Raw genomic sequence first — 54,803 nt, forward strand, 5'->3', positions numbered from 1 at the left:
GAAGTCCGCGACGCACTCGACCTCGACAACCACATCCCGGTCATGCTGTGCGACGCCCGCAACCGCGCCTCCGCCAAAGAAGTACTACTGAACCTCGTACAACACCTCATCGAACGAGCCAGGCGGGCTCCAGTCGCCACCTGAGTCGAGGAGATGCACCTCACCGATTCACAGGCGGTGGGCGACGTTGCACTGGCGGTTCGGATCGGATTCGGTGATGTTATTGCGTGTCCTCTCCATCACCGCGGAGAGGTCACCGAACTGGTGCAACAGCTGATCGGCGGTGCGTGCGTTGCGGTGTGCGACATGTGCGGCCCATGCCCAGCCGACGAGCGACGCGGAATACCAGTACAGCCGCCAGTCTGTCAGGTGCAGACCGCCACCGAGGCCGATGGCGAGCAGCACCATGAACAGCGCGGCGAGACCGGTATACAGCACGCGCTGGCGCGAAGCTGCATGCTGCGCCTGTTGCAGGCGCGGGATCCACGATTCGGCGGTCGCGTCCGGGGGTAACTCGCGAGCGTTCAATGCGCGGCTGATTTCACGATTCGCGCCTTTGTCGGCAGATTCGAACACTCGGACAGGACGCATATATCGCCACACGAGCACAGATCCGGCAACGACGGGTACGAGCATCAGCACGATGATGGCCACGACCATGATTCACCTGCCCGCAGTGTGGGCAAGATGGTCGAGGACTCCGTGCGCGAACCGCCATTGGAGGTGGATCGCAGTGAGGTTGACGGCCGAAGCGGCGAGCGCGAGCAAATAGATGTAGAGCATCACATTGTCCGCGTCCGGATTCCTCGCGATCTCGGTGATCAGCAGCGCCGACCAGAGCGCGGTGAGTGCGATGAACGGGCCGCGCAGCCGCATCGGACGCACCCGGGCGTAACCGAGATCGGGCATCCAATCCTGCGGCCCGTTGGGCGGAGTGGCCAGGCTGCGGCGCCGCTCCGGAATCACCAACCGGCGCAGGAGCCCGGCGATGACTGCAGTCAGCACAATGACGGCGATGAGATGCACAGGATGCGTGTCTTTCCTCGTGTGAGATTTCGTCGGCTTGCATGAATAGATTCGGTCAGGTGCGCAGTTGGCGATAGTCACCCATGGTGTGGACATCGCCCACCCCGAAGGGCTTCTCCTCACCGGCCGTCCTCCGTTGTCATAGGGGTCAGCGGGGAGCGCTGACCGCACCCTTGGGTGCCTTGATGGGGTGCCGCCGGTCGCGGAGCCTATTCATAGCCGGATTCCCCGGACCGCATCGAAGAGGAAAGCAATGGCAACTTCCGAACAACCGACCAGCACCGAACGACGTTGTGGTGGAACGCTTTACACCGAGCCGGTGCTGGTGATCGATCAGAAGCCCAAGCTGATCGAGATGTCCACCGCGTATGCGGTGCTGGACGAGAACGGCCAGCGACTCGGGTCCGTAGTGGAGGTCGGTCAGAGTCAACTGAAGAAGGCCGCTCGCTTTTTCGGTGACTTCAACAATTTCTACACCCACCGCCTCGAGATGCGAGATGCCTCGGACATTCCGGCGCTGACGGTGACCCGCCCTCGAAAGGTGTTCAAGTCGAAGGTCATCGTCGACGGGCCCGCCGGACAGCCGATCGGTCGGATTGTTCAGGAGAACTGGATGGGTAAAAAGCGTTTCGCGCTGCTTGCCGACGGCACCCGAATCGGGACGATCCACGCCGACCGGCTGCTCCAACCTCGAAGGTTCACGATCGTCGATCACACCGGCTCGGAAATCGCCCGGATCATCAGAACCACGGCAGGCCTGGAGCGGGCGATCGTGGCGGCCGAAACCTACGCGCTGATGATCGACAAGCGGTTGCGCGAACCGATCGCCAGCCTTGTCCTTGCGTCTGCGGTGGCGATCAACACCGCGATCATGCAGGTGAAATCCAGCACCGTGCTGGACCTGATCCCTTAGTCCGATCAGGATCTCCAGCCCCTGCCGGGAACATCAGCGGTCACGGTGCGGTGGACGGGTCGCCGCGGGCATGGATGCGCGGGCGCATCGAGCGATGAACCCTCGACGAACTCGCGCGGGTGGTCGTGGCTTGCACCATACCCACCGCCCCGGCGGAAGGTTCTCTGCGCTAACGGTTTTCGCGACGCGCGCCGTATCGAGGGGTTTCTTCGGCGATACGCCGCTTTGTGGTCTGCAGGTTCGATACGGTTCATCCCCAGTTTGGTTGCCGCGCAGGGGTGTCGGTGTCACCCTCACTACTGTGCCTACGCCCGAGCGGACGAACCCGGCCGGATACGCCGAGATCACCCCGGCGTACCGACTCCTCGACATAGTGCACGGCACGGCGCTCGCCCGTGCCGAGCGGCGGCTGCACCGCGAGTTCACGATCTTGTTCGACGCCAACACGATTCACCATTTCCTGCACGACTCCTACGCGCAGATCACGGCACGCGCGCCGGTGAAGCTGTACGTGCCGCTGCTGGCCGAGCGCTTCGCCCGGCAGCAGCTGCATGCTCGGGCCAAGGTGGAGGGCCGCGTCGAGCACGCGGTCCCGGTGGTGCTGTTCCTGTGCACATTCAATGCCGGACGTTCGCAGATGGCGCTGGGCTTCTTCGAGCACTACGCACGGGGTCGGGTATTGGCCTGGTCCGGCGGGTCCGAGCCGAGCGGCGCGCTCAACGCGGCGGCGGTCGCGGCCATGGCCGAGGTGGGCATCGACATCTCCCACGAGTTTCCCAAGACGTGGACCGACGAGATCATCCTGGCCGCCGACGTCATCATCACCATGGGGTGCGGCGACGTGTGCCCACTGGTGGCCGGCATCCGGTACGAGGATTGGGGGGTGGACGACCCGGCCGGGCTACCGGTGGCCGACGTGCGGCCGATCCGCGACGATATCCGCCGACGTGTGATCGACCTGCTGGCCAGCCTCGACCTCCCGATCACCTCCTGACCCAACCCCCGATACCGCTTCGCGCACCGGCACAGTGAGCATGGCGACAATCGTGTCGATGATCTCGACGGCGCTTCGCTGGATACGAGATCGAGCGCGGCTACTCCGGCGGGTGTGAATACATTGCTGATCGCTTTGCGGAGCCGTCGGTGATCCTCGCCGTCCTTGTCGGCGAGGCGGCGCAACGCCACCGCCTCGCCGAATACGGGTTCGGATGGTTATGACGGCGTGAGTGCCTTCATCAGCGCAGCGGCAGTTGCCTGGTCGATGCACGTCGGCTTACCACCGTTGGCGGAGTGGAATACACCGCCTTTGGTGGTTCCGGTGAAGTAGCACAGCGGGAACCCCGGTTGGCCTTCGGGGAAGGTCAGCGGCGGAGCGAGACCGTCGAGGGTCTCCTCGCGCAGTGCGCGCAGTCCCTTGATCGCATCCGCGCTGGTCGAAGACGGCGAGAGGTTGGCTGCTCTGGCCGCCGCCAGGAACAGCTGCCCACCTGCCCACGGCCACAGCAGCGGCGCGCTGAAGTCCCCGCTGCCCCGAAGGCCGGGAATGTATTTGTCGAGGGCGTCGCCGAAGTCCTTGATGGCGGGAATCGAGTCATCGGTGTACAGCGCGTTCGAGCCCGCGAAGATGCTGCCCTCGAAGTTCGGGTCCGTGGCCCACGCTCGCTGCAGGCTCACACCGGTAGGAGCCTGAATCGGTTTGTAACCCTGCTGCGCACACGAGGCCGCGATGCGCGAAATCGCCTCGACCGAGACGCCGGGGAATACGGCGTCGACACCCTTGTCCTTGAATTCGAGACAGGGAGCGATGTAGTTCGGCGCGGCAATCGCGACTTTCTCCGCCGAGAATCCCAGACCGGCCTGTTCGGCCATTGGTTTCAGCATCTGCGGAAGCTGCTCGCAGACCGGAATTTCGGCACAATAGTAGACGCCGAGGGTCTTCGCGCCCGCTTGTTTGGCCTGGGCCACCTCACCCAGCATCAGCACCGGCAGCGTGGTTCCGGAGGCGAAGAAGTTCGGGTCGGTGATGAACGGGGCATCGACCGGCTGTCCGCCGATGACCGGTATGCCCTTGCTGTCGACGTAATTCTGCCAACTCGAACTGACCAGGCTGGTCTGGCCGACGATTGCGACCACCTTGTCCTGTTCGACCAGTTTCTTCGCGACGGCCAGCGCTGTTGTCGGATTCTGCTCGTCATCGTATGCGACGAGTTTGACCGGGTGCCCATTGATTCCGCCGCGATCATTGACCCACGATGCCCATGCCTGCAGCACATCGCTGGCGTGTCCCACCGACGCGGCGGCCGGGCCGGTGCAGCTGCAGATCGACCCGATGAGGATCGGATCGCCCTTCAGCCCGCCATCGGAAACCTTCACTGGGCCAACGGATTCAGACCCGCCACTCGTCGAGTCGGCGGAACACGACGTGAGCGCGAGCGCCGCCGCCAGCATCGGCGCGGCCCACCACAGAAACCTTGTTTTCTTCATTACTCCACTCCTGTACGGATTCCGAGCATTCGATTCGCTACGCCCATCGCCCGGCCGCGGTTCCGGGTGGGTGTCCTGCCGGCAACGCCGGCAAGTCTGTGTGGCCGCCGTCGATGCCGAGATAGTTCTGCAGCACGGCATCTCGGTCGATATCTGCGGTGGGGCCGGCGAACGCGACGGTGCCGCGGCTGAGCAACACCACGTGATCGGCCATCGTCATGGCGTGGTCGACGTACTGCTCGACCAGCACAATCGCCGAGCCGGTGGTACGCAATTCGCCGAGCGCCGTGAAGATCTCGTCCACGACCAGCGGAGCCAGGCCCATGGACACCTCGTCGAGCAGGACAACCGATGGATCGGCCAGCCAGGCGCGCCCCAGTGCCAGCATCTGCTGCTGGCCACCGGATAGCGAGCCGGCCCGTTGATCGAGCTTCGCCCGCAGCGCGGGGAAGATATCGAGCACGTCGTCGGTGCTACCTCGGCGCCACGGCGGCATCAGGAGGCGCAGGTTCTCCCGAACCGTCAAGTCCGCGAATACACCTCGGCCTTCGGGGATCAGGCACAGGCCCGCGCGGGCGCGGCGCACCGGGCGAGCGCGGGTCAGATCGGCCCCGCCTATCGACACCGTCCCCGATCGCGCCGGAAGCAGTCCGGAGGCCACCCGCAGCAGCGTCGACTTTCCGGCGCCGTTCGGCCCGAGCAGCGCCACCACCGACCGAGGCGCAACCGCGAGGTCGACGTCGTGCAGCACGATCGTGGTGCCGTATCCCGCGGTGATCGAGCGCAATTCGAGCGCGTAGTCGGTGTCGGTCATGCGACGGGCTCCGTCATCCGGTGTTCGTCGGTGACCGGCTCGCCGAGGTAGGCGTGCTGCACCACCTCCGACGCGCGGACCTGCGCGGGCGAGCCCCGGAATATCAGGCGACCGAAGTCGAGTACGAAGATCTCCTCGCAGATCTCGAGCACCAGCGACATATCGTGCTCGACCAGAACGATTCCGACGCCACGTGCGGCGACGACCTGCCGCAGGATCTGCCCGAAGTGCGCGGTTTCCGAGCGATCGAGGCCCGCACTGGGCTCGTCGAGCAACAGGATCCGATATGGCCCGGCAAGACATCTGGCGAGCTCGACCAGTCTTCGTTGCCCGGTGGACAGTGCACCGACGCGAGAATCCGCGATGGATTCGATACCGCACAACGCCATAGCCGAGGCCGTCGCCGTGTGCACCCGCCGGGCCTGTCCGTGGGCCGAGACCAGTTGGGCCAGCGGGTTTGCGCCGGCGAGTGGACCTTCGGCGCCCATCGCGACGTTTTCGGCGACAGTAAGGGAGTCGAACAGTTCGGTCTGCTGAAAGGTTCGCCCGATGCCCAGCCGCGCCCGGCGCGCGGTCGAGGCTCGGCTGATCACCTGGTCCCGCAGTCGCACCTCGCCGGCGTGGGCCTGGACGAGACCGGTGCAGGCATCGAAGGTGGTGGTCTTGCCCGCCCCGTTAGGGCCGATGAGTCCGGTGATCCGCCCGGTGCACGCCTCGAACGAGAGGCCGTCGACTGCCACCACGCCTCCGAAGCGAACCGAAAGATCGTGAACGTCCAGCACCGTTGCGGGCTGCTCGGTGGCGGGTTCCGCCGCGAAGACCGCCGAGGACCGGTGGCGGCGAAACGTGTTGTCCAGCCAGGATCGAATCAGGCCGGGAACTTCGAGGCGGCTCGCGGTGGCGGCACGCAGCACCACCAGGATGCCGAACAGGACCTGGAGCCACAGCGACATGCCGGCGACTTGGACATAGGAGGGCACCAGGATGAGCGCCACCGCGGCCAGCAGCGGATACCAGGGCTCCCGGCCCACCACGACGACGATGACCGCGAAATAGGTAACCGATAGCAGCGGCTGGTAATTCGCCGCCGAGGCGGTGGTCTGGGCCATTCCGGCGAGTGCGCCACCCAATGCGGCCAGAAATGCCGAAACGCAGAAGACGAGAACGCGGGTGACTTCGACTGTGACACCGTTGGTCCGCAGCGCGGTCGGCGATTCGGCCAGCCCCCGGAGCAGTCGTCCGAGCCTGCTCTTGTCCAACGCCACCACAATCAGCGTGCCGACCGTGGCCAGCACCAGCACGAAACGGTAGAACGACGGGTCGGAGTCGAGTCCGAATACGCTGGGGCGCGGCATTTTCAGGCCCAGACCACTGGTGCCGAACATATAGGGCTCGCTGTAGAACATCATCTGTACTACGACGCCGAATCCGAAGGTCGCCAATGCCAGATACAGGCCGCTGAGCCGAATGGCCGGAATCGACAACACCGCACCTATCGGTAGGACCACCAGTCCGCAGCCGATGAACGCGAGCGGCCACGGCCACTGCCGATCGACAGCCAGGTGCGAGAACGCGCAGGCTCCGATCGCGGTGAATGCCATATGGCACAGCGAGACTTGACCGGACGTGCGGACCAACAGACCGAGCGACAGAAAGACCAGCGTCATTGCCAGCGCCACAGTCCAATCCGTCAAGTGGATGCCCGCGAACAACGGAACCAGCGCGAGCACCATCAACACCACGACCGCACCCGCGGATTGCAACGCCGGTGGCGCAGTCCAACCGGACCGGATCCGCCGGACCGCCCGGTCCCGGTCCATCAGGTAGCGACGCGGCATGATCAGCAGCACGAGGAACAACGCCAAAAACGGCAATGCGGTGGGAACTCCCGCGGCCGCCCCGGTGGTGAAGTAGTGCGTAGCCAACGCGGCGAGCACCCCGATGAGCAGTCCGCCGCCGAAACTCCACGGCAGACTGGTGAATCGGCCGATGGCCGCCGCTCCGAACGCCTGGACGACCAGCAACGTCAACTGCATGGGATCTAGCGGAATCAACGGCGCGAACAGCACCCCGGACAGCGATGCCAGACCAGTGCCCACACACCACGCCGATCGACGCGTGCGCACCGAGCTCGTCCCGGCCAGATCCAGCAATGCCGCATTCCCGACGACCGCGCGCATCGCGATGCCACCTCGGGTGAACCGCAGCGCGGCCGATAACGCGGCGGTCGCCAGTACCGCGACGCCGAAGGTTGCGACATCCGACCACTGCACCCGCACACCGAAGGCGGCGAATCCGCCCTGGGGCAGGAAGATCGGAACGATCCGCGGCGTCTTCTGCCCGTAGTACAGACTCGCCCCCGCCTGGACAACAAGCAGAATGCCGACCGTCGCGGCGATCCGCAATTCCAAACTCGCCCCGTCGACCACGCGGGCCAGCAATTCCAGTGCCGCACCCAGGGCAGGACCGATCCCGAGCACACAAATCGCCAGGGCCAGCTGCCATACGACACCATCGATGACGTGCAAGGTGTAGAACGCGTACGCCGACACAGTGGCCATAGCGCCGTGGGCGAAGTTGAACACTCCCGAGGTCTTATAGGTGAGCACCAAACCCGTTGCGGCCAGCCCATAAACCGAGCCGGATACAATTCCGGCGATCACGAACGGCAAGAGATCTGCCACGATGTACTCCGATCTTCGCGGATCGCCGACCGGCCGCGACCGTGCGGAACTGCCGGAGCGGACTTGCCTGACCTGGTCGGTTGCTGATCGAACGGCTGGGGCGAGCTGTGCCAGGTCAGTGTCGACGGCTGATGCACGCCTCGCCACGCGAACCCACAGCTCCTGCCTCGCAACAGAATTCGACGGCACAAAAAACAAAGCCGGGCAGCGATGCAGGTGATCGGAAGGGCATTGATATTCCGCTTGCGGACGCCGATGTAAGGCCACTCGTCGACGCCCCGGATATGTATCGGCGACTGGAACAGCTGACCACTGATGTGCCGATCTACGCCGGTGTCGTCCGCGAGAAGCCCGATGCGCAACGAATCGTCACGGCACCGACGCAGGCCCGTCAGTACTACAGTTACCCATTCGAGGGCCCGTGCTCGCTCAGATGACCGAAGCCGAGATGGATCGGGTATTGCGGTTGCTCACGGAGCTCATGGAGCAAGTGACCGGGCAGTGCTCACTATTGCGGTGGTACTCGGCCGAGAGTTGTCGTGGGCCGGACCGACTCGGCCAACCGGCGTTTGCGAAACTCTCTCGGTGTCTCACCGTATCGTGCCTTGAAGGCAGCGGAGAACCAGGTGAGGGTGAAGCCGCTGCGCACGGCCACCTCTCCGATTGTCGCTGTCGTGTCGGGGTTTTCGAGCATGGTCCGAGCCGCCCGCAGTGCTTCGTCTTGGCGCACTTCCCGATACGTGGTGCCCGCCTGATGCAGTGCGGTGCGCAGCTGTCGCGGCGACCAGCCCAATGCCCGCGCCACTTCGGGCAGCCGGAGGTCCGCTGCTCCGATGTGTTGGCGCACGTACTGCCGGACGGTCTCGGCGAGCTGTGTCAGATGAGTCTGCTGCGGGCCGGTATCACCCGCGCTCATCATGCAGAGCAGCTCGGCGATCCGGTCACCGACCGCGTTGAACTCCCGGCTCGTCAACGCGGACCGTTCGGCATGCAGATCACGGATCATGCCCGCCGCGATCCTGCCGAGACCCGAGCCGAGGTCGAGCACCGGCTGTCGTAGGCCGGGTCGCGCGAACTCGGCACGCGGTACCTGGAAGCCATAGGCCACCGACCCGGGGATATGCAGCCGGCACTGCCGATCCAGCGCCAGCACCGCCGCCTGGCCCGGTGAGATTCGAGTGACTCCGTGCTCATCGGCCGCGGCGAAATCTCCCCGCTGTGGGACGACTACCCAGTAGAAGTCCTCGGCCGATACACGACGGATGTTCGACGGGGTGCGGAAAGCCAGCCGGTCGCCGGGCTGATCCCAGCGCAGCAGGCGGTAGGTGGTCGTCTGCTGCACGGTCATGGCCACCTGCCAGCGCTCGGGTTCGCGGTAGCGATGATCCATCGGGACGAAACTGTTGGAGGTTTCGGTCCATTCGTCGACACCCGTGATGTCCAGCTCGTAGTACTCCATTGCGATACCTCGAGTGGTTCAGCCGATGACAATGACGATGTCGGCTCCGCTGAACAGCAAGTCGGACGGGCGTGCTCGAGACGGCTGCCGCGCCGGTACCAGACGTGCGGCGGGTGCGAGAGCGCGCAATTCTCGCAGGAACACCTCGACTGCGAGCTGTGCCAATTGCTTACCGGGGCAGATGTGTCTACCGAATCCGAAGGTCAGTGGCACTTTGCCGGCGCCGTGCAGATCCAAGGGGTTCGGGAAGGCCCGAGGATCCCGGTTGGCGGCAGCGCAGAACACCAGGACCGGCCCGGTCGGGAGCACGGTGCCGCTGCGCAGCGTCAGCGAGTCCACGACGTGCCGTTTCCAAGCCACCAGACCCGGGTCGAGCTGCAGTACCTTGGCCGCTACGTGCGCAGCCGATGCCTGGTCGGCGAGCAGGTGCCACCACTGCCGGTCCGGATTGCTCAGCAGGCGCTGCAGGCCCTGCTGAATACTGCCACTGACGGTATGCACGCCCGCGGCCAGCGAGTTGGCCACGGCGGAGACGGCAACTCGACGGGGAATTCGGGCAGCGCGCAGACGGCCGGGCAATCCATCGGTCCGATCCCGTCCGCCGGATGCGATGGCGGCGGCGCTCACCGTGAACAGCCGGCCGAGGCCGCCGACCGCATCGGCCAATTCGCGCCCGCGCATGCGCCGACCCAGCAGCCCGGACTGGGCACCGCTCCATGTCGCCACATGCGGCCAGTCCGCGGGCGGCAAGCCGACCGCTGCGCCGACGATCCGGGCCGCGTAATCGATGGACAGGGACGTCACATCGAGGGTCTGGTCGCTCGCGTCGCGTTCGGTGCGCAGCGCGTGGTGGAAATGCTCGGTCAGTTCCTCGATCCGTTGCAGGCGTTGTGCCCTCGCCACTGTGAAATGTCCCGCCGGACCGGCCAAGGTGTCCCACACCCGTTTGTGCAGGACGTCGTCGGTGAGATCCGCGGTCGCCTTCGCCGGCAGCGGGACCAGATGCCGGCAGAGATGGCCGACGGCGCGGGGGTTGGCCGCGATGCGCCCGAAACCGACGAGCGGCTCCAGCGATTTCGCGTTCGAGATGCCGGGGCGAGCCGCTTCCATCAACTCCCGCACGTCGTCGTAGCGCCAGACCATCCGCAAGCCGGAGTTGTGTCGATAGGTGGGTTCGGGCCAGTCGTGCAGCTGCCGATATCGCTCGTCGCGTTCGGCGAACGACAGCTGGTTGGGGGTCAGCTCGTCGAAAGGGAATTTCATTATCAGACCATCGGTTTCGCTGAGGTCAACGGCGATGTGCATCACGCCTGCTGAAAGGGGTAAAGGTGCATCGATGCACGCGGGATCGGGAATTTGCTCACTGCGGCCGGTGGCGACCACAAATCGGCCGGCCGGCCGGGCGATAGGCGGCTCGGCCGTGGAAGTGCCCGGTGACTTGTTCGGCACCGAAGCCGGGTGGTGTGTTGCGGGCCACCCGTTCCGCTGCGAGCAGGGCGAGAATCCCGGCGCCGGCCAGTATTGCCTCCGAGCGGTGAGCTCCACCGAGGTTTCGTTCGGTCAGGGTCACGCACAGGCCGTCGGTCGCCACCTCGACGGCCGCGACCGGGAATAACCTCCGCACTGCTGTCACGATATCGAATCCACTGTGCCACTGCGGGATTCCCGCTGGGGCGATCAATCCAGCCGACTTGTCGATCGGCCCCGGGCAGGCAATACCGACCGCGGTGATCTCGTCGTCTCCGGCGACATCGAGCAGCAGATCCCGGCAGCCATCCCACACCGCATTCGCCGGTATCGGGATTCGCTTGATATCCCGTGCGCCGACGCCACCGCCCACCCGGCTCGCGGCGAATTCCGCAGGGCCGATATCCAATGCCAGTACGGTCATGAATCAACTACCACCACAACGCCTTTCGTCCTGGTTGTGCAATGCCGGTAACAAGCGGGCTGGCTCCCTCATGGGACCTCCGAGGTTAGTCGACCGTGACGTCATGCACCTACCGGGACAGTGTCGACCACCGGCGCTCACTCTCTCGGCCCAGCACACATTCCGTGCCGATCAACGCAGATTCACTGCCCCGCAGCGTAAAACGCGTGGATGGCCGAGCTCGCCCGGATCACCTTGCGAAAATCCCTACCCACCACCCGATGTCGCTTCGCGCACCGGCACGGTGAGCATCGCGACGATCATGTCGATGATCTCGGCGGTATCGCTGTCCGGGGCAGGGGTGCGCACGCCCGCTTCCAGCGCACGTTCGTAGTCGGCGATCAGGGCGAACATGACGGTCGCCATGGTTTCCAGCCGCTGGCGGCGTCGGCGAGGTGGGAGTTGCGGAAGAGCCGCGTCCAGGCGGGTGGCGATGATCCGGACTGCGGCGCGGTCGGCGCCGGCGAGGCGGCGGGCGTCGGCGATCACGGGGTGGGCGCGCACCACTTCGAGGAAGCGGCCGTAGTGGGTGACCTGCTCCGTGCCGATGAGTTCGAGGATGGGGGCGGCGAGCATCGCGACCAGCGTGCGGATCTCATGTGCGGTGCCCTCGGCCTCGTATTGGGCGAGCAGTCCCATTCGGTGGTCTTCGAGCCAGTTCATGCGGCGGTCGACGATGGCCTCGAGCAGACCGCTGCGGGAGTCGAAGTAGTAGTGCACCGCGGAGTTGTTGCGCTGGCCCGCGGCCGCGGCGATATCGCGGAGCGGAACGTCCACGCCGCGTTCGGCGATGAGTCGTTCACCCGCGTCGAGCAGTGCGGCACGCGGATCCTCGGTGGCCATATCAGCACTGTACTAAACCCGAGTGTTGACTACATTAAGCGTAAGTGTTTAATTGGGCGGTACGAAGCGAAGGCGCGGCGGCCTTTGCGCAGCAGAGTCGAGGTGATCCGATGCCCATCGCGCAGGGCCCGATCTTCCAGCTGTGCTGGGTGGTACGCGATATCGAGGCGGCTCAGCGCGAGTTCACCGAGCGATACGGCGTCGCTAAGTGGTTCACCATCCCGGACGTGCACTTCGGGCCGCAGTTGTGCGAATTGCGTGGCGCGCCCGCCGACTACACGATCACGGTGGCATTGGGGTATGCGGGCGGGCAGCAGTTGGAGTTGATCGAGCCCAAGTCCGGGACCAGTTTGTATTCCGAACATCTGGACAGAGTCGGGCCCGGACTGCATCACATCGCGTGGGTGCCCGAGGACTATGACACGGCGCTGGCCGAGGCGAAGGCCGGCGGAGCCGAGATCCTGGCGCGCGGTGCGTTCGAGGGCGTCGGGATGGAGTTCGCCTATCTCGACGGCGGCGCACTCGGTTCCGCCGTCGAGCTCATGCGGCTGTCGGCGGATATGCAGGCGATGTTCGATTATCTGATTCCGGAAGGGTTTTCGAACCCATGGGCGTGGAAACCGAACTCCCCCAGCTCATTACCGAACCGGTCGAGTGGGATGTGACCGCGGAGGTGGGCGAAGCGTCCTACTTCGGGCGACGCACCGGTGCACATGCGGCGGGCATATCCGCCGCATCGAACAGGGCGCACAGCGCCGAGAGTATGGAAGGCGAGTGAGATGCGATTCACCTATGCCGAGACGATGACGGACCCGAGCTTCTATGTGCCGCTGGCACAGGCCGCGGAGGCGGCCGGGTACACGTCGATGACGATCGCCGACAGTGTGGCCTATCCGAAGGAATCCGACGCCACCTACCCGTACACCCCCGACGGCACTCGCGAATTCCTGGAGGACAAACCGTTCATCGAGGCCTTCGTACTGTCGGCGGCCATCGCGGCGGCCACGACGACGCTGCGGATGACGCCCTTCGTGGTGAAGCTGCCCATCCGCCCGCCGGTGCTGGTGGCCAAGCAGGCTGCCTCGATCGCCGCATTGAGCGGGAACCGGTTCGGGTTCGGCGTCGGCATCAGTCCGTGGCCGGATGATTTCGAAATCATGGGTGTCCCGTTCGAACATCGGGGGGCACGCATGGACGAGTGCATCGACATCGTGCGCGGGCTCACCGCGGGCGGCTATTTCGAATTCCACGGGGAGTTCTACGATCTGCCCCCCATCAAGATCAGCCCGGTGCCGACCGAGCCGATTCCGATCCTCATCGGCGGACACAGCGGCCCGGCCTTGCGGCGCGCGGCCCAGCGCGGCGATGGGTGGATGCATGCAGGCGGCGATCCGGCCGAATTGGACCGGCTGCTCGCGAAGCTCGATGTCCTGCGCGCCGAGTACGGCACCCGCAAGGATTTCGAGATCCACGTCATCTCGCTGGACGGGTTCACCGTGGACGGTGTGAAGCGGTTGGAGGACAAGGGAGTCACCGACGTGATCGTCGGCTTCCGCTACCCGTACACCACCGAACCGGATACCGAATCGCTGGACACCAAGATCGCGCACCTGTCCAGGTTCGCGGAGAAGGTCATCGCGAAGACGAGCTGAACCCGGGGTGAGGCCCGTCACAAACGCCTGGTGTCACAGAATGTGGTGTTCCGGCGTCTGGTGAACGACGCAGTCGAGATCCAAGAGACAGGAGCCACCCGTGGCCACACACTTCCGGATGCCGGGGGCACAGTCGTGAGTGTGGATCCTGCCACCGAAGTCTTTGTCACCCACCGCAACCTGCTGTTCACCGTCGCCTACGAAATGCTCGGCTCGGCCGCCGACGCCGAAGACGTCCTCCAGGAAACCTGGCTGCGCTGGGCCGGCGTCGATCTCGGCACCGTGCAGGACCACCGCGCCTACCTGGTCCGAATCGCCACCCGCCAGTCACTCGACCGGCTGCGCACACTCGGACGCCGCAAAGAGTCCTACATCGGCCCCTGGCTGCCCGAACCACTACTGACCACACCCGACGTCGCCGACGATGTCGAACTCGCCGAGAACGTCTCCATGGCGATGCTGCTGGTACTCGAGACACTTGCCCCGACCGAGCGGGCGGTGTTCGTGCTGCGCGAGGTGTTCGATCTGCCCTACGACGAGATCGCCGAAGCCGTCGACAAAACCCCGGCCGCGGTCCGTCAGATCGCCCACCGTGCCCGAGCACATGTGGCCGCGCGCCGACCTCGCGGGTCGGTTTCGGCGGCCCAAACCCGAGACGTGCTCGCGGCGTTCCAGCGAGCGGTCGAAAACGGCGACATACAGGGTCTGCTCGATATGCTCGCGCCCGATGTCGTGCTCCTGGGTGATGGTGGCGGAATCAAACAAGCCCTGCCGCGGCCCGTCACCGGAGCCGAGAAGGTGGCCCGCCTGCTGGCCGCCTTCCCGGGCAGAATCACTGCTGCCTTGTCGCTGCAACCGGCCCAGGTCAACGGCTACCCGGCGCTGGTCATACGGCTCGACGACGAGCTCGATACGGTCATGGCGGTGCGCATCGACGACGGCCTCATCACCGGCATCTACTCCGTTCGCAACCCCGAAAAACTGTCGCATATGCAGCGGGAGAGCGCCTTGCGCCGCTGAGTCCAAGGAGGCGGCCATCCGCATCTTGCGATCATTCAGCGCACAACGCCACCAGTACGGTGCGGACTGATCCGCATGCGTGATCACGGCTGGCGCACTCGGCACGGGTCGTGCGCACAACGCCGCCCGAGTACGACATCTGGTGGCTTCCGGCGCAAAGTACCTCGGCCTCGAGTTCGCGCTCGATTCTCGTCTTACGGGTGCGATGCAGCGAGGGCGGCCGAGGCGGTGGTGAGAGTTCGGGATCGGTAGGAGCCGCCGAAGAGCACGACGTGGACGAGGAGTGGGTGCAGCTGGTGCAGGGGGATGCGGTTGCGCCAGCCGTCGGCGAGTGGGTGGGTTTCGTGGTAGGCGGCACGAATTCGGTCCAGGTGCGGGGCGCCGAAGAGGGCGAGCATGGCGAGGTCGGTTTCGCGATGACCGCCGTGCGCGGCGGGGTCGATGACGAGTGCGCGGTCGGCGGTCCACAGGACATTGCCGGACCAAAGATCACCATGGATGCGGCTGGGTGGTTCGGGTGGGCCCGCGAGGGTTTCGATGTTTTCGATCACGCGTTCCAGCAAGCGAATTCCTTCGCGACCGAGATCGGCGGCTGCACGCGGTAGGTAGGGTGCGAGGCGATAGTCGGCGTACCAACGCGCCCACGAACCGTCGATCCTAGTGTTGTCCAGCGGCAGGTCGGCAATCCAACCCGACCACGGCGCACCGAAGAATCCCGGCGAATCCGCGTGCAGCGCAGCAAGTTCGCGCTCGAAACGCTCCGCGGCCGATGCGGTCGGCGCGGCCGCTGAAACCCAGGGCAGCACCAGCATCCCGTCATCGACAGCCAGCACCTCGGGCACCAACTCCGGCACCCCCGCGGCGAGCCACCGCAGCCCCGCCGCCTCCGCAGCGAATACCGACGCCTGGTCGTGCGCGGCCTTCACGAAGACCTCGCGACCGTCGCTGAGCACTGCCCGATGCAACGTCCACGAATGATGTGATCCCAGATCGATGATCGAATCCACCGTCCCGCCGACCAGTGCCGCGAGATTCGCCGCCTCCGTCACCTCGGTCCCCTGCCCACGCTCCCGAACCTACCCCGCCCGGCCCCCACTTCGGCGAAGAAAGTCCATCGGCCGCTCCCTGCCCACACCGAGTTGCCTGCGTCCGAATGCACCACACCGGGCTCCCACAGGCTCCCCCGATCCGAATGCGGTGCGCCGTGCGTTGTTCACGGCAATCAGTCCGATCACGATGCAGCGTTGAGGCGCTTCTTCGTCTCGTCATCGGCCGGGAAGAACGATTCGACGGCGAGTTCGGCGACGGTCACGTTCATCGGTGTGCCGAAGACGGTGGTGACGCTGATGAAGGACAGCTCGTGGTCGTCGTGGCGCAGGCGGAGCGGCACCACGGCCTGGTCCGGTTCGGGCAGCGTGAGATCGACTGTGCCGCCGGGATATTCGCGCAGTTCGTCGCGGAGCTCGATCAGTTCGGGCGAACCGGTGACTTCGATCTGGCGCGACAGGCGTTCGAAGATATGGCCGCGCCATTCGGCCAGGTTGACGATGCGGCCGGCCATACCGTCGGGATGCAGGCTCAGGCGCAGGGCATTGACCGGTGCGGTGAGTAGTTTCGGGTCGATGCCCGTCAACAGCAGGGCTACACCGGAATTGGCGTCGATCATATTCCAGCTCTGGTCGATGGCCAGCGCGGGATAAGGGTCGTGGCCCGCGAGGATTTGGCGCATCGCACCGCGCACCGCATCCATCGCGGGCGTGTCGAGGGATGGTTCGGCGTAGGCGGGTGCGAATCCGGCCGCGAGGAGCAGCCGATTGCGTTCCCGCAACGGGATCTCCAACTGCTCGCACAGGTGCACGAGCATGGTGCGGCTCGGATTCGCGCGACCCGTTTCGATGAAGCTCAGATGCCGCGCGGAGGTTTCGGCGCGCCCGGCTAATTCCAGCTGGCTGAGCCTGCGCTCGAGCCGCCAGTGGCGCAACAGGTCACCGGCTGTCTGCGTACTCACCCTGCCGATCCTACGAAGCCTGCGGCTCCGACACGATTACCTGACGGGTAATCGACGTGCGGCGACTCAGAACCGCCAGCGGGTCGCGCCGCCGGGTTCCACAGTGGACAGCGCCGTGGCGGTGAGCGCGGTCAGGCGGTACACGTGCCAAGGCGGCGGGCCCGCGGAAGGGGCGCTGTATTCAGCGGTGAGCGCCTCCCCGGTGTCGTCGACGCGACAGGGCCAGCCGCCGTCGGCCCAGCGCCGGGCCATATCGGCGACGGCGGCGGGATCGGCGATCCTGGTCGCGGTGCCATCTACGACCAGATCGAATTCGTGGGTGGCCACGCTCATCGAGCAGCGTGGATCGCGAGCCAGGTTGCGGCCCTTGCGGCTTCGGGCGCCGGTGGTGAACCAGAACGCGCCGTCCACCCACTGCGCGCCGATGGCAGTGACGTGCGGGCTGCCGTCGGGATTGATCGTGGTCAGCCAGCAGGTGTGCCGGTCGAGGCCGCCGGCGCCGGGGGCCTGTTCGATGCCCGCGTCGAGTCGTTTGCGAATGCTGTCCCAGTCGATCGGCGGCAACTCGTAGCGGTCGGCGAGGTTGATTGTGTCCATATCGGTAGGACGCTCCGTGTCCGGGGAATTCACCGGTGTCAGAAGATTTCATCGCCGGCGAAGGCCTGGGCGGACTGGGCCGCGGTGAGCTCGGCGCCGATCGCGGCGGTGAATTCGGTGAGGTCGCCGGGACTGCGGGAGGTGATCAGCGGCCAGCCGTTCTCGTCGGAACGCACCACCGCGCGATCGATCCAGCGCCCCTCGGCATTGACGACATCGGTGCGCAGCGAGTGATAGGACGTCAAGGTCTTGCCCGCGACGACGTCGGCCTCCACGAGCAGCCATGGACCGTGGCAGATCGCCGCGACGGGCTTGCCTGCCTGCACGAACTGTTGTGCCACTTCCACGGCGCGCTCGCAGACACGCAATTTATCCGCGTTCACAGTTCCGCCCGGCACGACGAGCAGGTCGAAATCGTCGACCTCGAGATCGTTGAGCGCCGCATCCGGCTGCACGACCTCATCCTTGTCGACATCGTGTCGAAAAGTCTGGACCTCGCCGCGTTCGGGGGTCGCATGCACGGCGACGGCACCGTGTTCGCGCAACCAGTCCAGCGGCATCAGCAGCTCGTCGTGTTCGACGCCGGTATTCGCGGTGATGACCAATGCGCGCACGCCGCGCAATTCCTCCGACATACCGGACCCCTTTCTCGCCGATCCTTCACTACGGTCGGCCTACCCCGGCGCGGGGCGCTCAAACGATTCCGGCACCCGTCCGGATCGGCGATTTGCGCAGTAAACTCCAATAATGGCCGCGGCCCTGCCCACTGTCGGCGTGGAAGAGGAATTCCTCCTGGCGGATCCGATCACGGGTGCGCCGAGTCCGCGGAATGTCGAAGTCGCGGCGGCGGCCGCCGACGTCGGCATCGATCTGCAGCTGGAGTTGACCCGCTGTCAGGTCGAGATCAATACCGGGGTGCACACTCGGACCCCCGAATTACTCGATGACCTGCGCCGACTGCGCCGCAGCGTGGCGAGTTGCGCGGAGAAGAACGGTGCCCGGTTGCTCGCGGTGGCGGTGCCGCCCACGGTGCCGGATGCGTATCCGGTCACCGATACCCCGCGCTATCGACTCATCGAACACCATTTCGGGTTGCTCGCCCATGAGCAGGGTTTGTGCGGCTGCCATGTGCATGTCGGGGTGCCTTCACGTGATACCGCGGTGCGGGTCGGGAATTATTTGCGGCCCTGGTTACCGGTGTTGTTGTCGTTGACGGCCAATTCCGCGGTCTACCGCGCCACCGATACCGGATACGCCAGCTGGCGCAGCATTATGTGGCGGCGGTGGCCCAGTGCCGGTCCCCCACCGTTCTTCGATTCGGTCGCGGACTACGACGACATGGTGCGGATGATGTTGGCCAGCGGCAGCATTCTCGATACGGCGATGGTGTATTGGGATGTGCGGCCCTCGGCCTCGTACCCGACCGTCGAGGTGCGCGTCAGTGATGTGCCCGCGACGGTCGAGGAAACGGCGTTGTTGGCCACGCTGATTCGCGCCGCGGTCGTCATGGCGCAGACAGCGATACACGATGGGCTGCCACCGCCACCGGTGCCCGCGGAGGTCTTGCGGGCCGCGTATTGGAAGGCCGCCCGATCCGGCCTGGACGGAGACGGGCTCGACACGATCAGCGGCCGCGCCCTTCCCGCCCACACCCTGCTGGCCGGGCTCGTGGACTACCTCACCCCCGCGCTCGAGCAGTCGGGCGACCAGCAGTTCGTCGCCGATACCGTCGCCGCGGTGCTGGCTCGTGGTAACGGCGCCCGGCGACAACGCACCGCTATGCGCGCGCACGACGATGTCACCGAGGTGATCGATGTGGTCGCCGCCGCCACCCTCGAAGGGTGCTACTGAGACAGGCCGAATACCGGACGCAGCCCGCCGTCCCGGACGACCTGTACGGCGACGATCGCCAGCAGCGTCGCACCGGTCACCATGTGCTCGATCGCGTCGGTGATATGGCTCGGAAAGCTGAAGATCAGCACATGGTGCGAGAACAGCGCCCACAGCCCGACCGCGAATCCCCCGCCCACTCCGGCGAGCACGCAGTACCAGGCCGACCACGACTTGCGGGTCGCGACGATCAGCGCGGGGCCGAACAGCAGCAGCCCCGCCACCGCGTGCCAGCCGTTGTAGTCCATGCCGAGTACCGGTGTCGCCGGTGCGTGTTCGCCGAGTTCGAAACTGGGCTCGGCGACCCACCCCGCGATCGCCCACACGATATGGATGGCGCCGATCACGAAGACGGCCCATTGCAGAAAACTCCACCGCGTCCGGTCGATTCGCCGCTCGACCACCGATTGTTCGCTCATTGCGCCCTCCCCGACCATTTCTACTACACAGCGTAGTTGAGATGCCGGTCATCGGAAAGTGCTTCGATGGAGATATGCCCCTACTCGTCGGCACATCGGGTTGGCAGTACCGGGACTGGCGTGAGGTGCTGTATCCGACGAACGTTCCGCAGCGTGCGTGGCTCGAAACCTACGCCGCGGAATTCGCGACGGTCGAGAGCAACAACGCCTTCTATCGACTGCCCAGCGGCGAGACCTTCGCGGCATGGCGGGAGCGGACACCGCCCGACTTCTGTTTCGCGGTCAAGGCAAGCCGCTTTCTCACCCATATCAAGCGGCTGCGCGAACCCGAGGAACCGGTCGGACGTTTGATGGAGCACGCCCGCGCGCTCGGCGACAAGCTGGGGCCGGTGCTGTTGCAACTCCCGCCGACGCTGCGGGTCGACCCGGCACTGCTCGACGCCTGCCTACGCTGCTTTCCGCCCGACGTCCGGATCGCGGTCGAACCCAGGCACGAGTCCTGGTGGATTCCCGAAGTTCGTGCCGTGCTGACGGAATGCGGCGCGGCGCTGTGTTGGGCCGACGTCCAGTCCCGTCCCGTCGCGCCGCTGTGGCGCACCACGGACTGGGGTTATCTGCGACTACATTCCGGACGTGCTGCACCCGCACCGCGCTACGGACGCACGGCACTCACCAGTTGGGCGCGACGGCTGGCCGGCGCGTGGTCCGATCACGAGGACGTGTTCGTCTACTTCAACAATGATCCCGGCGGTGCGGCGGTACGCGACGCGGTCGTCTTCGCGGGCGCCGCCGCCGCGGCCGGAGCCACCGTCAGCCGAACGCCCGCAACGGATTTCAGCTCCCCACGACAGCATTCATGATGGTGCCCGCACTGGTCGCGATGACACCACCGACCATCGCGCCGGCGAGCATCTTCGGCGACTCCAGCGTGCCGCCGCTCCACTTCTCCCAGGCAAACCGGCCGCCCGCGTAGGTGATACCGGAGACACCCGACAGCAGGACAAACCAGGTCAGATAGCGAACCATCTGCAGGATCTTCTCCGAATTGGGCGGGGCCTCGGGCGTCGGATTCCCGAGTTGAGCGAGAACGGTCTCGTGCAAGGCGATCAGCATCATGGGCGCGTACTCATTCCAGGTAGAGGCGGACGATGAGCGGCAGATAACCGAGCGATAACCACATCGATACCCGGACAGTATGGGCGGTGACTGCGATTTTCGGGCCGTCTCGGCGGAACCTGTCTGGAATGTCCGAAGGCAAGGCCCGGCGCGCCGGTGCGCGGGTGTACCATTTCGCCCGAACAACCCCAACGCGGGAGCTCGGGCACGGCCGGGCTGAGAGGGCGGACCCCACGTTTCGCCGACCGCATGAACCTGTCCGGGTAATGCCGGCGTAGGGAGAGCGGTACCGGGATGTCTGCACCCACCATTGATCGATCCGAGCGGCGCGAAGCACCGTTGACCCTGGACCAGCCTGCACCGAAGGTCCTTTCGTTCTGGGACCAGGGCGCGTTCTGGGCGAACCTCGGGGTCAGCCTGTTCGCATTCTCCGGCGCGTACACGGTGCTTGCGCCGAATTCCGATAGCGGCGCGCAGATCTCCATCGCCGCGGGCATCCTCGCGATGATCATCGGCACGGTGGTCGGCGGGATCATGCTCGGCTTGGCCGCGGTGCCCGGAGCCAAGACCGGTAAGCCCGCGATGATGTTGCTGCGCGGACTGTTCGGCGCGAAGCTCAGCTACCTGCCGACGGTGCTCAATATCGCCCAGCTGATCGGTTGGGGCACCTTCGAATTGATCGTCATCGGCGATGCGGCCGAAGAGTTGTTCGACGGTGGGCCGCACTGGGTTTACGTGGTCGCCGCGGGTGTGCTGACGACGGTGCTGACGATCTGGCCGCTCGGTTCGGTGCGGATGCTGCGCCGGTTCGTGACCGTCGGCGTGGTGATCGCGTTGATCTGGTTCTATGTCCAGTTCGTCCGCGCGGGTCTGCCGGATCTCACCACCAACCCGGGCGCCGCGGGCGGCGGGCCGTTCGGCGTGGATTGGAATCTCTTCTGGGTGGCTACCGATGCGGCGCTTGCGGTTTCGATCTCGTGGGTGCCGGTGGCGGCCGACTACACCCGGCACTCCCGCAGCACCGGCGCGGCATTCGGCGCGGCCAGTGGGGCGTATGCGTTCACCCAGATCATCGCGTATGTGCTCGGCCTGTTCGCATTGGCGCTCGCATCCGGCGACGGCGGGGTGTACTCGCCGTTCCTGACAGTCACCCTCGGAGCGGTGTTCTTCTTCATCTTCGTCTTCCGTGAGGCCGACCAGTCGTTCGCGAATGTGTATTCGACGGCCGTCTCGATCCAGAATCTCGCGCCGCGAGTCGACCGCCGGGTGCTCTCGATCGGTCTCGGCGTGCTCATCACACTGCTCGCGCTGCGGCTGAACATGGCGAACTACTTCGGCTTCCTCGGCCTGATCGGGTCGGTCTTCGTGCCGCTGCTCGGCGTGCTCGTCGCCGACTTCTTCCTGCGTGCGCGCGACCAGTGGGATACCTCGGCGAACGCGCCGTCGCGGTGGGGCATGGTTTTCGCTTGGCTGGTGGGGCTTTCGGTGTATCAGCTGATCAACCCGGGCGACGCCGGAGTGTGGACCGACTTCTGGGTGGACGTGCAGGAGAAGCTGCACTTCACCAAGCAGGCGTGGATGAGCGCATCACTGCTTTCATTCCTGGCCGCGGTCGTGGTCGCATGGGGTGTCGGGCGCGTATCGATGCTGCGCAAGTCCGCGTAGTCTCCGGACCCACGCGCCGGCACCGCGGCAATCGCGCACCCGACACGCGCGATGCCGGTTCTCCGAGCGTCATCCACCGACGAGCATCCACGCATCGAGCTAGGGCCTGATGCGCTGTCGCATATTCGATGAGCACCTCGCACAGGCTGCGGCTTATGCGAGGTGATCACTGGATATGCGAGGTCTTCACCGGATTCGGTGAGCCGCTCGGCCGACTCCGCGAGTGCCGACCGGTTCGTAGGTCATATGGGCTGCGTCGGCGCGGGTTTCGCGAACGATTCGCCGAGACAGAGGCTAGCTCTGCTGATCTCAGATGACGATAGTTGCGGGATTTTCGATCTCTTTGCGGCACAAAACTTTCCGATCGCGCAATCTTGCGTGGCACGCAAGATTGCGTATCGTGAAGGACGTGGCATTCGTACTCGGGTTGCGGGAACGCAAGAAGCTCGCGACTCGGGAGGCGCTCGGATTCGCGGCGCTACGGCTGGCGGTCGAGCATGGGCTCGCTAGCGTGCTGGTCGAGGACATCGCGGCGGCGGCGGGTGTTTCGCCACGCACGTTCAACAACTACTTCGCCAGTAAGTACGAGGCCGTGTGCTCGGTGGCGGTCGACCGGGCGCGGCGGATCGCGGACGGACTGCACCATCGTCCGGCAGCCGAAGCGCTGTGGCCCGCGGTAATCCACGCGGTACTCGCCGAATTCCGAGATGACGAGCCGCCCGATCCGGCGTGGACCCGCGGCGTCCGGCTGATCACCACCGAGCCCGCGCTGCAGGGTGAATATCTGAAGGCGCAGGCCGTCATCCAGGAGGCCATCGCGACGGCCATCGCCGAACGCACCGGCCGCGACCTGCACACCGATATGTTCCCGCGAATCATGGCAGGCGCGATCGCCACGGCACTGCAGGTCGCCATCGACCGCTGGGTCGATGCGGACCCGCCCATCGCGGCACTACCCGTCATCCGGGAAGCGTTGCGGCAACTGTCCTATCTACCAGGAGCCTTTCCCATGGACGTCCCGACCAACCACACCTTGGCCGTGCCCGGTGCGACGCTGTACTACGAGATCCGCGGCACCGGACCGCTGCTGTTGCTCATCCCGGGCGGCAATGGCGACGCCGGGAGCTTCGACCAGATCGCCGAGCGACTGGCCGATCGCTATACCGTGGTTTCCTACGATCGGCGCGGCTTCTCCCGCAGCCCAGCGCAGGATCACAACGTCCAACTGGACGGCGCTGATGCCGCCGCGCTGCTCACCCACCTCGGCGACCAGCCCGCCGCCGTACTCGGCAGCAGCTCCGGCGCCATCGTCGCGCTCGAATTGCTCACGACGCGACCCGAACTCGTGCACACGCTCATCGCGCACGAACCACCACTGGCGACCGTACTGCCCGATGCCGACAAGTGGCTCACCTTCTTGGACGACGTTTACCGGACCAGCAAGTCCGAGGGCTTCGTCGCCGCCATTTCCGCATTCGCCGAGGGTGTCGGGCTGCGCCAGCAGCAGCCCGACAGCGAAGAACCCACCCCCGACGCCGCCGTGATCGGTGCGCGCGTCCAGCAGAACATGCTGTTCTGGATGGAGCACGAGATGCGTCAGTACGTTCGCTACACACCGGATTTCGACGCACTGCGACCCGTCGCCGACAAGCTCGTCCTCGTCGTCGGACACGATTCGAAGCAAACGTTCCCGGCGCTGCCCAATGTGGTACTCGGCGAGCGCCTCGGACTCGACATCGTGGAATTCCCGGGCGATCACGTCGGATACCGAGGTGCCGCCGAGGAATTCGCCACGCGGCTCGACACGTTGCTGAGCAAGCGCACGTAAGCAGGTCTCGTCAGCATTTGGGCGCGCTGAGGCCCGTAGCCCGAACCGAGCTTTCTCGCGATGCGGCACATGCATGCCACGCGGCCGAAGCCTGGCCGTCGATCACGGACGCCGTGCTGGGTTGTCACAGATTTCCGGCGCTCGGCCGACACGGTCGTTCGGTGTAGGGCCGAATAGATCCCGCTCAGCACTCGGCCGACCAATCGGGTCTCCGAGGATGGGTAAGCTACACGGCGTCCAGCGCCAAGCCGTACTGGGCCGACCGCAGCGTGCCGAGTTCGAGCGAGCTACCGGACATACTGGGCCGGGCCACGAGCGTGTCAGGCCGAGAGAGACCGTCCCGATGCCGGGTCCACAGGGCGTATGAGGCCGAGCGAGATTCCAGGCAACTATCGTCGACTCCATGGCTCCCGACATACCCCGGCAGGTCGCGGTGTGCGGACCGCGTGATTGCACCACCACAGAGGCCGAATGGGCTGCGGAGGTTGGGCGGCTGCTCGCGGCTGCCGGGGCCATCGTCCTGTGCGGCGGCGGTACCGGCGTTATGGCCGCTGTCGCCGAAGGCGCCTCCAGCGCGGGCGGTCTCGTTATCGGCGTTCGCCCTGATACCGACCGGTCCGCTATCTGTCGCGGTCTGTCCGCCGTCCTGTATACCGATATGGGCGAGGCCCGGAACGCCATCCTCATCCACTCCGCCGACGCCGTCATCGTTATCGGCGGCTCCTGGGGCACCCTCTCCGAACTCGCTTTCGCTCGTCATCGCGGCACCATCCCCGTCATCTCCCTCGGTGGCTGGCAACTTCACGACGCCACCGGAAATCCCATCCGCACAGCACAACTCGCCGCCGATCCCGCCGACGCAGTGCACCGCGCCCTCGCCTAGGCGCGAAATCTTCGGACATCAGCGCTCGCCACTCACCAGCCGTTGCGTCTCGGCGACACGGGGACCGCTCGCCGGAAGGTCTGGCGTGGGCCGCCTTCCGGGCCTGGCGCGGCGATTTCGGCCGGAGTGAAGCCGAGGCTTTCCTAGAACTCGAAACACCTTGTGGCAGAGCAGGTCTGCGACTACTCGGCCACAAGGCGTTGCACAAACTACCAGGACCCGCAAGCTTCGTTGGTTCAGGGCTGCAGTTGCCCCAGGAGGTCGTGTGCGACGCCATCGCCATCGCGATCCAGGAAGCATCGCCGGGCGGCGGCGAGTCCAGTCCGGTCCCCCGCATGCATTCGGCATGTGCGCGTGGTGAGTTGTTATGTGCCCGAGGCCATGTAGGCGGCGAGGATGTAATTCGAGTGGCGGTCGAGCACGGTCATAGCGCATGGTGGTGCGAGGGTCAGCGTGGCGGGCAGCGATCTGAACATCTCGTAGGTCGACTCCGGCATCGAGCATGGTGGTGACGAAGGTGTGGCGCAGCATGTGCGGGTGCATCCGGGGTAGCCGCATCGCCGAATCCTGGGCCAGGCGGCGCAGTCGTCGTGTGACGCAAGGCCGATCCATGCGCCGTCCTCGAGTATTGAGCAGGATCGGCCCGTGGTCGCGGTCGCCGGTGGCGGCAACGGAATGTCGGAGGGGGCTTGGTTCAGAACTTGCCGGTGTGGTGTTCGGTTCGGTGCCCGAGTCGCGCAGCGAATTCGGCGATGAAGTCCTCGGTGAGAGGCGGCCAACCCCAGAAGTCGAAGGCAAGGGCGCCCAGAGCGAAGTTGTCTGCCCATTGCCAGGTGGTGATGGGGCTCGGTGTGGTGCAGGAGGGGCAGATCACCGCGCCGATGCCTGTTTGTTTCCAGGCGTCGATCGCGTCCGAGAACGGTTGCCATACGGCGGGATCGGCTTCCCATTGTTGCGGGTAGTCGATGATCACGGTGGTGACCTGGCAGCGTGGGCATACCGAGGAGGCCGGTTCGATGCCGCCCTGGCCGGGATAGTGGGCGTGGCGGCCGACAATGACGGCGACGGGGCCGGGGATCCAGTCGGCGCCCCATTCATGGGTAATCTGCGGCCAGTCAGGGCCCGGCACATAGCCGTCTTCGGCGTGGAGGCTGTACATCGCGTCGCGGGAAGTCTCCCGAAGCAGCCATCGCCGCGACACCATCCAATCCACCACGCGCTCGGCGAGCGTGCTCGCGTCGGCCGAGGTCACATCGAGGTCGACGATTCGTTCGAAATAGTCACCCACACCCGCATCCTGCCACCAGGCCGACGTCGATAGACATCCCAAGATCATCGTTTGGCTATCAGACCGGCTCATCCCCCGCACCCGGGCTTCTGAGCAGGTCCCCGGCCGATCGCTCGGGCGTTCGGACGAGAGTCCTGGGCGAGAGGACATGACCGCCGCATGAAACACCCTCCGCGCCGGTGTCTCCTCCACTAGGGCGTGAGGACGATCTTGCCGCGGGTGTGGCGGCGTTCGAGCTCGGTGTAGGCCTCGCGGACCTGCGTCAGCGGATAGCTATTCGCGATCGGCAGCTCGAGCTGTCCGTCGGCGATCAGGCGAGCCAGTTCGGCGAGTATCTCGGCGCCCGGCCCGGCCTCTGACCCGCCGTCGGTCTTCACCCCGTACTTCGCGGCGGCCGCGTAATCGGCGATGGTGTCGATCCGTTCGGTCGCGACGCCGAGGGCGAGGGCCAGCTCGACATACCCGCTGCCGTAGGTGTCGATGAAGGCGTCCACGCCACCGGGCGCGGCGGTCCTGATCCGGTCCCCGACGCCGTCACCGTATGCCACCGGGAGCACGCCGTGGCTGCGCAACCACTCATGGTTGTCCTCGCTCGCCAGGCCGATGACCGTAGCCCCGGTACGGTGTGCGAGCTGGACGGCGAGCGAGCCGACGCCGCCGGCGGCACCAGAGATGACTACGGTGTCGCCCGGCTCGAGGTGAACTGAGTTGACCGCGCCCCACGCCGTCACGCCGACGACATACAGGCCGCCGGCCACCGCCCATGAGACGTGCTCCGGCTTGTGGACGAGGTCGCCGACCTCGACCAGGACCAGCTCGGCCTGTGCGGCCCGGTTGTTCGAGAACCCGATCACCTCGTCGTCGGGTGAGAATCCGCCGACCCCGGCGCCGACCTCCTCGATGACCCCGGCGAGGTCGCTGCCCTGCCCGGACGGGAAGGCCGACGGAAACATGTCCACCAGCGCTCCCGTGCGGATGACCGCCTCACTGGGATTGATCCCAGCCGCCTTCACCCGTACCAGGACCTGTTCTCGCCCTGGCTCCGGGCGTTCCACCTCGTCGATCCGCAAAACGTCGATCCCACCGAATTCGTTGTACCTGACTGCTTTTGTCGTCATCTCTGCATTCCTTTCGGTTGGGATTCCCCTGATGGCACCCCAGGTGCGGGCAATCCACTTCCCGTCAACGGTTCACGAGTAGTTGTCCGGCCAGCCGCTTCGTGGCGTCTTCGGGGGTTGGTGGCCGCCCGAAGACTTCGGTCTGCCGCACGATGTCGGCGATGTATTCGCCGCTGTCGAACCAGCGGAACATCGAGGTCATGTCTTTGATCGACGGCGCGAACGGCCCCACGAGCGCACCGGCGGCACGCGTGACCAGCGGCGGGACGGCCCGAACCCGGATCGTCCGATCGGCTGCGCGACCGAGCAGTTCGGCCACTTCGGTAATGCTGGTGGGACGGTTCCAGCCCAGGTCGATGCGTTCACCGGGCGTCAAGTCGGCGTCGACGGCGGCGGCTAGGTAGCCGGCGAGATCCGCGGTCAGCACGAAGGTCAGCGGTGTGCGGGCCTTGCCCATCCACAGGATGCGGGCCTTGTCGATGGGGTCACCGCCGAGAGTGACGATCTGATCGAGGAATGCGCCGAGCCGGAGCGCGACGAAGGGCACGTCGAGGCGTTCGAGCGCGTCCTCGGCGAGTCTCTTGTGCCAGAAATGTGGCACATCCGGAATGCGGTCGCCGGTCAGGATGCCGGTGAGCACGAAGCGGCGCACACCGGTCTGCGACGCGGCGGTGGCGAGGTTGGCGTTGCCGACCGTGTCGATCTCGGTGGCGTTCTTGTTCGAGCCGGTGTACCCGGCGGCGGCAGTGATCACCGCGTCTGCGCCGTCCATGGCGGCGAGCAGGGAGGCCAGGTCGAGCAGATCGCCCAGGGCGTTCCGCACATCCCGGGCTGCCGATCTGGTTGCGTCGGTGGCCAGGCGGACCAGCGCGCGCACGTTCTTGCCGCGGGCGAGGAGTTCGTCGACGAGCTGGATCCGAGATGCCCGGTGGCGCCGACCATGAGCACTGGCGCGGCCGGATCCGGTGAGGTGCTGGACATGATGGCTACGCCCGGCTGAGTTCCAGCACGGGAATGGTTCGCACTCCGGCAGTTTGGCGTTCGTATTCGGCGAAGCCCGCGTAGCGCCGCGCCTGCTCGGCGTAGACGCGATCGCGTTCGGCGCCGGGCAATTCACGGACCGTCACCGGGTATGCGTCGGTTCCGCGTTCGACGCTGCCGCCACCCGCGGCGGCCAAGTTGTAGTACCAGTCCGGGTTGGTGGATGCTCCACCCCTGGTCGCGAAGACGTAGATGATGTCGGGCTGGGTGTCGTGCGGGAGGTACATCACCGGGCTGACGAACTCCCGCCCGCTCTTGCGGCCGCGATGATGGAGCAGGACGAGCGGAGCACCCTCGAAGACCCCGCCGACCCTGCCCGCGTTCGCTCGAAACTCCGCGATGGTCTGTGCGTTCCAGTCGCTCATGTCGAACTCCCGTCATTTGTTGCTATGTAAACAAATCTAGAAGCCAGATGGTTACATGTCAACAAATCGAAAATCCAGGTAGGGTCGATCGCATGGATCAGGAGTCGCTGAACGAGCGGGAGACCCGTGCGTGGGTCTCGTTCCAGCACATGCGGATCGAAGTGAACGTTGTGCTCGCTCGCATGCTGGTCCGCGACTTCGGGCTGACCGAGGCGGACTTTGTGATCCTGCTCAGACTGTCCAACAGCCCGGGGCACAGGTTGCGGGCCCGCGATATGGCTGCCGCGCTGCAGTGGGAGCGAAGCCGCCTCTCACGCCAGATCTCTCGGATGGAGACCCGCGGCACAGTCATGCGCGCGCCGAGCGAAGGCGATGCCCGCGGCTACGACGTCGTGCTGACCGAGGCCGGGCGCGCCGCGTTCCAGGCAGCCTGGCCGTCGTATGTGGCAGGCATTCGCCACTGCTTCGCCGACGTGCTCTCCACAGCACAACTCGATGCCCTCACCGACATCGCCGAAACGATCGACAGCCACTTCAGCGCACAGCACTACCCCGGCGGACTCCAGGACCCGGCGAAGGCCCCCGGAACCCGCACGACAGCGGCCGGTATCGAGTCCGCCATCGCAGCGGATTCGCTCGAATCAGCTCGCTGAGAGCACAGTGGCCGCGCTCCACCACCGGCGGTGCAAGGCATTCGCCGATCGGCTCGAGCGCCTCCGCGATGCCTTCCATCGGGATCGAGGAGACTTCGGCCGCTGGTGACGGCCTTCAGGGGACCGCCGCCCAGTTACGCCGGTTGTCCCGGAGCGCCAGCGCTTCTGATACTCCTCAGAGTCGTTGACCTTGCCACCGTGGTGACAGTGGCCGGTGCGGTCCCCAGCGTCTGTTGGATCGCTGCGCGCACACGCGGAGCCATAGCGCGTGAATTGTGGCCCGGGAGTTGTTCTGCGAGAAATGCTTCCGCGATTTGGCGCAGGTGTGGATTGCCGCCGCCTTTGAGGGCCCGCTGTGGATGCTCGTCGGCAACCGCAACGGCGCGGCCGGTGCACGCGCTCGAGCAAGACCGCCGCCTCGGCCTAGTTCAGCCTTGCCGCAGCAGCGGAGCAATCTGGATGCGAACCGCGTGCCGACCAGCAGCGTGGACGAACTCACCGACCCAGCCAGCCGCAGAAGATCATTACGGACCGGCCGTGCTTCGCGGAAACACATCCCGCCGGGCACGCCGTCGAACGATGGGTTCATAGATTCGTTCAACCGGCGGCTGTGCAAGGAGCGCTCGGATCGCATCCATTGGACAAGCCTGCTCGAGGCCGTCGTGATCGGCGACTTCAAGGTTTACCATAATCGGGCTCACAGGAATTCGGCGCTGGGTTATCGCCGGCCCAGTACGCTGCGGCCTGGACTCACACCCACCACCCGGTGGCGTGCGGCGTCAACTGATTCTGTACGAATATCACCCGGACTCGATTACGAAATAGTCTCGTCATCGGAGACCGGTCAGAAACCTTGTGGGCAGAGAACTTTTTGCACACAGCTCGTGACACAGAACGGCTTCGTCAGCCAAATAGTGGGTGCAGCTGCTTTGAAGTACGTTGCCGGTCAAACGCACACGGGACGACCACCGAAATGCCAACAATGACATCGTCAAGTCATCAGACCGAGGAGACGTCGTGACCACGTACCGGGTTGGCTATATCGTCGGCAGCCTCTCACAGAAGTCCGTCAACCGCGTATTGTCCAAGGCGCTGATCCGCTTGGCTCCGTCCGAACTCGAGTTCGTCGAGATCCCCATCAAGGACCTTCCGCTCTACAACTACGACTACGACGCCGACTTCCCTCCCGAAGGTCGGGCGCTCAAGGAGGCCTTCGCCGAGGTTGATGCGATCCTGTTCGTCACCCCCGAGTACAACCGTTCGATCCCAGGAGCGCTGAAGAACGCTATCGACTGGGCGAGCCGGCCATGGGGTGAAAACTCGTTCACCTACAAGCCGTCCGCGGTGATCGGGACTTCGCCCGGCAAGCTGGGCACTGCAATTGCCCAACAGAGCCTGCGTAGCGTGCTGGGCTACCTCAACTCGCCGCAGATGAACGCTCCCGAGGCCTACATTCAATACCACCCGGATGTCTTCACCGAAGACGGCGAGGTGCTCAACGACAGCACCGCGCGGTTTCTGCGTGACTTCATGAACGAGTTCGGAGCCCATGTGACGCGAGTGCTCACCGTCCTCCCGCCCCCGCGTTGAGACACCACCTGCCACTCATGGATCAGCAGGCAGCTCGCGAGGCCTGCAATTGTTTGCGCCGATCGGGTCGAGATGGTTCAACTCTCGCCGGGCACGTCGAGAGGCGCGTGAAGCGTCGGTGAGATGCGCGGCGACGATCCTCAACGCATGATCCGATCAGTTATTCGTCGTCTCGTGCTCGGCGTCGCGCTCGGCACTTCCGTGGTCACCGGAGTGGTCGTGCCCGCATCCGCGGCAGCGCGATACTTCAGCGATGTAGAGGCCAGACTGGATGGCGTGCGTTGTGTCCTCGACGATCAGGAGGTGGTCTGCATCGTCGGCGGTGCCACCCCGGTGGTGCCCGGACCGAGACCGACCTGCCCGACAGATTATGGGCCGTATCCGATATTGAGGCTGGGCAACAGTGGGCCCGCGGAGGCGAGCTACACCTGTCGGATCATTATCGCGTTCGGGGAGCCCTTGCCCTTCCATAAGATCATCAGCACCGATGCGATCACGTGCAGCGGGTTGCCGACGGAACCGGGAATCCAGTGCGTGAACTCCGAGCACGGGTTCACTGTGTCCCGGACCGAGTACACATTGCGCTGAAGCAGGGATTCTTGTCACGGTCGAACCTGTGGGTATGGCACGAAATACCTACGGCGGCGTGGGATTCGGCTGTCACGCTGACAATTCCGGAGCTGTTCGCGAACGTTGAGGAGACGGCGCAGGTGCGCAGCGGGCAGGGCTCGAGGTGCAGTGCCTGGAGCCACAGCCACACCGGTCGAGGCATACCACCCGGCATCTGGACCGGCGATCTTGGCGCGATGGATGACGACGGCTTCATCACCATCGGATCATCGGTCGTCGGGATTGAGGGCGAGGAAGGCGGCACCGGCGGCGGCGCCGGCGATGAGTTGGGCCGCGAGGTACACCCACAGCGTCGACCAAGCGAACATTCCCATCACGGCCGCGCCGATCGTGACCGCCGGATTGAACGCTCCGCCGGAGATCGCGCCGACCGCGAATGCCCCTGCCATGACCGTGAATCCGATCGCCAGCCCGTAGAACGAGTTGTCCGGATTGCTCTTGCTGGTGGCGACGTTGAGTACGACGTAGCACAGCGCGAAGGTGAACAGCAGCTCGACCACGAACGCGGCCCCGATGGTGTGCTGGTTGAGGGTCAGAAGCGTCGGGGCTGCAGGGTGCGCCGGATCCACGACAGCACGCACCAGCGCCGCGGCCAGTAGTCCGGCAACCAGTTGCGCGATCCAGTACCGGACGGCATCGCGCGGGGTGATCCGATACCGCAGCAGCACCGCCAGCGTCACCGCCGGGTTGTAGTGCCCACCGGACACGTGCCCGCCGGCGTAGATCATCACCATCAGCACCGCGCCGATTGCCAGCGGTGCGAGCGGGCTGCCGCTGCGGACGCTGGTTCCGACCGTGAAGACCAGGAAGAATGTCCCGATCAGCTCGACCGCATACTTCGCAGCGTTCCGGCGAGCAGCTGTCGCCCTGTGTGGTTCAGCGGCGCGGACAGAGGCGGTCTCTTCGAATGTGACCATGTCGCGACTCCTCGGATTGCCTTCTGGGACTTCCAGAATCGCTGTCACTCGAGCTCGTGTCGTCGCCGCTGACATCCATCGATGCTCCCCGCCAGTACCACTGTGTGTATGGCGGCTAGCTGTAATCGGCTCGGGTTGCGCTCGACATCTATCGACCCCCGCGTCCGGTGCACCCGAGGAGGGCGACAAGTTCGGTGACAACTCCGTTACGGGTGCTGCTGACCGAGGACGGCGTACTGCTCCGGGAGGGATTGAGCCTGCCCACCGGTTCGGGTTTCGACGTCGTTGCGCAGGCCCGGTGATGCCTCACTGAATCTGCCCGAAACCCAAGACGATTCACCGCCGGGTGCTGGCGGTGATCACCTTTCTCGAGTCGCGCCGATCCGATCCGTGCCTCCGCCCCGGAGCAGGTCACCGATGGCGTGGGACGACAGCTCCGATTTGGGCAGGAAGCCCACGGCCGGGCTCTCCGCGATCATGTCGGCGAAGTCCTGCTGGGCGTGGGTGGAGATCAGAATCACCGGCACGCTCCGACCTAGCCGCCCGGCGAGTTCGAAGCCGTTCTCCGCACCGAGATCGATGTCGGCCAGCACCACATCGGGCGCCAGTTCCTCGACGCGCCGCAGCGCCTCGGCGCCGCTGGACGCCACGCCGACGACCGAGATCCCCTGCTGTTCCAGCAGGTTGCGAGCGGCCTCGAGGAAGTGTCGGCTGTCGTCGACAATCAGGCAGCGCAACAGCCCAACGCGCGACGTCATGACCGCAGTCTGCCGAGTTCGTGACAGCTGCGCATTACCGCTACCCGGAAATCTCCGCAGCACAGTGACGTCTTGCCGCGCCGGAGCAGGGCATGTGCAGCTGCCGGGCAGGCCGGATTCCTGTTGGCGGGAATTGTCGATGGGCGCTGGCCATGGCGACAAGTGCCCGCCGGAGCACAACAGTAGGTAGCAACAACCCTACGGAGATTCGGAGAGCGATATGAAGACAACCACTTTGGGAAGAAGCGGACTCCAAGTTTCCCGAATTGCCTTCGGCACTTGGCAACTCGGCGGCGAGTGGGGCCGGTTCGACGAGGAGGCCGCGATCACCGCCATCCGGCGCGCCCGTGATCTCGGTGTCAACTTCTTCGACACCGCGCAGGCGTACGGCTTCGGCGCGTCCGAACGGATCCTGGGCAAGGCGCTGGGCTCCGAACTCACAAGCGCCCGTCACGAACTCGTGATCGCCACGAAGGGCGGCCTGCGCAGAACCGATACCGGCCTGGTCCGCGACGCGAGCCCCGGCTGGTTGCGCAAGGGAGTGGACGCCAGCCTGGAGGCGCTCGGCGTCGACCACATCGACCTCTACCAGGTGCACTGGCCGGATCCCACCGTACCGGCCGCCGAGACGGCGGGCGCACTGGACGACCTCGTCGCCGCGGGCAAGATCCGCCACATCGGGGTCTCGAACTACAGCCCGGCGCAGATTGCGGAATTCTCCGCTGTACTGCCGGTGGCGACGGTGCAACCGCCATACCACCTGTTCCGGCGCGAGATCGAGGACGACCTGCTGCCGTACTGCCGGGTTCAGAACATCGGTGTGCTGATATACGGGCCGTTGGCACATGGCTTGCTGACCGGAACGCTGCACGAAGATACGACGTTCGCCGATGACGACTGGCGCAGTGCGAGCCCCGACTTCACCGGCGAGGTCTACCAGCACAACCTGATAGCCGTGCGGGCATTGGAGAAGTTTGCCGCAGACCGCAACATCACGGTCGGCCAATTGGCGATCGCCTGGACCTTGGCGAACCCCGCCGTGCACGTCGCGATCGTCGGCGCCCGGCATGCCGACCACATCCAGGACAGCCTCGGCGCCGCGGACATCGTGCTCGGCGATGCCGATCTGGACGAGATCGACAAGATCATGGCATGGGCGATGCCGATCGCCGGGCCGTCTCCGGAGAGTGTGTGATGGCACTAGCCGGATAGGCGCCGATGACCGGTCATCCGCATGGTGTGTGCTGCACGGCTACGATTGAGATCGAATTCCGAGGACCTCGTCCGAACTCATCGGCGATCGGTGTGGGCGCTGGGTTATGAAGTGGAAACGGTCTGGGGCGCGCGGCTGGCCTGCATCCACGCCAGGTGCGATGTCCGCACGCCGCCGTACCGATACGGACTTCTTCTCCCTACGTGCACGGTTGCTTGCGATGTCGATGCGCCCAGCGGCCCCGCCGCTGATCCTCGGGGTCGCGGTGGCTGCGTTGTGCATTGCGGCGGAGTCGATACTCGTGCTCTGGCTCCAGCAGGTCGCTCCGGGCGAGGCTTTCGGTGTCGTCTATCTGCTGGGCGTGCTGGTGGTCTCGACGGTGTGGGGACTCGGGCTGGCGGTGGCGACATCGGTCGCCAGTGCCGTCGCCTTCGACTATTTCCGTAACTGGCCCACAGATTTCGTCCCGACCGCGGCCCAGAACGGCGTCGTCATCGCGGTCTTCCTCTGCGTGGCACTGCTGGCCAATACCCTTGCGGCACTGGCCCGATCGCATGCGGGCGAGGCAAATCGCCGCCGTCGGGCCGCCGATCTCGTTTCCGAACAACAAGCCGCATTGCGGCGGGTTGCCACCCTGGTCGCGCGCGGTGCGACATCGTCGGAGGTGTTCTCTGCGGTGGCGCAGGAGTCGGCCAGGTGTCTGGGCGTGGTCAACGCGTCCCTGTTCCGCTACGAACCCGATGGTTCGGGCAGGTTCGTCGCGGCACGCGACGAACCCGGATCGCCCAAGATGCCGGTCGGTAAGCGGTTCACGCTCGAGGGCGAGAACATTGCGGCGATGGTGCTGCGTACCGGAGCCACCGCACGGATGGACAGCCACGACCATGCGACCGGCTCGGCCGCCGCCCGCATCCGTGAACTGGGTCTGCGCTCGGGGGTCGGGGCACCGATCGTCGTCAACGGCCACCTGTGGGGCGCGATCGTCGCGGGATCGTCGCGCCGCGAGCCGCTGCCGCCCGACACCGAGCAACGCCTCGCCGAATTCGCGGACCTGGTCGCGACCGCGATCGCGAACGCCGAGTCCCGGGCCGAACTCACCGCATCGCGCGCCCGCATCGTCGCGGCTGCCGACGAGACACGGCGCCGCATCGAACGCGATCTGCACGATGGGGCACAACAGCGCCTCGTCTCGCTGGGACTCGCGCTCCGCACGGTAGAGGCGTCGGTGCCGCCCGAGTTGACCACGCTCGAAGCGCAACTCTCCGATATCGTGCAGGACCTGGTCGGCGTCTCGGACGAACTCCGCGAGATCTCACGCGGGATACATCCGGCGATCCTGTCGAAAGGCGGACTCGGCCCGGCGCTCAAGGCACTCGCCCGCCGCTGCACCGTACCGGTCGATCTCGACCTCGACCTCGACCCGCGCCTGCCCGAATCCACCGAAATAGCCGCGTATTACATTGCGGCAGAGGCGCTGACGAACACGGCCAAACACGCGCGAGCCACCGAGGTGACCGTGCGCGCCAATACCGACGGCAACACGCTCCAACTTTCGATTCGCGACAACGGAATCGGCGGCGCCGCCCCAGCCAAGGGATCCGGATTGATCGGTTTGCGAGACCGCATCGAAGCCCTCGGCGGCCGGATGGATATCGCCAGTCAGGCCGAAGCGGGGACGTCGCTGCACGCCATGATCCCGTACACCGTCGAATAACTCGTTCTCAGCGGGCTTTCAGCGACGGTTGGCCACACTGACGGCCGGTGCCACTCGGTGGCTGGAATTCGAGGAGAACGGCTATGTCGACAATCAATGGTTTGCCCGCCCACATCCTCTTGGTGCACGTCATCGTCGTGTTCGTGCCGCTGACCGCGGTGCTGCTGGTGCTGTCGGCCGTGTGGCCGGTGATCCGCCGGCGGATGATCTGGCTTGTCGTGGTGCTCGCCGTGGTCACCTTGGCGCTGACGCCGGTGACCACCGACGCGGGTGAATGGCTGGAGAAGCGGGTGGGGCGGTCGCCGGCGCTGCACACCCACACCCACCTGGGCGACACTCTGCTCTATTTCGTGCTGCCGATGCTGGTGGCTACCGGGCTGCTGGTGGCCGTCCATCTCCGGGAGCGGCGCAGCAAGCCGGTCGCTCGCGCGGTGGTGGTCGCGGTTGCCGTCCTGGCCGTCGCCAGCGGCGTCGCGGCCACCGTGCAGGTGTATCGGATCGGGGATTCCGGCGCCCGGGCAACCTGGGGCGACCGTAACCAAACGGTGCAGACGCAGCCGACCCCGCGGTAGATCCTGACAACGTCCGGTTTCGCTCCGGCTGCAAGCGCGGCTGGCACAGGCGGTGGTGCCACCCAACTGGCTGGCCTCAGAAACCAATTGGCCGGCGTCGTGCCGGCGAGGTTCGGCGCGCCCGAGTGGATCCTCGGCGAGGCACTCGACGACGACTGTCCGCGATGACCCGAGACCGCGTCATTCGCTGATCATCAAATACTCAGTGCCACAACAGGAATCGGCGTATGCTTCGCGGCACGACGCGACTCCCATCGCTGATGGAGGCGCGGACGCACGGGACGGCTCTCAGTAGGAAGATGAACCGCAAACGGCCCCCGTCCAGGGCTGGCCGCAGTCGCCATCCCAGCCGTGACCCCAGCCGCCATAACCGCCGTGATCCCAGCCGCCGTAACCGCCGTGAAAGCCGCCGCCGTAACCGCCGTGAAAGCCGCCGCCGTGACCGGCCGCCCCACCATGGGCGGCCACGGCTCTGGCGGTCGCGATAGCTGCCGGCGGAGCCGAAACGGGATCGGCTTGGGCCGTCGGCGCGACAGCGATAGCTATTGCCGCAGCTCCCACCGCCAACACTGGTGTGATGTAGTTTCTGATTCGCATGGTTGCACTCCCTCGATGGCCTGTATGGACTCATTCAGAATCGCGCCCCAGCTAGCCCATGTCGCCACCGCTGACACCCATCCGTGCTTCCCGCCAGTCGATATTTCTACCTACATGCCACCTGCAAGCGCGATGCCGTAGGCATGTAAGGCGCAGCGGGTCGGGGCCAGCCGGGAGCATGGCGAGATGGCGGCGGTCCTGATAGGGGTATTGGGGGGCGTCGATGCAGGCACTCTGCGAGTACGCACTACGCGGCGTAGTGGGGGTCCGCGGTATACGGTGCTCACGACTCTCGAGAAACAACCTGTCGTGTTTGTATGTGTTTCGGTCTCGACACGAGCACTCGCCTTGTGCTCGCCGCCTGCACACGGCCGGGTTGTCGGCAGTGCCGTGTACGACGGCGACCGACGACTTGGCTGACCAACCGCCTTCGGCGAGGTGGAGCCAGGTTCAGCCACCGATCATGCGGCCCACGACCGCACGCCCCGCCGACCTCGCATAACGGAAGGGCAGCAGCGCGGGCTGAAGCCCGAATCCCGAGCTGCTGTATGTCGGCGCGATGTTCCACGACCTGGGCCTGACCGACACCTACCGCACCACCACCCAACGCTTCGAAGTCGACGGCGCCGACGAAGCCCGCCGATTCCTCACCGCCCATGGGGTCGACGACTACGCGGCACAACGGGTGTGGACCGCCATCGCACTGCACACCACACCCGGCATCCCCGAGCACATGGAACCCGAGATCGCACTGGTGACCGCGGGAGTCGAAACCGATGTACTCGACATCGGCTACCACGACCTGGACCCCCACGACATCCAGGCGGTCACCGCGGCTCATCCCCGTCCCGACTTCAAGAAGCAGATCCTCGCCGCGTTCACCAACGGGTTTCGGCGATCGGCCCGAGACCACCGTCGGAACCGTCAATGCCGACGTCCTTGCCCACTTCCTGCCCGGTTTCACTCGCACCGACTTCGTCGACGTCATCGAATCCAACCCGTGGCCCGAATAGCCACCGCCTCCTCCAGCTGGAACGGAGTCGTCCAGCGGCGGGGCGTGAAACGAAGCATCCGTCGCAGGATGGTGATGGCCGAGGCGATGTCCTCATTCCCCTGCTCATCGCCTAGTCCATCGCCAACGGCGCGCCGGCGACGGCATTCAGCAAGTGCTGTGGGTCGATGTTGAAGGCCGCACTGAGAGTGAGGGTTTCGGCCATTCCCTCGACCAGGAGATTCAGCATGTTGTTGAGCGCGATGCCGAGCCTGCTCCCGTCGCCGATACGTTCGAGCCAGAGCGTTCGTTGGCCGAGGGCACGCAAGATCGGCTCGACCAGCGGGCGGACCGGACGTACGCCAGAAGCGGGGATGAGCAGCTCCCCAGCCTCGGCGAGTCCGGGACCGCCGACTACCGGGGCGTCGATGAACAGGATGTTGTTCCGGATGGCGAGGTCGGCGAGACGAGCGCAGTATTCGGGCCCGACAGTGCTCATTTGGATCCAGATCGCTCCAGGAGCAAGAGCGGACAGCGCACCGCCGGGCCGGGTCATCACCTCTTCGACTGCGGCGCCGTCGGCGAGCACGGTGATCAACACCTCGGCGGCGGAGGCGGCGATGCTGGAGACCCGGTGTGCTCCAGCGGCGACCAACGCTGCCTCGACCGGGGTTCGGTTCCACACCAGCACGTCGAACCCGGCGCGTAGCAGATTCCGCGCGATCGGTGCGCCCATCGTGCCGGCACCCAATACAGCCACGGTGCGCACCGAGCAGGTCATCACATCGTCTCCGGGGACAGTCCGGCAACCGGCCTAGCACTGGCCATGATCTTGTCGATTTCATCGAGATCCGCACCGGTGTCGTCGTCGAACGGACCCCATTCGCCGCCCAGTTGCCATGTACCGAACGCAATGCGGGAGACGCGCCATCCGCTTCTCCCCAATGTTGTCGTCTTCATATCGGCTACTTTCGCGCCGCATGCCAAACCTTGTCGCCACCGCTGGCGCCGATCAGTCGTTCCCGCCAGCCAGAATCGGGCCGGTCTTGGTCACTGCAATCACGCTGCTGAGCAGTATTTGCAAACCCGCCGCCGGGCGAAGGGCGCGCCAGCTCAGATCGAGGTTCGGCGATCAGATCTTGCGATTCTCAGACTTGATCATCCAGGCGAGCTTCTCCAGCGAGTCGATGATCGCGTGCAGCAGGTCGCTGGTGCTGGGGTCCTCGGCGTCGACCGCATCATGCACGTCGCGGAGGGTATCGGTCGCTGCATAGGTGCGTGTCGTGATCAAGTCGACGACATGGCCGGTGTCCAGCTCATCGGCCGGAAAAGGCGGCAGGCTCGTCGTGACTGCGACGGTGTCGGATCGCCCGTCTGGTACGGCATCGAGCGCCCGCATCCGCTCGGCGATGGTGTCGCTGGCGTCTCGGGCAGCGTCAACGAGTTCGTCGAGCTGCAGGTGCAGGTCGCGGAAATTCGTTCCGACCACGTTCCAGTGGGCCTGTTTGCCTTGCAGATGCAGTTCGATGAGATCGACCAGCACGCGCTGAAGGTTGGCCGTGAGTTCTGCCGAGGCCGTGAAATTACGGATATCGTCGGCGAGACGGCGGCTGACACTTTGATGGTTTCGACGCGCTGTAGTCATAATTGCGCTCCTTTCTGAGGTACGTTCCACGGAAACATCCGCCACTTCACTGGAACGATTCCAGATTTATGATTGTTGGATTGATTGCTGCCGTCGGGTGAAAAATGCGTAATCCGAGATTCCCGGTTCGATCGTTCGCTGTGATTCAGGTACCGGCACGCTATTTGCATCCGCACGACGGAATCTCCTGGGTTCCTTTGTGGTATTGCGGCTGTATACAAATACTTGCGCGGATCTGCGGCTGCGTCATTGCGGCTGCCGTCAATTCCGCACCTCCGGTCAGCAGATAACCGAGGATGCGGGGCAGCGGTACAACGTATCTTCCGGCGGGGTGTTGGCCACGAAAACGCTCGCAAGGCAGCGCGCATCGTTGGCGCAAAGTCTGTCGCAGCGGCCGGGGCCGTCGGTTGCGCGGTTCGACCAGCATCGCGGGACACTGTGCCGCGCGGCCGTAGGTCACACTGGTCGATGTCCGAAGGTCAGCGAGCCTCGAGGAATCTGACGACGGCGAGAACTCGGCGATGGTCCTCGGCGGTCTCTGGCAGGTTCAGCTTGGTGAGAATACTGCGGACGTGCTTCTCGACGGTCCCCTCGGCGACCCATAGCCGGTGGGCTATGCCGGCGTTGGAACGCCCCTCCGCCATCAGAGCGAGTACCTCGCGCTCCCGCGCGCTGAGCACGGCAAGAGGATCGTTGCGTCGCCGAGCCGACACAAGCTCTTGAACGAGGGCCGGGTCGACAACCGAGGCCCCTTTGGTGATCCGTCGGAGAGTGTCGATGAACTCCTCCACGTCGGTGACCCGGCTCTTGAGCAGGTAGCCGATTCCACGACCACTGGCCAACAGCTCCATCGCATGCTCGACGTCGGCATGCGCCGATAGCATGAGGATGCCGACTTCGGGGAGTTCGTCGCGGATCACCCGCGCCGCATCGAGGCCTTCGGTGGTGTGCGTCGGCGGCATCCGAACGTCGATTACTACCAGGTCCGGTACTCGGTCCCGGACCAGTGCCAAGAGTTGAGACGCGTCGCCGGCTTGTCCTTCGACGTCGAACCCGGAGCGTACGAGCAGGCTCGCTACACCTTCGCGCAGTAGCACGTCGTCTTCGGCCAGAATCACCCGTAGCTGAGTCGACACCGGGTTGTTCCCCTCCATCAGGTGGTCTCGACCCGGTCGCGGACATGCGCAACATCGACCCGGGCGGGGATGGCCATATCCTCGACGGGCAGTCCATGGCGGTACTGGGTCCGGTGCAACTCGTCTCCGAAAGCGGCCGCGCTGGCAGGGCGATCGTGTGGCTCTTCCGCCATGGCGCGGCCGATCTCGTGCGCATCCTCGAACCCCGCCGCGGCCTGTTCCGCCGCGATCGGCGGAACAGGCTCATACTGCGTCATCCGTGGACCGAATTCAGCCATCCTCGACCCCGAAACTCCTTGCAGCCACTTCATGTACACATCACAACGGCCCTGGGCTGTCCGCCCTCCAGCATACCGTCAGCACACCGCTACACAGCGGCGATGGGTGAACGTCGGCGTCCACCACGGTTGCTGCGAATCTCCAGTTGGATACATCAGCAGCGGCAAGTCATCGATCCGCTGCGGCACGGCCACCGCACGGGAACCGATGGTGCGCGCCCCCGAACCAAGGTAGCGGGTATGTTGCTGTCGAGCGCTGGACACAGCCGCTCACGTGTCCTCGAGACGGCGTCCAGGCTGGCGAATTCAAGTGACGGACAGAGGCGTATGCAAGCGATTCCGAATCCGGAACGACGGGATCCGCAACAACCTCGAAGCCCGCATCATCGAGGCCGAACGCGAAAGCTGGCTCGGCGACGTCGAGGTAGTCCAGGTCAGCTACAGCGATGACGACCCGGCTGCGACCGTTCTCCGGTCTGCCTGCTGGACGTTCCTGCGCACAAGACCGGCACCGCGTCCACCAACCCGTCGACCCCGTGACTCTCCCAGCGCTGGACGCTGCATTCTGATCATCAGGGCTCGCCGGGACTTCAACCTGCATCTCCTGGGAACCGCCCCCACAATGAATTACGTCTTGCGGCATCGGGAATTCGACGGTGTCGCCATGTAGCCCCCTTGCCGGGTATGCGTGCGCAATCCGAACGGGGATACCGGCGCCGGAATGCACTCCCTACCTCGACATCGACGACACGAAATTTTGCGGGATACTCGGTCGTTAAATCAGAAGAGGCGTAACCGGTAAACTCCATCCGGGTTGGCGTCAGTCGATTGCCGATGGGCACTGAGCGGTTCTCGGTCCATTACAAAAGTCAAGCTCGTTCTTCATCGCATGCGACGGAGGAGTCGACTTCCATGCTCGCCATTCATCTCACCCAGTTCGGGGAGCCGGAGCAGAGCCTAAAGGTCGTGGACGTTCCCGAGCCCCCGGCTCCCGCCGCTGGTCAGGTGCTGATCCAGGTTGAGTACGCCCCTCTCGACCATCACGACCTGCTCGTGGCCCAGGGCATCTATCCGGTCCGTCCCCGACTGCCCAGCGTCATCGGCAATGAGGGTGCCGGCTCGGTCTTGGCCGTCGGGCCGGACGTCACGCACGTCCGTCCGGGCGACACGGTCCTGCTTCCCTTCGGCACCTTTTCTTGGTCCGAACAGGTCCTGGCCGAGGCCGCGAAGCTGACCGTCGTCGATAGGTCCATCAGCCTCGACCAGGCTGCGATGCTGACCATCAATCCCGTCACCGCGGGTCTGCTGGTGGAGGCGCGTGACCTTCCGCCTGGCTCATGGGTGGCGCAGAACGCGGCCAACAGCGGAGTCGGCCGGTCCGTCATCGCGTTCGCCAAGGAGCGCGGGCTGCGCACGATCAACATCGTGCGCCGTGCGGAACTCGTGACCGAACTCGAAGACCTCGGCGCCGACGTCGTCGTCGTCGACTCGGCGGACGCCGGTGCGCGCGTACGGGCGGTCATCGGCTCCGATCCGGTGCTGCTGGGAATCGACGGCATCAGCGGAACCGCGACTATGCTGCTGCTGGACGTGCTGACAGAGGGCGCCCTGCTGGTGGTATACGGCTACATGAGCGGTCAGCCGTTTACGCCCGACCCGGACCGGCTCGACGCGAAAAAAATCACCACTACGGAGTTCTGGATGTACCAGGACGAGTATCTGCCCCGCCATCCGGCCCTGAACGCGGAGTCCGCGCGACTGGTCGCCGAGGGAAAGCTCGTCCTGCCCTCCGCCCCTGTCTTCAAGGCTGCGGACTTCCCCGAGGCACTCGCGTACCTCAGGAAGAACGGCAAAGTCCTCCTGGACTTCAACCCGCATCGCTCGTAAGCACCGCCCGTACCAGTCCCCGAATGCCGGGAACACCGCGGAAGTGGGAGTCGACCGCATAAGCCGGTGGCCACCGGGACGGGCCCGACACGATCGAGGATGAGCACCATGACAAAACACGGCACCATCGGCATTCTCGGAGCGGGAAATATCGGCCAGGCGGTCGCTGAGAAGGCCGTCCGTCATGGCCATGAGGTACTCATCGGCAACAGCAGGGGCCCGGAGACGCTGCGGGCCGTCGTGGAGCAGTTGGGGCCGAAGGCCCGCGCGGTGACGGCCGAGGAGGCGGCGCGGCCGGATCTCGTATTCCTCGCGGTGCCGTTCTTCGCCGTGCCGGATCTGACCGGCCTCACCGACTGGTCCGGGAAGATCGTCGTCGATACGACGAATCAGTTCGCCACGGCGAACCCCTGGCAGGGCCGCTACGACGTCGGTGACCTGACGGGCAGCGAATGGGTCGCCGAGCGCCTTGCCGGCGCGCGGATCGTGAAGGCATTCAACACCGTGTTCGCCGCGTTCATCACCGCGGACCCCCAGCATGCCGAAGGTCGGCAGGTGATCTTCTACGCCGGCGACGATGCCGATGCGAAAGCCGACGTGGCCGGCTTGCTGGACGAGTTCGGATTCGCCGCGCTGGACCTCGGTGGTCTGCGCGCGGGCGGACAGCTGATGCAGCTGGACGGTCCGCTCAACGGTCAGCACTTCCTGCTTCAGGACGTCGGCTGACGCCCTGGTCATCCCCGTCCGCTCGGCTCGTCCTCCGGCCACACCGCACACCCAGGAGGCGCATCATGAACCGTTGTGTTGTCTACACCCGCGGCGGATTGCCCGCCGACGTCCTGGCCGTCGTCGAGGAGTCGGAGCCGGCGGCGCCGGAGACCGGTCAGGTTCTCGTCCGCACCACTGCGTTCCCGGTGCACCCCGGTGATCTCCAGGCCGTCGAGGCATACACGGGGAATGCCGGACAACCGGTTCACGCCGGTATCGAGGCCACCGGCGTGGTGGCGGCCATCGGTCCGAGCACGCCTGTCGCTGCCGGGGTCGAAATCGGCGCGCGTGTGACAGTCTTCCCGCACCCGGGGGCCTGGTCCCAGTGGATCATGGCGGCGGCCCGAGCGGTTGTCGCCGTACCGGAGCAGCTATCGGACGAGGTCGCCGCTCAGATGCTGGTGAACCCGATCACCTCCGTGATGCTGCGCCGGGAGGCGGAGGAGCACGACTCCATCGGATACGACGGTGTTCTGCTGCAGACCGCCGCGGGTTCGTCGGTCGGGCGGCTGCTGACCGCCGCGTGCCTGGCCCACGACATCTCACTCGTCAACGTCGTCCGCAGCGAACGCGGTGCCGCGAAGCTGCGCGAGCGGTTCCCGGACGTGCCGGTCGTGGCGACGGAACACCCGGGCTGGGCCGATGAGATCGACAGGGTCGCCGACGGCAATCCGGTGTGTGTGGCCCTCGATCCGATCGGTGGAAAGCTCGCGGAGAGGCTTCTGGATCTGCTGGCACCGGGCGGAAAACTGGTCTGCTATGGGCAGATGGCCGAGGAGCCGATATCGCTGCCCGCGTCGACGCTGCTGCAAAAATCGCTGACGCTGCGCGGCAAGACAATAGGCCGTTGGATGTCCGAGACCTCCGCCGAGCGGCAGGCATCCGACGTCGCCGCCGCGAAGCTGATCGCGATTGCACTCGCGGACCAGTTCGACGTAGCCGCGACATACGGCCTCGGCGACATGGCCGAAGCCGTGAAACAAGCGGTGCGGCCCGGCAAGATCGGCACCGTCCTCATCCGCCCTTGGTAGCCGCCGCTGTCGGAATGAACGCCTGACTGCCGCACCGTCTTCCGCGATCTGGTAGTGGTTCTGGAAGGGGCCACTTCAGTACCAGCCCATCGCGGTCCTGCCGACCAGCGGCGGCGTATGGCGCGCCGACGACCGATCCAGGATCGACGGCATGCCGATGCCCGTTAACTGGAAACCGCTTCACGCTGGTCAACGGCACCGAAGCTGCGGCAACGCTGAAACCGAAGAAGAGCCCGTTCCACCGTGCTCGACTGGATCTGGACACCTCACGAATACGTCCGACAGCCAAGGGACGCGGCACAACAGATCACAGAAATCGCGATTCCCAGCATCCGCCAGATGGACTGACGGATGCCGATCCGACATTCACGTAGCGGGCGCGATGGATCCTGGCGGTGTCGATGCCGAATGGAACCGGCTGATGGCCGATCGGTAAGCCAGGTTCGAGTGACTCCCTGCTGAATGAGCTGGTCCACGTTGGGATCGCGCGGACCGGATTGTGCGGCATGTTGCACGATCTTGGGAAGGATTGCGTCGATGAGCTGGGGTGCGCGCGCAGGGCTGATGCGAACAGCCTGGCCGCAATACCGTGGAAGTATGCGAACTTTCGTACACCTTTTGCTGCTCGTCTGCGCTATCGCCGTGGCCGTCGGCGCGTTCGGTCCGCTCATCGGCACGATCGGGGCCCGTGACGTTCGGTTCCAAGATCTGCGTGAGGGTTTCGGCTCCGGGCTTACTCTCGACCAGATCGGTGCTCAGTCGGTTTCGTTCCAGACGTCGCTGACCGTCGTCATCGTCGGCGTCGCGGTCGCGGTCTTGATTGCGGCGCTGTTCGGCTCCCGCATGATCGGCTGGCTGGGCGTGGTCGTCGGTCTGGTCGCACTCGGGGTGCTGACATGGCGGTTGGACGAGCAGTTCGACCACCAGTTACGCAGCGACTACCGCGATCTGCTCACCGGCAGCTGGGGCCTGTATCTGGTCGGCGGCGGACTGGTCATCGCCCTGCTGTCGCTGCTCGTCCCCAGAGAGCGCCAGGAGCGGAGCAACACCGTGAGCTGAGACCGTTGAAACTCGAAGCGTCACCGAAGCATCGACGCGACTGCCCGCCTCAGCCGAGCGCAGCGAGCTTGCGCCGCAGCACCGTTCGCTCGCGCTCGTTGCCGCATAGCTGTGCCGCGCGCTCGAGTTCGGTGCGTGCCTCATCGGTGCGTCCCAAGCGGGTGAGCAGCTCACCGCGAACGCTCGACAGTAGATGCGAATTCGGCAGCGCCCCAGCCGCCGCCAACCTGTCCACGATCGGCAGCGCCGCAGCCGGTCCCTGGGCCATCGAGACTGCCACCGCCCGGTTGAGGTCGACCACCGGGGACGGGGCCAGTCTGCCGAGCGCCTCGTAAATGAGCACGATGCGCTCCCAATCCGTCGCCTGGACGCTGGCTGCGACGGCATGACATTCGGCGATCGCCGCCTGCAAGCCGTAGGCGCCGAGGCCACGGCCGACCTGCTCCGCGCGGGCCAGGGCCGCCCGTCCCCGGCGGATCGCGGCACGGTCCCAGCGGCGGCGATCCTGCTGCTCCAATAACACCGGCTCGCCGTCCGGTCCGGTGCGGGCCGGGAAGCGCGCCGCGGTCAGTTCGAGCAGTGCGAGCAGACCGTAGACCTCGGTTTCGTTCGGCACCAGCCGGGTGAGCACCCGCGCGAGACGCTGTGCCTCACCCGCTAGCTCGAATCGGATCAGCTCGTCACCGGAGCTGGCCGTGGAGCCTTCGGTGAAGATCAGATAGATCACGCTGAGCACCGAGCCGAGGCGCTCGGCCCGCTCTTGTGCCGACGGCACCTCGAACGGCACCCGGGCCGCCGCCAAGGTCTTCTTCGCGCGGGTGATCCTGGCCTGCACGGTGGCGGTCTGAGCCGGTTCCCCGCAAGTTGGCACACTCTTGGCACATCAACGACCAGCGCGCGCGATGTATTGGGCTACTGATCTGCAGATGTAGCGGTTACCAGCGGATACCTGGAGAAGCCGCCGAGGGCATTCGGTCCTGACGATGCAATGAGGGCTGTGCCGCGCCGGATGTTGTTTTCCAGAGCCTCGTGGAAGTCGGGGGCGTCGACCATCGGACCGAACCAGTGCTCGACCTCGGCCGCCAGCGACAGAAAGGCTGGAATATCTTGCTGACGCGCGGGTCCGACGATCACTTGGTCAGTGTCACAGGGGTTTGACGGAATGTGGTTACCCCGGCGGAACAGTGCGTCGCCTCGGGAACAGGAGACGCCGTGTCGGTTCCGAGTAGCGAAAGCCGATGGGCGTTGGTGGTCGGCACGATGGACGCACCCCGGCTGCTCGCGCCGCGCTGGCCGATACCGTCGAACTCAGCGCCCAATCCGCGGGATCAGGACAGAAATGGGCGCTGAGTCCATGTACACCCGCTCTAGCGGGCGTTCACGCGCGACAGGTTCCACCCCTGCCACGTATCTTCGTCGAGATCGCGGCGGATCGCGGAGCGCACTTCGCCGCGCTGCGGTTCGGGAAGCCGCTCGACGGCGGGGACGATATCGGGTGAGAGTCTGCCGAGGTAGAGCGTGTCGAGGTTCTTGCCGTGCTCCCAGCGGTCGATATTCCGTTCCGCCACAAGGCCTTCCGGGTTGAGCACGGCCAGCGCGAACAGTGTCGACATGGCGGTGCCGATGGCGGCGCGCGGGAGCCAGGTGCCGTCCAAGCGAAGGACAGCGGCGATCATCAACAGGTACACCAGCCCCAGCCAGAGTTCGCACACCTCGACCAGCAGGCGCATGACGGTGAAGCCGTATGCCTGCTGGTAGGTCCACATGCGGCCGAGGGCGGAGGCCACGATGATCAGCGTCAGCACGGCGATCGCGCACAGCAGGACCCGCAGCCAGGCTCGGTCGGCGGAGGATTCCTGTGCGGCCCAACGCAATACGACGGCGATTACGGCGAGGGTGAGGATGGTGACGATCGAAAGCTGCCAGAATCCGCTGCGCGCGTATTCGGCGTAGGTCAGATTCGCGGTGCGCTGCACGTAGTCGTCACCGCCGAACAGCGCGACGAACTGGGCAGCGACGAAGACCGCGAACAGGATCGTCAACGCGCCCACCGGCAGTGCCCACTCCAACCGTCGCAGGCCTCGGCCGGACGGAGCACCCGTCGCCGCGGCTCGCGGACCCGCAAGCAGATACATGGCCCCGACGCTGCCCAGACCGAGCACCGCGAACAGCACGATCCACTGCACAACCGATGGCACATCGATCTCCGGCGTTACCGCGTCGAGCAGCTTCGCGAATGTCGCATCGGCGCCGCCCAGCAACGGCACGAAAACCGCCAATAACGCGAGCGTCACCGCAACCGACATCCCGGCTCGCCACGACCGGCGCGCCCGACCGTCACCGATCCGCCCGAACGCCGAATACACCCACGGAATGCCCGCAATCGACTCGATCGGCACCGCGATCACGTCGTACCACGCGCCGTACACCGACCGCCGCCCGACTACAGCCAACGACCCGGCCACCCCAGCCCCCACGACACATAGCGCGAACAGCCACCCGGCAGCCCGCACCGCCCCGACGGCAAGCAGCGCCAACGCCAGGGTCGTCCACCAAACCCGCCCCCAATTCAGTGCGCGGTCACCGAATCCCGATCCACCCGGATCAGCTTCCACACCACCGTCTTCCACAGTCGTCCGACCGCCGGTACCGACCGGATCCGAGCTCCCCGATCCGCGCTCGGTCGCTTTCGAGATGGGCGATTCCGGCGAATTCGGTATCGACGCTGCATCGGCCTCCACCAAACCGCCGCTGTTGACGTCGGATCGATCGGACTGCGCGCCGCCATCTTCGAGCAACGTCCGAACACCAGGTATCTCAGGTGCCAGGCGTCCTGGATCACGCCTCGTCTCCTCGGACGCGGCCGAATGCTGTGCCGAGACGGCCGCTTCCGCCGTACGACGAGCGCGGCGGTCCACTGTGAATACCGCGGCCGCTGCTACCGAACCGGCGAGTACCCAACCGATTCCGGGACGGTCCAATGGGATGAACACTGCGCCCGCGAGACCTGCGATGCCCGCTGCGGGCAATACGCCTGGCGGGCAGGCGATGCGCCGCCACCTCGGCACTTGTACAGGCCAGGGTCGCGGTGCGGGCAACGCGGAGCTCGACGGCGGAACCGGCGGAATCATGGGCGGCGGCGCGGTCGATGACGGGCTGATCGGCACACTCGACGGGCTCGACCACACACTCGGCGAGGTCGGCGGCGCATTCGACGCCATTCCTGATGATGTGCCATTCGACGGCACTCCCCGATCCGGCGTCGACGTGCCCGCGGGTTCGCCCGATTCCGTCTGCGCCACATCCTCGCTCGTCGAATCCGATACGTCCGACGCCCGTTCAGCGGACGACGCAGCCGACGCCTCGACAGCCTCCGGAACCGAATCACCCCCGGACTCGGCTGAGGTGGGCGCATCACCCGCGGATTCGGATGTGGACAGGTTGTCGGGCTCGGACGGTGTCGCTGTTTCGGCCGAAGAGTCGGCGGCGTTCGGAGCGTCGGCTGCCGATTCGGCTCGTACCGTCGGCTCCGATATCGCTGCGGGTGGCGTAGATGATTCGGGTTGCGATGGATCGGATCGGTCTGGCAAAGGTATCCCCTCCTACGGGCGTGCGTGATCGTCCCGGAACCTGCGAGGTCCGGGTTGCGGAACGTTGGGCGTTAGGGGGCCGGAAGTACCACGCGAATGCGCGAGCCCGGATCGGCGACGGCTATGGTGCCGCCGTGTAGATCGACTATCCAGCGGGAGATGGCCAGGCCCAGGCCGGTACCGCCGCCGTCGGTGCGCCCGCCGCGGGTGAAGCGGTCGAAGATGGTGGCGCGCTCGGCGATCGGGATGCCGGGGCCTTGGTCTTGGACGTCGATGACGAGACCACCGCGGTCGGCGCGGGCCTCGATGCGGACTTCCCCGCCGGCGGGTCCGTGACGGGCGGCGTTGTCGAGCAGGTTGAGCAGCACCTGATGCAAACGTGCACGGTCTGCGAAAACGCTTGCGCTGCTCGGTTGCACGTCGGTGCGGAAACGCACGCCGCGCCCGAGCGCCGCCGCGGCCACCTCGGCCTCGGCAATGACCTCGGCCAACAGCGGTGTGACGCTGAGTTCTTCGCGGTCGAGGGCGCGGGCGCCGGATTCGATGGTGGACAGGTCGAGCAGTTCGGAGACGAGTCGGCCGAGCCGTTCGGTTTGGGCGAGTGCGGTGCGCAGGGTTTTGTCGTCGGGTTCGGAGACACCGTCGACCATGTTCTCCAGCACCGCATTCAGCGCGGTGATCGGGGTGCGCAGTTCGTGGGAGACATTGGCGATCAGGTCGCGGCGCTGTTGGTCGGCGGCGGCCAGGTCGGCGGCCATCTGATTGAAGGCCACCGCCAGTTGCCCGACCTCGTCGCGGGAGCTGGCCCGTACCCGGCGGGTGTAGTCGCCCTGCGCCATCCGCTTGGCCGCCGCGGTCATCTCGCGCAGCGGCCGAGTGGTGCCGTGCGCGAGGATCTGCGAGGTGATCAGCGCGATCACCGTCGCCGCGATCGTCGTCTTCGGCGGCAGCCAGCCGATCCGCAGCCGGAAGAAGCCGAATGCCACCCCGGCCGACCCGAGCATCAGAATCGCGAACTTCAGCTTGATCGATTTCACCGGATCCAGCGGTCGCGGCACCACTTCCGCTATCGCGTCCGATATGCCGCGCAGCTTCCGCGAAACAGTTGCGCGCCACTGCGTCCCCGCGCGCACGACATCCTCGGTGACGTGATCGCTCATCGCGCATCCAACGCATAGCCGACACCGTGCACCGTACGGATCACATCCGCGCCGAGCTTGCGGCGCAACGCCTTGATATGACTGTCGACCGCCCGGGTACCCGCGGCGTCGGCCCAGTCCCACACTTCTTCGAGCAACCGTTCCCGGGCCAGCACCACGCGGGGCCGTCGTGCCAGCCGAGCCAGCAGGTCGAATTCGAGCGGGGTGAGTTGTGCTTCGATATCGGCGCGCCACACACGACGCTGGTCCACATCGATGCGTAGGTCACCGACGATGATGGTGGCGCCGTCACGCTCGGCGACGCGATCCAGCCGGCGCAGCAGGGCGTGCACGCGCGCGGTGAGGACACGAAGCGAGAACGGTTTGGTCAAGTAGTCGTCCGCACCGACGCCGAGGCCGATGAGCTGATCGGTTTCATCGGTACGCGCGGTGAGCATGAGAACCGGGATCGGACGCGCGGCCTGGATGCGGCGACATACTTCGAGACCGTCGAATCCGGGCAGCATCACATCCAACACGACCAGATCGGGCACCACTGCCTCGGCCGTCGCGACCGCCCCCGGACCATCATGCGCCAGATCGACGGTGAACCCCTCGGCCCGCAGGCGCACCGCCACCGATTCCGCGATGGTCACCTCGTCGTCGACCACCAGAATCCGTCGCGCCGCCTGCCCGTTGCCCGCCGCGTGCTGTTCCATGAACCGAAACCCTAGCCACCCGCTGTGGAGAGAACCCGCGTCAATTGTGGAGATTCCGTGTGCACCGCACGCCCGCTCGAGCAGGACGGCCGATCCGGCGACATCAAACTGTTTCCCACCTGCAACGAAAGCGAACACCGAGAAGCTGCGACCACGGCGGACAGTTAGCTACATGGTTGCCATGGGCGGGATCGGGATACGCGTGCTCGTGGCCGCGGTCATCGCGGTCATCGCCCCCTCGGGGCTCCCCGGTGACGTGACGGCCGCACAGATGGCGACACTGGGCGGCGGCTCGGGCATCCTGATCGAGGGCCGAGCGGTATGCACGCTCACCACGGTCGGCTACGACAGCGCCGACCGGATGGTCGGGATCACCGCCGGACACTGCGCCGAGATCGGTATGTCCGTCGAGGCCGAGACACAGCAGGCGGGCGTCGTCGGCACCGTCGCCACGGTCGACCACAGCAACGACTTCGCGGTCATCGAATTCGACCGCACCAAAGTCACGCCGGTTCGCCAGGTAGCGCAGACCTTCATCGGTGGCATCGGCACACCGCCGCGACCGGGCGATATCGTCTGCAAGAACGGCCGGACCTCCGGCTTCGACTGTGGTGTGGTGTGGGATACGCACGGGTGGTGGTTCCAGAGTCAGCTCTGCTCCAGGCCGGGTGATTCGGGCGGGCCGGTCACCCTCGGTGACCGCCTGGTCGGGATGAATATCGGGCATATCGGGGTCATGGTGCTCGGCGTGATCGTCTTCGACATCGCCTGCGGCGCGGCGCCGGTGCACGATCCGGCCGTGGCGATCGACATCGGCGTAATCCTGCGTGAGATGGATCGGTCGGGTGCGGTCGGTGCCGGGTTCCGGCCGCTCTGAGATCATGGCTCCAATTCCGGCCCGCCCGTTCGTGCACTCGATGCCGAAATGCGCCGACTGTCCAATGGATACGGCGCTACCCTGATCGGCTTCGAACCCAACGCCGCCGCCACACATCCGCGCGTACGGGCCGAGGACCGACTTCACCTCAGCTCCTCGGCCACACGCTGGTCGCCCGCGTCGTCGCCTTTCCCGGCTCCGACACCAGCTGGCGCGACCCACTGCCACCACTCGAGCGCACCTTCGCCTAGGTACTCCCCGCAGAATTGCATTGGATGACAATCCACATGCCGCCCTGGGTCGGCCGCCGACTCCGAGGCCGCTCGTCGGGCACGGGTATCGCTCCCGAGTGGGCCGAACTGCTACCGGTATTCGCCTGAAGGCGCTATCCGTTCAGCTCAGCAAGCAGAAAGTCACGGGCGACGCTGGACGCGAGTTCGAACTGCTCCTCGTAGACGGCGAAGTGCGGACCTGGAAGCAGCGCCAGTTGTTTGGGTTCCAGCGCCTCGGCGTAGCTCTGCAGGGCGATATCGCTCGGCGTCAGGGTGTCTTGGTCGGCGATCACCATCAGCAGTGGCGTCGGAGAGACGCGACGCAGGAAGGCTTCCGGGGCGTAGGACTGGAACTTGTCGACGCTGGAGAGGGTGACCTCGTTGCGCCAGGTGGGGATCTGCGGACCGTTGGCCATCAACCAGTTGTAGACCTCGATACCGGGCATGGCGACCAGTTCGGTGGGATCATCGGAGGCCGCTTTGATCATCTGATGCGGTTTGCCCGAGGCGCGGGCTTGCCGGTCGGCGGCGATGGCCGCATGGACCGCGGGCAGCATGATGGAGGGGACCAGACTGCGGAAGTTGGCCCAGCCGTTGGTGAGTGGCACCTGCGACACCACCGCGCGCACGCGTCGATCGGTCGCCGCGACGACCAAAACGTGGCCGCCCGCGAAACTGGTTCCCCAGATGCCGATGCGTTCCGGATCGATGCCCTCCAGGGTTTGCGCGAACGTGATCGCATCGCGATAGCCCTCGATCTGGGCGACGGGGTCGACCTCGTAACGCGGTTCGCCATCGGAGGTCCCGAATCCAGGATGGTCGTACACCAGACAAGCCAGGCCCGCCTTGCTGAACACTTCGGCGAATGGGGCAACCCATTCCTTGACGCCCGCGAAGCCGTGTGTCATCACCACCAGCGGGACCGGGCCCGACGCCGCTTCCGGCCTGAAGAGCCAGCCCCGCAATGTCACTGCGCCGCTGGTGAATTCGATATCGACCCGCATCCGATGCCCTCCGTTACTTCCGTCCTGTAACGAAGGTACGGCCTGGGTGACGTGATGTCGAAGGACTGGTCGATCAGGTCCACAGCACTGCGATGAACACGTTGACGATCGCCAGACCACCGGATGCATGCGTCATCCACGGCACCGCCTTGCCCCGCTTGGCATCGGCACGGCCGATCTCCGCGAAAGCAGCGACCAATACCGAGATGACCAACTTGGTGCCGATCTTCGCCATATTCGGATCCTTGCCGAGCGAATCGATCGAATCGGCCATACCTACCAGGATCAAACCGGTGACGAGCTGTGCCCGCGCACCCCACACCATCAGCTCGGATACGCCCGGCTGTCCGGCGACATACCCGCCGACAACCGCCGCCATACCCAGCAGATGGGCGACGACGACGATGTTGTACACGACCTCCACGTCGCAAACTCCCTCAGTCACGGTGACCGTTCCGACCCACGAGTCTTCCAGCACCCACGCTCGCCGACATGCAAATCCGAGGCAACGGCGATCTGGCCGATACCGTGCGTGTGGCTGGCTAGCATGACGAGGATGCTGAGCAACGCACACATCGAAGCCCGCATACCCACCGAGGACCTGGCCCGAGCCCGCCGCTGGTACGCCGAGAAACTCGGCCTCGAACCGGTCGAGGAACGCGAGGGCGGCCTGCGTTACCAAGGTGCGTCGGGTGTCTTCTGCCTGTTCGCCTCCGCCGG

59 protein-coding genes, 2 pseudogenes and 1 riboswitch (1 of these 62 running past the window's edge) are annotated in these 54,803 nt (G+C 65.7%); of the genes and pseudogenes, 26 read left to right on the plus strand and 35 right to left on the minus strand.

Going from position 1 to position 54,803, the window contains the following annotated elements; translation table 11 throughout:
• Window positions 1-168: 168 nt before the first annotated feature.
• Together ACIBW7_RS34025 and ACIBW7_RS34030 are read right to left on the minus strand one after the other, a co-directional pair.
• Window positions 169-660: a hypothetical protein gene (locus ACIBW7_RS34025; RefSeq protein ID WP_397053601.1), complete on the minus strand. Its 492-nt coding sequence runs from the start codon at window positions 658-660 to the stop codon at window positions 169-171.
• A 3-nt stretch (window positions 661-663) separates the two neighbouring features.
• Complete coding sequence (locus tag ACIBW7_RS34030; RefSeq protein ID WP_397053602.1) at window positions 664-1,026, minus strand: hypothetical protein; 363 nt, start codon at window positions 1,024-1,026, stop codon at window positions 664-666.
• Between the two features lie 190 nt (window positions 1,027-1,216).
• Here ACIBW7_RS34030 and ACIBW7_RS34035 point away from each other — a divergent pair, with 190 nt between their 5' ends.
• Both ACIBW7_RS34035 and ACIBW7_RS34040 read left to right on the plus strand, forming a co-directional pair.
• The gene (locus tag ACIBW7_RS34035) at window positions 1,217-1,939 is read left to right on the plus strand and encodes a phospholipid scramblase-related protein (RefSeq protein ID WP_397053604.1); all 723 of its coding nucleotides are present in this window, start codon (window positions 1,217-1,219) and stop codon (window positions 1,937-1,939) included.
• 343 nt (window positions 1,940-2,282) lie between these two features.
• Window positions 2,283-2,933, plus strand: coding sequence for a three-helix bundle dimerization domain-containing protein (locus ACIBW7_RS34040; RefSeq protein WP_397053923.1), 651 nt, complete (start codon window positions 2,283-2,285; stop codon window positions 2,931-2,933).
• 218 nt (window positions 2,934-3,151) lie between these two features.
• On the opposite strand, the gene ACIBW7_RS34045 is transcribed toward ACIBW7_RS34040, so the two are convergent.
• From ACIBW7_RS34045 to ACIBW7_RS34055, 3 genes are read right to left on the minus strand one after another with little or no spacing between them, the layout of a single operon-like run.
• A complete protein-coding gene (locus tag ACIBW7_RS34045) occupies window positions 3,152-4,423 on the minus strand; it encodes an ABC transporter substrate-binding protein (protein WP_397053606.1) in 1,272 nt (423 codons plus the stop codon).
• Between the two features lie 37 nt (window positions 4,424-4,460).
• Window positions 4,461-5,237, minus strand: coding sequence for an ABC transporter ATP-binding protein (locus ACIBW7_RS34050; RefSeq protein WP_397053608.1), 777 nt, complete (start codon window positions 5,235-5,237; stop codon window positions 4,461-4,463).
• The gene (locus ACIBW7_RS34055; RefSeq protein WP_397053610.1) at window positions 5,234-7,921 is read right to left on the minus strand and encodes an ATP-binding cassette domain-containing protein; all 2,688 of its coding nucleotides are present in this window, start codon (window positions 7,919-7,921) and stop codon (window positions 5,234-5,236) included. Before ACIBW7_RS34055 ends, ACIBW7_RS34050 begins: the two co-directional genes overlap by 4 nt.
• Before the next feature lie 80 nt (window positions 7,922-8,001).
• Between ACIBW7_RS34055 and ACIBW7_RS34060 the strand changes: the two genes are divergently transcribed.
• A complete protein-coding gene (locus ACIBW7_RS34060; protein WP_397053612.1) occupies window positions 8,002-8,358 on the plus strand; it encodes a hypothetical protein in 357 nt (118 codons plus the stop codon).
• Window positions 8,359-8,429: 71 nt separating this feature from the next.
• On the opposite strand, the gene ACIBW7_RS34065 is transcribed toward ACIBW7_RS34060, so the two are convergent.
• From ACIBW7_RS34065 to ACIBW7_RS34080, 4 genes are all read right to left on the minus strand, one after another.
• Window positions 8,430-9,380 carry an AraC family transcriptional regulator gene (locus tag ACIBW7_RS34065; protein ID WP_397053614.1) on the minus strand — a complete coding sequence of 317 codons (951 nt, stop codon included), beginning with the start codon at window positions 9,378-9,380 and terminating at the stop codon, window positions 8,430-8,432.
• Window positions 9,381-9,398: 18 nt separating this feature from the next.
• Complete coding sequence (locus ACIBW7_RS34070; RefSeq protein ID WP_397053616.1) at window positions 9,399-10,643, minus strand: hypothetical protein; 1,245 nt, start codon at window positions 10,641-10,643, stop codon at window positions 9,399-9,401.
• A gap of 97 nt (window positions 10,644-10,740) precedes the next feature.
• Window positions 10,741-11,271 (minus strand): hypothetical protein, encoded by a 531-nt coding sequence (locus tag ACIBW7_RS34075; RefSeq protein WP_397053618.1) that lies wholly within the window; start codon window positions 11,269-11,271, stop codon window positions 10,741-10,743.
• A gap of 246 nt (window positions 11,272-11,517) precedes the next feature.
• On the minus strand, window positions 11,518-12,153 hold the full coding sequence (locus ACIBW7_RS34080) for a TetR family transcriptional regulator (RefSeq protein ID WP_397053619.1): 636 nt from the start codon (window positions 12,151-12,153) through the stop codon (window positions 11,518-11,520).
• A gap of 110 nt (window positions 12,154-12,263) precedes the next feature.
• Between ACIBW7_RS34080 and ACIBW7_RS34085 the strand changes: the two genes are divergently transcribed.
• The 3 genes from ACIBW7_RS34085 to ACIBW7_RS34095 all read left to right on the plus strand — a co-directional run bounded on the left by ACIBW7_RS34085 (window position 12,264) and on the right by ACIBW7_RS34095 (window position 14,825).
• A complete protein-coding gene (locus ACIBW7_RS34085) occupies window positions 12,264-12,818 on the plus strand; it encodes a VOC family protein (RefSeq protein WP_397053621.1) in 555 nt (184 codons plus the stop codon).
• 114 nt (window positions 12,819-12,932) lie between these two features.
• On the plus strand, window positions 12,933-13,805 hold the full coding sequence (locus ACIBW7_RS34090; RefSeq protein ID WP_397053622.1) for a TIGR03619 family F420-dependent LLM class oxidoreductase: 873 nt from the start codon (window positions 12,933-12,935) through the stop codon (window positions 13,803-13,805).
• A 135-nt stretch (window positions 13,806-13,940) separates the two neighbouring features.
• On the plus strand, window positions 13,941-14,825 hold the full coding sequence (locus tag ACIBW7_RS34095) for an RNA polymerase sigma-70 factor (protein WP_397053624.1): 885 nt from the start codon (window positions 13,941-13,943) through the stop codon (window positions 14,823-14,825).
• 194 nt (window positions 14,826-15,019) lie between these two features.
• Here ACIBW7_RS34095 and ACIBW7_RS34100 read toward each other — a convergent pair whose 3' ends face one another.
• The 4 genes from ACIBW7_RS34100 to ACIBW7_RS34115 all read right to left on the minus strand — a co-directional run bounded on the left by ACIBW7_RS34100 (window position 15,020) and on the right by ACIBW7_RS34115 (window position 18,065).
• Window positions 15,020-15,874, minus strand: coding sequence for a fructosamine kinase family protein (locus ACIBW7_RS34100; RefSeq protein ID WP_397053626.1), 855 nt, complete (start codon window positions 15,872-15,874; stop codon window positions 15,020-15,022).
• A gap of 182 nt (window positions 15,875-16,056) precedes the next feature.
• On the minus strand, window positions 16,057-16,842 hold the full coding sequence (locus ACIBW7_RS34105) for a helix-turn-helix domain-containing protein (RefSeq protein WP_397053925.1): 786 nt from the start codon (window positions 16,840-16,842) through the stop codon (window positions 16,057-16,059).
• Window positions 16,843-16,899: 57 nt separating this feature from the next.
• Window positions 16,900-17,430, minus strand: a complete 531-nt coding sequence (locus tag ACIBW7_RS34110; RefSeq protein ID WP_397053628.1) for a pyridoxamine 5'-phosphate oxidase family protein — start codon at window positions 17,428-17,430, stop codon at window positions 16,900-16,902.
• 38 nt (window positions 17,431-17,468) lie between these two features.
• A complete protein-coding gene (locus ACIBW7_RS34115) occupies window positions 17,469-18,065 on the minus strand; it encodes a type 1 glutamine amidotransferase domain-containing protein (RefSeq protein WP_397053630.1) in 597 nt (198 codons plus the stop codon).
• A 112-nt stretch (window positions 18,066-18,177) separates the two neighbouring features.
• Here ACIBW7_RS34115 and ACIBW7_RS34120 point away from each other — a divergent pair, with 112 nt between their 5' ends.
• Window positions 18,178-19,281, plus strand: coding sequence for a glutamate--cysteine ligase (locus ACIBW7_RS34120; protein WP_397053632.1), 1,104 nt, complete (start codon window positions 18,178-18,180; stop codon window positions 19,279-19,281).
• On the opposite strand, the gene ACIBW7_RS34125 is transcribed toward ACIBW7_RS34120, so the two are convergent.
• On the minus strand, window positions 19,275-19,739 hold the full coding sequence (locus ACIBW7_RS34125; protein WP_397053634.1) for a DUF4383 domain-containing protein: 465 nt from the start codon (window positions 19,737-19,739) through the stop codon (window positions 19,275-19,277). The two genes, ACIBW7_RS34120 and ACIBW7_RS34125, sit on opposite strands and share 7 nt — an antisense overlap.
• 74 nt (window positions 19,740-19,813) lie before the next feature.
• Here ACIBW7_RS34125 and ACIBW7_RS34130 point away from each other — a divergent pair, with 74 nt between their 5' ends.
• On the plus strand, window positions 19,814-20,599 hold the full coding sequence (locus ACIBW7_RS34130; protein ID WP_397053927.1) for a DUF72 domain-containing protein: 786 nt from the start codon (window positions 19,814-19,816) through the stop codon (window positions 20,597-20,599).
• Here ACIBW7_RS34130 and ACIBW7_RS34135 read toward each other — a convergent pair.
• Window positions 20,574-20,855: a hypothetical protein gene (locus tag ACIBW7_RS34135; RefSeq protein WP_357477329.1), complete on the minus strand. Its 282-nt coding sequence runs from the start codon at window positions 20,853-20,855 to the stop codon at window positions 20,574-20,576. The genes ACIBW7_RS34130 and ACIBW7_RS34135 overlap by 26 nt on opposite strands.
• 183 nt (window positions 20,856-21,038) lie before the next feature.
• A riboswitch (TPP riboswitch) is annotated at window positions 21,039-21,153 on the plus strand.
• Between ACIBW7_RS34135 and ACIBW7_RS34140 the strand changes: the two genes are divergently transcribed.
• From ACIBW7_RS34140 to ACIBW7_RS34150, 3 genes are all read left to right on the plus strand, one after another.
• Window positions 21,150-22,520, plus strand: a complete 1,371-nt coding sequence (locus ACIBW7_RS34140) for a purine-cytosine permease family protein (protein WP_397053636.1) — start codon at window positions 21,150-21,152, stop codon at window positions 22,518-22,520. Its footprint overlaps the riboswitch before it by 4 nt.
• 409 nt (window positions 22,521-22,929) lie before the next feature.
• Window positions 22,930-24,348: an alpha/beta fold hydrolase gene (locus ACIBW7_RS34145; RefSeq protein WP_397053638.1), complete on the plus strand. Its 1,419-nt coding sequence runs from the start codon at window positions 22,930-22,932 to the stop codon at window positions 24,346-24,348.
• 403 nt (window positions 24,349-24,751) lie between these two features.
• Window positions 24,752-25,231, plus strand: a complete 480-nt coding sequence (locus tag ACIBW7_RS34150; protein ID WP_397053640.1) for an LOG family protein — start codon at window positions 24,752-24,754, stop codon at window positions 25,229-25,231.
• An 18-nt stretch (window positions 25,232-25,249) separates the two neighbouring features.
• On the opposite strand, the gene ACIBW7_RS34155 is transcribed toward ACIBW7_RS34150, so the two are convergent.
• The 5 genes from ACIBW7_RS34155 to ACIBW7_RS34175 form a co-directional block, all read right to left on the minus strand.
• A complete protein-coding gene (locus ACIBW7_RS34155) occupies window positions 25,250-25,843 on the minus strand; it encodes a tyrosine-type recombinase/integrase (protein ID WP_397053643.1) in 594 nt (197 codons plus the stop codon).
• An 82-nt stretch (window positions 25,844-25,925) separates the two neighbouring features.
• Window positions 25,926-26,519, minus strand: a complete 594-nt coding sequence (locus ACIBW7_RS34160; protein WP_397053645.1) for a hypothetical protein — start codon at window positions 26,517-26,519, stop codon at window positions 25,926-25,928.
• Between the two features lie 191 nt (window positions 26,520-26,710).
• Entirely contained in the window at window positions 26,711-27,637 is a 927-nt protein-coding gene (locus ACIBW7_RS34165) for an NADP-dependent oxidoreductase (RefSeq protein ID WP_397053647.1), read from the minus strand.
• 64 nt (window positions 27,638-27,701) lie between these two features.
• The gene (locus tag ACIBW7_RS34170; protein WP_397053929.1) at window positions 27,702-28,730 is read right to left on the minus strand and encodes an NAD(P)H-binding protein; all 1,029 of its coding nucleotides are present in this window, start codon (window positions 28,728-28,730) and stop codon (window positions 27,702-27,704) included.
• Window positions 28,624-29,043: a nitroreductase family deazaflavin-dependent oxidoreductase gene (locus ACIBW7_RS34175; protein WP_397053649.1), complete on the minus strand. Its 420-nt coding sequence runs from the start codon at window positions 29,041-29,043 to the stop codon at window positions 28,624-28,626. The genes ACIBW7_RS34170 and ACIBW7_RS34175 overlap by 107 nt, the downstream gene beginning before the upstream one ends.
• A gap of 92 nt (window positions 29,044-29,135) precedes the next feature.
• Between ACIBW7_RS34175 and ACIBW7_RS34180 the strand changes: the two genes are divergently transcribed.
• The 4 genes from ACIBW7_RS34180 to ACIBW7_RS34195 all read left to right on the plus strand — a co-directional run bounded on the left by ACIBW7_RS34180 (window position 29,136) and on the right by ACIBW7_RS34195 (window position 31,874).
• A complete protein-coding gene (locus ACIBW7_RS34180; protein WP_397053651.1) occupies window positions 29,136-29,696 on the plus strand; it encodes a MarR family winged helix-turn-helix transcriptional regulator in 561 nt (186 codons plus the stop codon).
• Between the two features lie 359 nt (window positions 29,697-30,055).
• Window positions 30,056-30,682, plus strand: coding sequence for an integrase core domain-containing protein (locus tag ACIBW7_RS34185; RefSeq protein WP_397053931.1), 627 nt, complete (start codon window positions 30,056-30,058; stop codon window positions 30,680-30,682).
• 31 nt (window positions 30,683-30,713) lie between these two features.
• Window positions 30,714-31,286: an NADPH-dependent FMN reductase gene (locus ACIBW7_RS34190; RefSeq protein WP_397053653.1), complete on the plus strand. Its 573-nt coding sequence runs from the start codon at window positions 30,714-30,716 to the stop codon at window positions 31,284-31,286.
• A 147-nt stretch (window positions 31,287-31,433) separates the two neighbouring features.
• On the plus strand, window positions 31,434-31,874 hold the full coding sequence (locus tag ACIBW7_RS34195) for a hypothetical protein (protein ID WP_397053655.1): 441 nt from the start codon (window positions 31,434-31,436) through the stop codon (window positions 31,872-31,874).
• 248 nt (window positions 31,875-32,122) lie between these two features.
• On the opposite strand, the gene ACIBW7_RS34200 is transcribed toward ACIBW7_RS34195, so the two are convergent.
• The gene (locus ACIBW7_RS34200) at window positions 32,123-32,833 is read right to left on the minus strand and encodes an MIP/aquaporin family protein (RefSeq protein ID WP_397053656.1); all 711 of its coding nucleotides are present in this window, start codon (window positions 32,831-32,833) and stop codon (window positions 32,123-32,125) included.
• Window positions 32,834-33,192: 359 nt separating this feature from the next.
• The gene (locus ACIBW7_RS34205) at window positions 33,193-33,591 is read right to left on the minus strand and encodes a response regulator transcription factor (RefSeq protein WP_397053658.1); all 399 of its coding nucleotides are present in this window, start codon (window positions 33,589-33,591) and stop codon (window positions 33,193-33,195) included.
• A 220-nt stretch (window positions 33,592-33,811) separates the two neighbouring features.
• Here ACIBW7_RS34205 and ACIBW7_RS34210 point away from each other — a divergent pair, with 220 nt between their 5' ends.
• From ACIBW7_RS34210 to ACIBW7_RS34220, 3 genes are all read left to right on the plus strand, one after another.
• On the plus strand, window positions 33,812-34,786 hold the full coding sequence (locus ACIBW7_RS34210; protein ID WP_397053660.1) for an aldo/keto reductase: 975 nt from the start codon (window positions 33,812-33,814) through the stop codon (window positions 34,784-34,786).
• Window positions 34,787-34,964: 178 nt separating this feature from the next.
• Window positions 34,965-36,518 carry a GAF domain-containing protein gene (locus tag ACIBW7_RS34215; protein ID WP_397053662.1) on the plus strand — a complete coding sequence of 518 codons (1,554 nt, stop codon included), beginning with the start codon at window positions 34,965-34,967 and terminating at the stop codon, window positions 36,516-36,518.
• An 83-nt stretch (window positions 36,519-36,601) separates the two neighbouring features.
• A complete protein-coding gene (locus tag ACIBW7_RS34220) occupies window positions 36,602-37,090 on the plus strand; it encodes a DUF2231 domain-containing protein (RefSeq protein ID WP_397053664.1) in 489 nt (162 codons plus the stop codon).
• A gap of 288 nt (window positions 37,091-37,378) precedes the next feature.
• Here the strand turns inward: ACIBW7_RS34220 and ACIBW7_RS34225 are convergent, their stop codons facing one another.
• Entirely contained in the window at window positions 37,379-37,687 is a 309-nt protein-coding gene (locus ACIBW7_RS34225) for a hypothetical protein (RefSeq protein WP_397053666.1), read from the minus strand.
• A 532-nt stretch (window positions 37,688-38,219) separates the two neighbouring features.
• On the opposite strand from ACIBW7_RS34225, the pseudogene ACIBW7_RS34230 reads away from it, so the two are divergent.
• Window positions 38,220-38,700 (plus strand): annotated as a pseudogene (locus ACIBW7_RS34230) (HD domain-containing protein); the annotation flags it as partial.
• Between the two features lie 111 nt (window positions 38,701-38,811).
• On the opposite strand, the gene ACIBW7_RS34235 reads toward ACIBW7_RS34230, so the two are convergent.
• The 5 genes from ACIBW7_RS34235 to ACIBW7_RS34255 form a co-directional block, all read right to left on the minus strand.
• Window positions 38,812-39,459 (minus strand): NAD(P)-dependent oxidoreductase, encoded by a 648-nt coding sequence (locus ACIBW7_RS34235; protein ID WP_397053933.1) that lies wholly within the window; start codon window positions 39,457-39,459, stop codon window positions 38,812-38,814.
• On the minus strand, window positions 39,459-39,638 hold the full coding sequence (locus ACIBW7_RS34240) for a hypothetical protein (protein WP_397053668.1): 180 nt from the start codon (window positions 39,636-39,638) through the stop codon (window positions 39,459-39,461). Before ACIBW7_RS34240 ends, ACIBW7_RS34235 begins: the two co-directional genes overlap by 1 nt.
• A gap of 172 nt (window positions 39,639-39,810) precedes the next feature.
• Window positions 39,811-40,323, minus strand: coding sequence for a Dps family protein (locus ACIBW7_RS34245; protein WP_397053670.1), 513 nt, complete (start codon window positions 40,321-40,323; stop codon window positions 39,811-39,813).
• Between the two features lie 479 nt (window positions 40,324-40,802).
• Window positions 40,803-41,459 (minus strand): response regulator, encoded by a 657-nt coding sequence (locus ACIBW7_RS34250; protein WP_397053672.1) that lies wholly within the window; start codon window positions 41,457-41,459, stop codon window positions 40,803-40,805.
• Window positions 41,460-41,476: 17 nt separating this feature from the next.
• Window positions 41,477-41,716 (minus strand): hypothetical protein, encoded by a 240-nt coding sequence (locus tag ACIBW7_RS34255; protein WP_397053674.1) that lies wholly within the window; start codon window positions 41,714-41,716, stop codon window positions 41,477-41,479.
• Between the two features lie 933 nt (window positions 41,717-42,649).
• On the opposite strand from ACIBW7_RS34255, the gene ACIBW7_RS34260 reads away from it, so the two are divergent.
• The 4 genes from ACIBW7_RS34260 to ACIBW7_RS34275 all read left to right on the plus strand — a co-directional run bounded on the left by ACIBW7_RS34260 (window position 42,650) and on the right by ACIBW7_RS34275 (window position 46,482).
• On the plus strand, window positions 42,650-43,624 hold the full coding sequence (locus ACIBW7_RS34260; protein WP_397053676.1) for a zinc-dependent alcohol dehydrogenase family protein: 975 nt from the start codon (window positions 42,650-42,652) through the stop codon (window positions 43,622-43,624).
• Between the two features lie 99 nt (window positions 43,625-43,723).
• On the plus strand, window positions 43,724-44,350 hold the full coding sequence (locus ACIBW7_RS34265) for an NADPH-dependent F420 reductase (protein WP_397053678.1): 627 nt from the start codon (window positions 43,724-43,726) through the stop codon (window positions 44,348-44,350).
• A gap of 65 nt (window positions 44,351-44,415) precedes the next feature.
• Window positions 44,416-45,423, plus strand: coding sequence for a zinc-binding dehydrogenase (locus ACIBW7_RS34270; protein ID WP_397053680.1), 1,008 nt, complete (start codon window positions 44,416-44,418; stop codon window positions 45,421-45,423).
• Between the two features lie 597 nt (window positions 45,424-46,020).
• Entirely contained in the window at window positions 46,021-46,482 is a 462-nt protein-coding gene (locus ACIBW7_RS34275) for a hypothetical protein (RefSeq protein WP_397053682.1), read from the plus strand.
• Between the two features lie 49 nt (window positions 46,483-46,531).
• Here the strand turns inward: ACIBW7_RS34275 and ACIBW7_RS34280 are convergent.
• From ACIBW7_RS34280 to ACIBW7_RS34290, 3 genes and pseudogenes are all read right to left on the minus strand, one after another.
• Window positions 46,532-47,326 (minus strand): annotated as a pseudogene (locus ACIBW7_RS34280) (RNA polymerase sigma factor); the annotation flags it as partial.
• A gap of 68 nt (window positions 47,327-47,394) precedes the next feature.
• Window positions 47,395-47,616, minus strand: coding sequence for a hypothetical protein (locus ACIBW7_RS34285; RefSeq protein ID WP_397053684.1), 222 nt, complete (start codon window positions 47,614-47,616; stop codon window positions 47,395-47,397).
• 233 nt (window positions 47,617-47,849) lie between these two features.
• Window positions 47,850-49,097, minus strand: coding sequence for a DUF4153 domain-containing protein (locus ACIBW7_RS34290; protein ID WP_397053686.1), 1,248 nt, complete (start codon window positions 49,095-49,097; stop codon window positions 47,850-47,852).
• Window positions 49,098-49,467: 370 nt separating this feature from the next.
• Here ACIBW7_RS34290 and ACIBW7_RS34295 point away from each other — a divergent pair, with 370 nt between their 5' ends.
• Window positions 49,468-50,100 carry a hypothetical protein gene (locus ACIBW7_RS34295; RefSeq protein ID WP_397053688.1) on the plus strand — a complete coding sequence of 211 codons (633 nt, stop codon included), beginning with the start codon at window positions 49,468-49,470 and terminating at the stop codon, window positions 50,098-50,100.
• Between the two features lie 43 nt (window positions 50,101-50,143).
• On the opposite strand, the gene ACIBW7_RS34300 is transcribed toward ACIBW7_RS34295, so the two are convergent.
• Window positions 50,144-51,232 carry an ATP-binding protein gene (locus ACIBW7_RS34300; protein WP_397053690.1) on the minus strand — a complete coding sequence of 363 codons (1,089 nt, stop codon included), beginning with the start codon at window positions 51,230-51,232 and terminating at the stop codon, window positions 50,144-50,146.
• Entirely contained in the window at window positions 51,229-51,930 is a 702-nt protein-coding gene (locus tag ACIBW7_RS34305; protein WP_397053692.1) for a response regulator, read from the minus strand. Before ACIBW7_RS34305 ends, ACIBW7_RS34300 begins: the two co-directional genes overlap by 4 nt.
• 172 nt (window positions 51,931-52,102) lie before the next feature.
• Here ACIBW7_RS34305 and ACIBW7_RS34310 point away from each other — a divergent pair, with 172 nt between their 5' ends.
• Window positions 52,103-52,807: a S1 family peptidase gene (locus ACIBW7_RS34310; protein ID WP_397053694.1), complete on the plus strand. Its 705-nt coding sequence runs from the start codon at window positions 52,103-52,105 to the stop codon at window positions 52,805-52,807.
• A 385-nt stretch (window positions 52,808-53,192) separates the two neighbouring features.
• Here ACIBW7_RS34310 and ACIBW7_RS34315 read toward each other — a convergent pair whose 3' ends face one another.
• Both ACIBW7_RS34315 and ACIBW7_RS34320 read right to left on the minus strand, forming a co-directional pair.
• Window positions 53,193-54,083, minus strand: coding sequence for an alpha/beta hydrolase (locus tag ACIBW7_RS34315; RefSeq protein ID WP_397053696.1), 891 nt, complete (start codon window positions 54,081-54,083; stop codon window positions 53,193-53,195).
• 73 nt (window positions 54,084-54,156) lie between these two features.
• A complete protein-coding gene (locus ACIBW7_RS34320; RefSeq protein ID WP_397053935.1) occupies window positions 54,157-54,462 on the minus strand; it encodes a hypothetical protein in 306 nt (101 codons plus the stop codon).
• A 177-nt stretch (window positions 54,463-54,639) separates the two neighbouring features.
• Between ACIBW7_RS34320 and ACIBW7_RS34325 the strand changes: the two genes are divergently transcribed.
• Window positions 54,640-54,803, plus strand: partial view of a VOC family protein gene (locus ACIBW7_RS34325; RefSeq protein WP_397053698.1) — the beginning only. The gene runs 226 nt beyond the window's last position; only the first 164 of its 390 coding nucleotides appear in the window; it begins with the start codon at window positions 54,640-54,642; its stop codon lies beyond the right edge, outside the window.

Source organism: Nocardia sp. NPDC049526, assembly GCF_044465765.1.
Lineage (GTDB): Bacteria > Actinomycetota > Actinomycetes > Mycobacteriales > Mycobacteriaceae > Nocardia.

Bases quoted from the DNA above. Each gene is read 5' to 3' on its own strand.
- ACIBW7_RS34150 (WP_397053640.1), top strand. From the start codon at position 24,752: ATGGCTCCCGACATACCCCGGCAGGTCGCGGTGTGCGGACCGCGTGAT.
- ACIBW7_RS34050 (WP_397053608.1), bottom strand. From the start codon at position 5,237: ATGACCGACACCGACTACGCGCTCGAATTGCGCTCGATCACCGCGGGA.
- ACIBW7_RS34215 (WP_397053662.1), top strand. From the start codon at position 34,965: ATGTCCGCACGCCGCCGTACCGATACGGACTTCTTCTCCCTACGTGCA.
- ACIBW7_RS34025 (WP_397053601.1), bottom strand. From the start codon at position 660: ATGGTCGTGGCCATCATCGTGCTGATGCTCGTACCCGTCGTTGCCGGA.
- ACIBW7_RS34185 (WP_397053931.1), top strand. From the start codon at position 30,056: ATGCTCGTCGGCAACCGCAACGGCGCGGCCGGTGCACGCGCTCGAGCA.
- ACIBW7_RS34120 (WP_397053632.1), top strand. From the start codon at position 18,178: ATGGCCGCGGCCCTGCCCACTGTCGGCGTGGAAGAGGAATTCCTCCTG.
- ACIBW7_RS34085 (WP_397053621.1), top strand. From the start codon at position 12,264: ATGCCCATCGCGCAGGGCCCGATCTTCCAGCTGTGCTGGGTGGTACGC.
- ACIBW7_RS34245 (WP_397053670.1), bottom strand. From the start codon at position 40,323: ATGACTACAGCGCGTCGAAACCATCAAAGTGTCAGCCGCCGTCTCGCC.
- ACIBW7_RS34195 (WP_397053655.1), top strand. From the start codon at position 31,434: ATGATCCGATCAGTTATTCGTCGTCTCGTGCTCGGCGTCGCGCTCGGC.
- ACIBW7_RS34255 (WP_397053674.1), bottom strand. From the start codon at position 41,716: ATGACGCAGTATGAGCCTGTTCCGCCGATCGCGGCGGAACAGGCCGCG.
- ACIBW7_RS34240 (WP_397053668.1), bottom strand. From the start codon at position 39,638: ATGAAGACGACAACATTGGGGAGAAGCGGATGGCGCGTCTCCCGCATT.
- ACIBW7_RS34135 (WP_357477329.1), bottom strand. From the start codon at position 20,855: ATGATGCTGATCGCCTTGCACGAGACCGTTCTCGCTCAACTCGGGAAT.
- ACIBW7_RS34265 (WP_397053678.1), top strand. From the start codon at position 43,724: ATGAGCACCATGACAAAACACGGCACCATCGGCATTCTCGGAGCGGGA.
- ACIBW7_RS34075 (WP_397053618.1), bottom strand. From the start codon at position 11,271: ATGACCGTACTGGCATTGGATATCGGCCCTGCGGAATTCGCCGCGAGC.
- ACIBW7_RS34320 (WP_397053935.1), bottom strand. From the start codon at position 54,462: ATGGCGGCGGTTGTCGGCGGGTATGTCGCCGGACAGCCGGGCGTATCC.
- ACIBW7_RS34205 (WP_397053658.1), bottom strand. From the start codon at position 33,591: ATGACGTCGCGCGTTGGGCTGTTGCGCTGCCTGATTGTCGACGACAGC.
- ACIBW7_RS34270 (WP_397053680.1), top strand. From the start codon at position 44,416: ATGAACCGTTGTGTTGTCTACACCCGCGGCGGATTGCCCGCCGACGTC.
- ACIBW7_RS34140 (WP_397053636.1), top strand. From the start codon at position 21,150: ATGTCTGCACCCACCATTGATCGATCCGAGCGGCGCGAAGCACCGTTG.
- ACIBW7_RS34065 (WP_397053614.1), bottom strand. From the start codon at position 9,380: ATGGAGTACTACGAGCTGGACATCACGGGTGTCGACGAATGGACCGAA.
- ACIBW7_RS34115 (WP_397053630.1), bottom strand. From the start codon at position 18,065: ATGTCGGAGGAATTGCGCGGCGTGCGCGCATTGGTCATCACCGCGAAT.
- ACIBW7_RS34300 (WP_397053690.1), bottom strand. From the start codon at position 51,232: ATGAGCGATCACGTCACCGAGGATGTCGTGCGCGCGGGGACGCAGTGG.
- ACIBW7_RS34070 (WP_397053616.1), bottom strand. From the start codon at position 10,643: ATGAAATTCCCTTTCGACGAGCTGACCCCCAACCAGCTGTCGTTCGCC.
- ACIBW7_RS34155 (WP_397053643.1), bottom strand. From the start codon at position 25,843: ATGGATCGGCCTTGCGTCACACGACGACTGCGCCGCCTGGCCCAGGAT.
- ACIBW7_RS34210 (WP_397053660.1), top strand. From the start codon at position 33,812: ATGAAGACAACCACTTTGGGAAGAAGCGGACTCCAAGTTTCCCGAATT.
- ACIBW7_RS34175 (WP_397053649.1), bottom strand. From the start codon at position 29,043: ATGAGCGACTGGAACGCACAGACCATCGCGGAGTTTCGAGCGAACGCG.
- ACIBW7_RS34310 (WP_397053694.1), top strand. From the start codon at position 52,103: ATGGTTGCCATGGGCGGGATCGGGATACGCGTGCTCGTGGCCGCGGTC.
- ACIBW7_RS34225 (WP_397053666.1), bottom strand. From the start codon at position 37,687: ATGCGAATCAGAAACTACATCACACCAGTGTTGGCGGTGGGAGCTGCG.
- ACIBW7_RS34080 (WP_397053619.1), bottom strand. From the start codon at position 12,153: ATGGCCACCGAGGATCCGCGTGCCGCACTGCTCGACGCGGGTGAACGA.
- ACIBW7_RS34125 (WP_397053634.1), bottom strand. From the start codon at position 19,739: ATGAGCGAACAATCGGTGGTCGAGCGGCGAATCGACCGGACGCGGTGG.
- ACIBW7_RS34130 (WP_397053927.1), top strand. From the start codon at position 19,814: ATGCCCCTACTCGTCGGCACATCGGGTTGGCAGTACCGGGACTGGCGT.
- ACIBW7_RS34220 (WP_397053664.1), top strand. From the start codon at position 36,602: ATGTCGACAATCAATGGTTTGCCCGCCCACATCCTCTTGGTGCACGTC.
- ACIBW7_RS34260 (WP_397053676.1), top strand. From the start codon at position 42,650: ATGCTCGCCATTCATCTCACCCAGTTCGGGGAGCCGGAGCAGAGCCTA.
- ACIBW7_RS34275 (WP_397053682.1), top strand. From the start codon at position 46,021: ATGCGAACTTTCGTACACCTTTTGCTGCTCGTCTGCGCTATCGCCGTG.
- ACIBW7_RS34180 (WP_397053651.1), top strand. From the start codon at position 29,136: ATGGATCAGGAGTCGCTGAACGAGCGGGAGACCCGTGCGTGGGTCTCG.
- ACIBW7_RS34315 (WP_397053696.1), bottom strand. From the start codon at position 54,083: ATGCGGGTCGATATCGAATTCACCAGCGGCGCAGTGACATTGCGGGGC.
- ACIBW7_RS34090 (WP_397053622.1), top strand. From the start codon at position 12,933: ATGCGATTCACCTATGCCGAGACGATGACGGACCCGAGCTTCTATGTG.
- ACIBW7_RS34045 (WP_397053606.1), bottom strand. From the start codon at position 4,423: ATGAAGAAAACAAGGTTTCTGTGGTGGGCCGCGCCGATGCTGGCGGCG.
- ACIBW7_RS34305 (WP_397053692.1), bottom strand. From the start codon at position 51,930: ATGGAACAGCACGCGGCGGGCAACGGGCAGGCGGCGCGACGGATTCTG.
- ACIBW7_RS34200 (WP_397053656.1), bottom strand. From the start codon at position 32,833: ATGGTCACATTCGAAGAGACCGCCTCTGTCCGCGCCGCTGAACCACAC.
- ACIBW7_RS34110 (WP_397053628.1), bottom strand. From the start codon at position 17,430: ATGGACACAATCAACCTCGCCGACCGCTACGAGTTGCCGCCGATCGAC.
- ACIBW7_RS34295 (WP_397053688.1), top strand. From the start codon at position 49,468: ATGAACACTGCGCCCGCGAGACCTGCGATGCCCGCTGCGGGCAATACG.
- ACIBW7_RS34235 (WP_397053933.1), bottom strand. From the start codon at position 39,459: ATGACCTGCTCGGTGCGCACCGTGGCTGTATTGGGTGCCGGCACGATG.
- ACIBW7_RS34165 (WP_397053647.1), bottom strand. From the start codon at position 27,637: ATGACGACAAAAGCAGTCAGGTACAACGAATTCGGTGGGATCGACGTT.